We start from the raw sequence: 57671 nt of genomic DNA, 5'->3' as shown, positions 1-57671 counted from the left end.
AAAAAATTGCGGAGAGACACTAGAGCCTCATTGAGGTAATTTGGTCGCTCTGCTCTAATAAATGCTTACATCTTTTAATGACAATTTCTTGATATTTCTTTAAATAGGTTTCTTCTTTATCATTAATCACAGTAAGATTGATTTCCTCTTGCAATGCAGCAGTTAGCTTGCCAATTAAATATTTTAAACGTTTAGCCACTAATGATCGGGGCAGCTGGCATGTATCGGAAAAATCAGCTAGCTGATAGGCATTGATATTATCTTCATCAAATTCATCTCCTAATGCCATCGCCAAGTCATGCTCAAATTCAGGATACATTTTTATATTGATTAAATCATAAAAGGGAGCCAGCGAAATACCGTTAGGTCCAACAAAGAAACTTATATTTTTACCGTGAGCGTCACAATTAAATATCAAAATATTAAATAAAACCCAGTCGAGTATTTGTTGTTTTGTTTTTGCGGGATTGATCGTTTGATTTGAAAAATCAAAGAGCTTAAGCAAACTCACTCCATCTCTAATATGAGCGACATCCCTACTGTTTCCAAAATTTTGTTCGTACTTATATTCAGGGGGTAAATTCAATGCCTGGCAACCGTCTATTAAGTGGTGTCTTTTCACTATATTATTAGTAATCAATTTCCTATCAAAACGCTCTACCAATAAAGCAGGATACTGACCAAAACGCTTTATCTGAACGTTGGCTACACTTAATGCACATCGTTTAGCAAGCTGCATACTTAGATATTCATTTAAAACTAAATTAGAAAGTCTTTGCGTTTCAAATTTAAGAATATGGGTAGAACACAAACTACCTTCTCCAAAGCCAAGTTGCCCTCGCTTATTTAACACCACATTAATCTTATCCTGCACTCCAGCAACTGAAAGACGAGGTTTTCCATCCCAAACGATTAAGCCATAGGGATCACGATCATTTAAACGCTGTTCTAATTCTTCATCCGTTATTAGTCGAAAATTAGCTTGATTAGGAATCGCTTGATTCGGTGGCAATATCACTAATGAACCCGGGGTATCCAATCCTAAGGCTTGAATAAGTCCAAACGTATTGTATTTACTTAAATGAAAAATATTAACTAGAACTTCTAAAGGGTTGCCTTCGGGTAGTAAATTTCGCAGAAATCGTTGTACATTTAATGGTGGAATATCTTCATGTAAAGGTAAGTGTGGGGAAATAGCATAACCTCTCTTTTGCCAATCCTCATGATAACTCCAATACAACTGATCCTCTCTAAGAGAAATATTGGCTATTTGACTTTTTCCTAAATAAATATCTAATCCCTGCTTATCTCCAACCATTTTCATCCTCACCGTTATCTACCCACGGTTTTATGTAAAGATTTATACCCAAACCAGAGCAAATTTGTAATACACTAGCCAATTGAGATTTCGATTGCCCATGCTCGATTTTCATAAAGGTTTCTTTGGCGACACCACATAAAGCAGCCGCATCCTCTAATCTTAAATTACTTTGAGTTCGACGTGCCTTTATGACTTCTCCCAACAATGCTGCGGTTAATGGCTGTTGAAGATTTGGAGTCTTTAATTTTTTAATTTGCTTGGCCATATAATCCTACGAGTATAGACTTTATATTAGAATTTCGAGCTAGTACCTCTTTAATCCCATTATAGTAGGATTAATTTTAAAAAAACAATTATGCCAACTAAAATCCTAAAAAAATAGGATTATAAAAGGTACATTTTTAATTTACTTCCTTAAAACCTCTGGACTGCAAATCATCTGCCGATTCAAATAATCCGAATGCGCTGCATAGGTTTTCTCAATCGCCCCACGTCGCCGCACTCTATTTTTCTATGTAATTTTTAAATATTGAAACATCTTCTTTTTCTAAAATACTTGTTATTATTTTAAAAGTATCAACCGGATAATTGAGTATGGATAAAAATAGTGATTTCACTGCTGCACATATCATGTGCATTAAGCTCTGCATCAACAATTGATTCTCTAGTTTATCCTATCTGCGATTGCATCGATATTGTATAATTTCTCGGGAACTGTACAGCTAATTGGTATTTCATAGTATAAGCTTTATTCGTAAGGCCATTCGACTGCTGAGATAATGAAACATATTTGAGTTAAGCTCCCAACTCGTTCTCTAAACCTGAAACAATCATATCTATTTTTCTAAGTTTTTCACCAAATTTAACAACAAAAATTATCATTAATTTAAAGAATTAGCTAGTCATGTCAAAATTTCATAAACATGAGATCAATAAAGCCATAATCGATTGCTAAATTTGTCAATTCTTTTGCATTTGAACAACCTAGTTTATTTTTTATATTTGCCAAATGAAATTCAACAGTTTTTTTAGAAATAAAAATTTCTTTAGATGTTTTTTCGGCAGAATAGTGGTTTAAAAAATAATGAAGACATTGAGCTTCTCTTATACTAAAACTGACTTTGCCATAATCAAATAATTTGCCCTCTCTATCCCATTGCTTTTTGCAGTTATTAGTTTGCACTATTTGAGTGATAACTTGGATCATCTTAGCAGGTGCAAGCGCTAAGTTAAATTTTTGGCAGGCAGCAATAAACCTTTGTAACACTTGGTTAAAGGAGGTGTTTTCCAGCGAAATACCAATTCCTTGAACGCCAGCAATAGCATTATTTGATCTAAAAAAAGGCGCTTTAACAGTCAAACAATCAATTAATTTATTATTCGCCCCTTTTGAAGGTTCCATAAAATAGGTAGGCATTTTATATTTAATAACCCAACGGTCATTTTTTTGAAAAATTTCGCTATAGTTATACCAACAAAACAAGGAATCATCCTTACCGATACAATCTTTGGGGCTTGCGAGACCAACATATTCTGCCAAAACATCATTACAGCCAAAATAACAACCCTTTAAATCTTTAAAAAACACAAGCTCCGGTATAGCTAATAACTCTTTATCCAGCTTAATTTCATTCGAAAAGGAATTTAGTTGCGCCATTTTTAGTTTTAGATACTGAATTCTTTGGAGTAATAATAATCAAACAGAAGGTTTTGATCAATTTCATGCAACATTACATTTGGTAATTCTGTTGCGGATGCCATTAGGAGGCTTTTTGTCAATAGAGGAATAACAATCTAATCGTTTTTTATATTATAGGTTGCCCGACTCTAAATAAAGTCTCACCAGGCACCCATCAGGGTCAAGGTCATGTTCCGAGACTTAACGAGTTTGTATTGGCCCCCTGACGATTAGATTGCTCCATGCCATGCCCCGTCCAAAAACGTACGATATAGCAACTACTTATCTTGGATGAGCGCCATTCCATTCCATGTTAAAATAAATTTTTTAATTCTTTATTAGCAGTCGAATATGATTACCTTAAAAGTACCATCATGCCAAGATGAGAAAATATTCATTGAAACAATGCAAAAAAATCAAGATTTTCATTTTCCTTTTATTGCTGCGCCTAAGACATCAGATGAGTTTCAAACCTATTTAGAAAAAAGCAAAAAGGACAGTGAAAAATACTTTATCGTCTGGGATAGCAATAACAACATTATTGGTGTTTTTAATGTCAGTGGTATTACGCAGGGTGTATTTAAAAGTGCCTATCTTGGTTACTATGCCTCTATTAATTACGCAGGCCAAGGTTTGATGAGTCAGGCATTAAAATTAGTTTTAAAGGAAATCTTTACCACCTTAGATCTTCACCGAATTGAAGCGAATATCCAACCCACTAATACCCGCTCAATACATCTTGCTACAAGAAACGGATTTCTAAAAGAAGGATTTTCTCCTCGTTACTTAAAAGTCTATGGTATCTGGCAAGATCATTTACGTTTCGCTTTGACTGCTGAAGATTGGTTATCGAATCAGTGATGAATCGAAAAACCAATGTATTTATTTAAGCGCATTATACTCGGTATAAATTTCACGCAAGATCACTTTTATATCAGTCCCTTTAACTGGCCAACATAAGGTTTTCCAAAATGCCCATCCTAAGGCTCGCATCCAGGTATCATTATCCAATTGAACTGCTTTTTTAAACACACTTCGCTCTTCAGCAGAAAAAAAATTCCAGGCTATCACCAAATCGCATGCTGGATCGCCTATAGCAAGCTGGCCAAAATCGATAAGGGCGTGAAACTTTCCACTATGAACCAAAATATTTCCAACCGCGATGTCTCCGTGGACCCACACAGGGATTAAGCCCCATTCTGAAGAAAGTGCGTCTTGCCATAAGGATATTGCAAGGCTTTGTTCACGAGAATTTTGAATCTGAGGTATTGCTAGACGCACTTCCTCATCATAAACCTTTAACGAACCACCTCGATAAAAATTATGTGCGCCTGCTAAAGGTCCTCCTGTCGCATCCAAAGATTGCAATTCTTTTAAACATTTTCCCAATGCTTCTGCGAAACATTTCATATCATCAATATTCTGCCTTGAGGCAGACTCCCCTTCAATCCAGCGATTAACACTCCAATGCCACGGATAGGTTGAGGATGGTTTCCCAAGTGCAATAGGCTGTGTGATTTCAAATCCAAGTTGTCTCGAAAGCCAAGGCAACCATTGATATTCTTTTTGAATCTGTGGCTCATACTCCTCAGCGCTAGGTAACCGAATCACCATTTCTTCACCTAAGTGAAATGTTCGATTATCCCAACCACTTTGAGTAACGGGGTAAATTGGCAATGATTTCCATTGTGAGAATTGCTCAGCAATCAGTTTTTGAACTAAATTTGTGTCGATTTTCATGTGTCTACCTTAATATTAATCGCTGATTACTGGTACAAATTTCAATTAAAGGTCATTCTACTCTAACACCTTATAAAAACAGCATCCTTGCAAATAGGTTCATTTAGTATCATTTGCTTAAAACGCTTGATTTCCATAATTAGCCTGAGAAAAACACAAATGAAGAGTCAGTGCAATTCTGGCGAAACCTATAGATCTTGTGATTGCGATCTCATTTTTTCCGCTGAAAAAATTTCTCCCTCCAATGTGAATCAAATGATCCAAGACTGTAGTATTATTTGTTTATGTTTAACACAATAAAAAGCCAACTCCTTATCGCCAACCCCGATGGTTAAACATAATTCCAGTCGGTATCAAACCGCGTTTACTACCTCCATTGAAGCAAAATATGGAGTAACATCCGATAAATCCGAATTCGATGATCGAGTGTTGCCGAAACAAATGAGGTAATCCAGCTGAATATACAGTAATTCTGGTAACCGGAAGATCAGTCAATTAAAGGCCCATTCTTTCCACATATTCCCAAAACGCCTCCAATACCTGCTGCAATTGGGTGTATAACTGCCGCAATTGCTCAGGATTCTGAGGTTCTGCTTTTACTGCTTCGTGAAATAAAGAAAGCGCATTATCAAGTTGAGGCAAAGTAAGATAAACGACACCACCACGAACACGATGTAATTCTTTGCGAAGTGCAATCACATCATGATTTATGTAATATTCGTCCATTTTTTCCTTAAACATTTTTAAATCAAGAGATAATTCTGATAATAGCTCGCATAAAAGTGCTTCATCTCCGGAACATTGCTCTAAGGATTTAGCCCTATCAATCAATTGCGTTGGTTTTTGGGGATCGCTTAGAGCAGGCTCGGTGCTAAGAGATTCTTCTTCCTCATATTTAAAAATATGTTGCTGCATAAGGGGCTCTAACAGAGCAGCTGTCAAAGGTTTAGCGAAGACATCTAGCATGCCAGCAGCTAACATTTCTTTTCTCATTTCAGGGGTATTTGCATGCCCAGTCAGTGCCACAATTGGCACCTGTTTAGCATAATGATTATCTAAGGCACGAATTTGTTTAGTCACTTCAATGCCATCCTCACCCTCTGCTAAACCAATATCCATAAAAATTAAATCATACCGATTCTTTTTGACCCTCTCTATTGCTTCCCTGCCATCTGCCGCAGTATCGCAAGTACAATGTCTGTATAAACTGTTGATGACTGATGTCGCGGCTCTGGCCGCAAGCTTGTTATCTTCTACAATTAAAATCTTCATAGCCGTATCAGAGTTTATGGACTCTTTTACTTTTTGAGTTTTCGAGGGAGAAATGTTTTGTATGATATGCGTTTTTTGCATTTTAGGAGGGCGATAACGCATTTTTTCTCTGTCTGAGTGATCTGAAACAATAACCGGCAGAGTAATGATAAAAGAAGTTCCCTTACCGACTTGACTCTTAACTTTAATGGTTGCTTTCATCGCTTCAATATAACGCTTCACTGTATACAGGCCTAAACCTGCTCCTTTATATATTCCCTGATAAGCAGGGGTTAGACGAGAAAAATGCTCGAATATGGTGTCAAATTTATCTTTTGGTATTCCCACACCACTATCTTCCACTATAATTTTTAACTTAACCTTATCGCCAGGATAATAAGCCGAACGATTTTTACCCAACATTTCCACTTTAAGCCTAATAAAACCTTCCTTTGTGAATTTTAAGGCATTACTCAGCAAATTCAGCAACGTGCGGTCAAGATAATGACGTATCCCTCTAAAGTAAGTGGGGATACCGTCCTCAATTTCGCAAGTTAACTTCAATTTTTTATGGTGTGCCACAGGCAGGTTAAGCTCGATATTGTGCTCTAGCAATTCCTGTAAATTAAACGCTTCGTCTTCCTCATGAATTTTTCCAGAGTCCAAACGCATGGTTTCTAAAATCTCATTCAGCAATTGCAGTAACTCGTCCGTTGCTCCAATTAATAACTGACCATCTTCTTGTACTTTTTCAATAAGTTGATTGAGTAAAAATTGGTATTTTTCTATAGTTTCTGTCGATTTGATTGATGATATTTGTGGTAAAATGACACTAGTATCATCAGCAAAATTTATCAGCTCTTGAATTAATCCCAAAATACCTGTTATGGGTACTCGAATATCATGGCTCATATTCGCAATAAATTCTGATTTGGTTTTACTGGCTATTTCAGCTGCTTTTTTAGCTATTCCTGCTTGCCGAAGTTCTTCTTCCATTTTTTTACGTTCAGTAATATCGATTGAGACTCCCACTACACCAATAACTTCATTAAATTTATTTTTTATAGGTACTCTGCTCGTTAAAAAGTAAATTACATTTCCTTGTGTATCCTGAATAGGAGGTTCTTCAATATTTAATTTTGGCTTCCCTGTAGCAATAACTTCTTTATCAGCCTCCCTAAAAGCTTCACCTTGACCTTGACTCCAATTAACTAGGGCAGCCATGTCTTCATAGTTTTTTCCTACAATCTCTTTTCTTGATATGCCTAGCATTTTTGCCACATTATCATTGCAGCCCAAATAAACTGAATTAGTATCCATCCAGTAAACGTTGCCAGGCATACAAGCGATAATACTTTCCAAATAATATCGAATCGATTCAGCGTACTCTTCTACGCTGTTATGAATGATAATATGGCCAACTAATTCTTTATGAAGATTTGCTAAATTTGATAACTTTCTTTCATTTGCTATTTCGCTGTTTTTCATCGCTTGAAACAATTCGTCTTCAGTTTTTTTACGTTGGCAAATATTGATCGAATTTCCTATTAAACCAATAATGTTGCCTTTGGTATCGCGAAGAGGAGCCTTGCTGGTAATTTGCTGGATTATATTGCCATATCTGTCTGAAAAAGGGGCTTCTTCAATATCCAAGATAGGAGTACCTGTATTTATTACTTTTTCATCAATTTTTTGAATAGCATTGACTACAGATTCTGACCATCCTAGTTTTTCGGCAAGAAAAAAATCATCATGACCAATTATATCCTCTTTAGGAATCCCTAGAAGGTCTACTGTAGCATCATTACATCCTAAATATTGCCCTTTTTTATTTTTCCAATAGATACATCCAGGTATAGATGCCATGATATGTTCTAGCTCAAGAATTAAAGAAGCTTTTGAGGTATTTAACTTTCCCATTTACAGTCCTTGTAGCTAAAATTCTGGATCAATTATAACTTACCCGAAATAGGGTGATCTAATAATTTTGAGCTTTGACTAAGTAACCAATCGCATATGCCTTGAATAACTGGTTAGTAGTGCTGAAAAAAATACGGGCTTTCTTCTCAGTAGAGACGTTTTTAAATACCCAACAATGCTCAGCTCTCAAAAAAAATTAAATATGTTGAGAAAATTTCACTCACCGCAATAAATAAAAGCAATGAGATACCTTACAGGAGGCGCTGCATAAGCAGAGAAAATATCATGGGAAAGCGCGTGTTTGCTCCATGAGTGGTTCTGGCAACTGTTAAACGTTGCTATGAAAAGCTTTTATCATACTTTTTATGGCAATTCTTTAAAACAAAAAAAGACGTTCAATTGGCTCTGTTTGATTATATTGAGGTGTTTTACAATCGTAACCGCATCCATTCAATTTTAGGATTTCAAACACCTAATGAGTTTGGAATGGCTGCAAATGTTGGTGTCCGGTTTTTGAGGAAGGATCAGAGTGTCGCTTTGGGGTGATTAATTGCCTGCCTCATAAAAATTCAATGGCTAACTGATAATGGACAATTTAAAGTTGCTTTATGGTAATTTTAATTCGTTAATAGGGATAATTCCTTTATTAGTAATGTAAACATTTTTACATTCTGAGATTTGACAATAACTCTATTTTTATGATTGAGTAACCTTAGAATTTTAAAATGTTCGATTTTAATGAATAAAAACTATTTAAAACAGACAATAATAATTATTTTAATAATCATAAATCTGACATTTCTTGAGAAAAAAGCCTATGCTGCTGTCGATCAAATATTAAATGGAAATTTTTACCAAAACCCCGCAGAGCTTAGCCAAATTAAGCAAATGCAACTATTAGCTGGAAATATATTCACTGTTCCCCAATTTACATTTAATGGAATTACACCCTTAGGTTCTGGCAGTGTGCGCAGTAAGGCACACAATTTACTTCCCTATTTATTGACTGCTTATCGCTTTACAGACCGATTCGTGTTCGGGGCAAATTTAACTCCTAGTGCCTATGGGCATTTAAAATGGCCATTAAATTCAATTGTTGCAGAAAGCTCTACTGAAACATACTTTCTATATTACCGCGCCGGTATCCAAGCGAGTTATAAATTTAGTAATAATTTGGCCTTAGGAATGGGTTTTAATCTCGAATACAATAAGCTAGGTGAAATAGACTCGCTTATCCCTAATAGAGGCAATCAAATCAATAAGATAAAGGGGGTAAATTATACAGGTGATATAGGTCTTTTTTATAAAATTAACTCTCGTAATTTTTTAACTATGGTTGTGTACACTGACGTCAATACTTTTGCTAACGGTACAAGCTCTCTTAACAATTTAATAATTCATAATTTTTCTATGAATGTAACAGAGGCAGCCGTAGCCAGTATTGGTATCCAGCATTGGATTAATGATAAGTGGTTTACAGAAAGTAAGATATATTGGTCAGGCTGGTCTATTGAACAAAATCTTTACTTAATAAATACCACAACCGGTACTAGGATTATACCCACAAAATGGCGTAATCCTTGGTCATTTCAAATAAACACTCGTTATACCACTAGTGATAAGGTAGCTTTACTGGGCTCTATTATTTACGAAACAAATGCAGCGCCTACTTTCACTAACGCAATAGGCTATCCTTTATCTCCTTATGGTTCTATTTCAGCAGGACTTGATATAGCATTACAAAATAATCTTTCAGCTCAGTTGCTTTACAGTTATGGAACATTTATTTCTAATGCTAAAATTAATAGCGGGGGAGATAGAGGGAAAATATCTGCTAACATTCAAGCTGCAGTAGTCCAATTTACTTATAAATTATAATTTAATTTTGTTTCTTAAGCCAATCCTCCAAGTATAATTTGGTTTCGTCCAAGACTTTAAGTAGTTGTTGATATAATTTTTCTAATAATTTCGAGTAACCTGCTTTGCGATATCGCTCCAAATACTGACACGCAAATCTCATGCGAAGAGTACCACAATAAGCGGCCCCACCTTTTGCCTTATGAGCTAGTTCTTCAATACGTTGCCAATCATGATTAGTAGAATAGACCTCTTCCATCTCTTTTTTATCTTTGGGAATAATCACGACCATTTCTTTTAATAATTCTAATAATAATTCTTTGCTACCCAAGCTTTTTATTGCCTCTTCGACATCGAGTATTGGATAAAGCTCTAATTTAAATAATTCCTCTTCTGTTTCAGGTAAATCTAATCCATGTAACTTTGATTGCTTCTGTACAGGCAGTTCTTTTCTAAGTAACTGGGATTCGTGTTTTCCACGCGTAATAGACGGAACACTGATTTTTTTATCTGTACAAAGTTCATCAATTAACGAGTATATAATATCTTTTCGTAATGGTTTTGATATAACGTGGATAAATCCCGCCTCTTCCCCTTTTTCAATAGTAACCTTATCAGCATTGGCCGTTAAAGCGAAAAAAGGGGAAGAAAAATTAAGCGCATTTTTGTCTTTTTTTATTTGTTTAATAATGTCTATTCCTGTGCCATCAGGTAATCCTATATCAGAAATGATAAAATCAAATTTAGTAGAATTAAGAACCTCTAAAGAACTTTTAACATCAACTGCCGCCGTGACATTGCACTGTGCTTGTTTTAAAAGTTGTTGAGCACCAGCTAGAGCTAATGGATTATCCTCGATTAATAGCACCTTATAATCGCTTTCATTAGATAAAGTAGGTGGAGATAGATTGGATACTTTTTTATCAGAAGCTAATTTATTTTCCTCTTTTATCAGTTCATTCCATTTATAAGCCGGTGTCCCTTGGCCATATAACTTATCTACCAATGCTTTTTCAAAAGGGATATCAATAAAAAAAGTAGTACCTTTATTCGGTTGACTTTCTAAATTAATTTCTCCCTCCATATCATCAACATACTTTTTAACAATGCGAAGCCCAAGTCCAGAGCCTTTATAAGTGCCTCGATTTGCTGGATTTAAGCGATTAAATTTTTCGTAAACAGTTTCTTGATTTTGTGGAGGTATACCAATGCCCGTATCCTGTAATTTAAACTGGATAATATAATTTTTTTTATTTTCTTTAATCATATGTACTGAAAGATTGATAGAGCCTTTCGGAGTAAATTTAAGTGCATTTCCTATTAAATTCAGGAGGATACGGCTTAACCGATGTTCATCACCTTTAACCACTTGTGGTACATTAACATCAATTTCAAACGATAATTTTAAACCACGATCATACGCAGCAGTCTGATTTAGCTCTATGACGTTAGATACAATATCACGAATGTTAATTCTTTTAGATAATAAGGGTATATCTCCTCGCTCTATGCGATCAAAATCAATAACTTCATTACAAATTGCAAATAGTTGTTTTGCACTATTTCTTAATAGAACTAATAATTCTCGATCGGGTGTCTTATTATTTTCAACCAAATCTTCTAAAACAGCCCAGATGCTCGATGCTGGCGTTCTAATATCATGCTGCATGTTTTGGATGAAATTTGTTTTGACAATATTCGCACTTTCTGCAGCAAGCTGCGATTCATGAAGCGCTGCTTCCATTTCTTTTCGCTCAGTAATATCTAGTGAAGTACCTATAATACCGACAATTTCATTATGTTCATTTTTTAAAGGACTTTTAAAAGTTAATTCAGTGCGAACATTTCCATTTGCTAATTTCACCATTTCTTCTCTTGCAATAGTAGAATTTTCCTTAACTACTTTATTATCTAATAGTCGCCAATCATCAGCAAATTCACTCCAACAAAAATCGTAGTCAGTTTTGCCTATCATTTGCTCTGGATTTTCATAACCTGCCATTTGCGCCACGAATTTATTACATCCCATATAATGACCTTCTAGATCCTTCCAATAAACTGCACCTGGCAAGTTATTAATGATGGCGTTTATATAAGTTTGAAGAGCTTGATATGAATAATTAGTTGTGATCAACGTCACTGCAAAGGATACTAACGAAAAATCATCGAGCGCAGTTATTATAATGCAATACCATTTTTTTAAGATAGGATGTTCTAATTTTATAGATTGAAATCTAGACTTACGACTTTTTTTAAAAGCTTTAAGCAATGCCTGGATATCCATTTGTTGTACATCTAATAAATCAATGAAAGATTGCCCTATAAGGCTGCTCTTTTTTTTGTTAAAGAGCGAGTTAATTCCACAAAGATTTGCATCATAAATTTTAAAATCATCGGTTAGTAATAAAGCAGCAATTTCAATTTCATTTCTACTAGAATTAAACAATAAACCGTTTTTTTGCAATGACGATTTCTTATGGTTTGCCTGAAAAACTCCTTTTTTCATCGCTATTACTTTCTTCATCTTTCTATCCATTGATGTGTTGCTTCCATTCTTTGATTCAAAAATTCTATTTTTGGAGAGGATTTTACTATTTGGTCAATATAATTTGCTAATTTAATTAGTGTGTTATAGTCGCGGAATTCATGGTAATTGATATTTACGGGAAATGTCTCATTGATTGTTGCCAAGAAAAAATACATGCATAATGATGAAACACCATGAACCCAAAATTCTTTTTCTACAATTGCATCATCTCCAGTAATGTTTTGCCAAATAATTTTTAATTGTTCGAGCGTACTTAGATTTCCTTGATTATCAACATTAGCCTTTAGAGGCAAATTAAGTTTCTTCTTATCTAACTTTCCATTGATACTAAATGGCCACTTTTCTATCCATACATACGCTGAAGGATGCACCCAAGATACAACATTTTTATTAACTCTGGACTTAATACGCTCAAAACAATAATGCTGCAACCATGGATTGAAAGGTTCTCGGCAATAATGACTGTATTTTTTAAATATAGATTTATCACGATGACGTATAAGAGACCCCTTTTTTTTGGGATATAAATGAATTCCGAGCGTGTTTAAAGGATCTTTAGGATCATAAACAATAAATTTATCATGAGTAGGAAAATCCAATTTGATTAATGAATTAATTTGACTAATTTCATTCTCACTGTAGCTACTCAATTGATACGGAAATGGCAAGTAATCGGGTATATCTTTATTAATAGATACTATAAATTCCTGCATGTGGATATTGGGAATATTCTTTATAATTATAGGATTAGCTAATGAGGAACTCGTAAGTTCCCTCAGTTTTTCGACAGTAAATGAAAGATTATAGCTCACTAAGTTTGGTGTTTGATAATTTATCTCCTTATTAATGTGCAATATCACATCATATCTAAAATAGTTCAGTTCATTTTTATAATCACCGTGTTTAACAGCTATGTCCACATGAGATATCTCTTCAAATATATTTTTAAGGGCATAAAAAAATTTAGGAGAAATAACTATTTCTGTGTCTCTTGCCTTATAATAAAAAGAACTTAAGTGTGAATAAAGATCCTCTGAGTCTTGGCTCTTTACTCTTATTTTTTCCAATATAAAAACATCCATTAATTCTAATGAACGAACATCTCCAATTATGATTGTTCCGTTCGTTTGTGCCGCGCCTATAAGCTTAGTCAAACTGACCATTAAAGCATCAACGGATGGTAAATATTGAATGACGGAATTAATAATAATGCAGCTATATTGTTGTTTATCAGTTAGATTTAATACAGATTCATTTTTAAAAGTAATTTTTTTAGATTGTTCTTGGTTTAAACGGCTTTTAACATAATCAATAGCTTTAGAGGAGATTTCAACTACAGTATAATCATCAGCATCATCAATATATTCTAATAACAATGAACCTGTGCCACATCCTACTTCTAAGATGTGTGAAAGATTTGCACCGCGAATAAATTTTCTAATCCATTGGTAGGATTCACTTAATTCTTCAATACTAAAAAGCTCTCCAGTAAAAGAACTTTGCCAACCACAGTTATTTATTAACCCATGCTCATGTTCTTCAGCATGTAGATAAGTTTCATCATAAATATTTTTTAAAAAACAGGAGACTTCAAGATTGGCTTTTTGAAATCCCTCATTAAAAATACTCTTTTCATCTATTTCAACGTAGGCAGCCAAAGATTTGTAATACCCTTCCGTTTCATGCAGTTTAACCACCGCTTTTTTTACAAAAGGCTCTTGTTCAATAACTGATTCTATCTCCCCTGCCTCAATTCGGATTCCTCCAAATTTTAGTTGATCGTCAACGCGTCCCATATAACAAACCGTATTTTGATCTTGTGCAATAACTAAATCGCCTGTTTTATAGAGTCGCATCTTTGTGGCGGGGTGATAAATAAATTTTTCAGCAGTGAGATCTGGATTGTTAAGATACCCTCGTGCAAGGCCAATTCCCCCAATATAAAGCTCACCTTGAGCACCAATATTTACCTCATTTAAATTTGAATCTAAGATCTTGATAACAGTATTATGCAGCGGCTTTCCCAATGGTACTGAATCCGTAAATAAACGTTCTTTTATGTGGTTGTACATTGACCACATACTCGTTTCGGTTGGGCCGTACATATTCCATACATTACCTTTTTCATACATTAAGGATTCAGCAAGTCGCGTACTAAATTTTTCCCCACCCACTAATATTTTCATTTGGCCATCATTTTTCCACCCTTGCTTCAATAATATTTCCCAAGTTAAAGGTGTCGCTTGCATGCATGTGATGTGATTTTTTTTAAGATATTGCCTAATTTTAAAACCATCAGCAACACTGCCATGTTCTGTTAATAAAATTGTCCCCCCTTTCAATAAAGGCATAAGTAGTTCGATTAACGAAATATCAAAAGTGTAATCGGTTAAAGCTAAAAATTTTTCGTTTTCTTCAACTGGTAATTCTGAAATAAGACTAGAGAACAAATTCATCATTGAACGATGCTCAACAAGAACTCCTTTAGGATTGCCTGTAGTTCCCGATGTATACATAACATAGGCTAAATCACTAGCTAAAAATGGCTTATTTACCGAGCCGCTAACGAATCCTATCTTTGATGGATTAACCACTGTGATGTTTGAGACAATAGAAGGATCTAAATCAAGATTAGAGACAATCAGACCTGCATCAGTATCTTTTAAAATAAATTTGATTCTTGAGCACGGTGTGATAGGACTTATGGGTAAAAATGCACAACCCATTTTAAATACAGCCAATATAGAGATAATAATGTCTGGATTTCGCTCCAGTATTAAAGGTATAATACTTTGAGATTGATTTATTTCATTGCGAATGCTTAGTGCCATGCAGTTTGAGCGCTCAGCTAGTTCCTTGTAAGTAATTTGCTCTTCTTTGAAAATAATAGCTAATTTATCAGGATACAAGTTTACTTGAGACTCAAATAATTCAATAAAATTTTTAAACATTTTCCATATCACTTATAAAATAAGTTATTAAAATCACCTAGCTCGTGAAACTTCTTCGGAAGTAAATTGATCACTTATTATTAAGATAACATTAAGTATAGCAAATCAATGACGCTGGAGCTTATTGAGTGCTAAACAATCTTCTTCACAAACCTAAGTGCTGATAGTATTACAAAAAAATTATCTGCCTAGTTAACGCAATGGCATTGATGTACTCCATTCAATTCATGGATAAAAAACCACCTTATTAGCCAAATTTTTCATTCTATCATTTAGTGAGTTCGGAATAAACAGTTAGAAAAATTATGCTGAAATTTAATCAAAAAAACATCAGCTTGCTTAATATATTATTTTTGCTTTCATGAGAAACCTTTGCCAATAATGCTCTGTCTAAGATGAATTTTTCTGTCATTTGCGCTACTTCATAGACAAAAACAGGTAGATACGCCTCGCAGATCTCCGCATTTAAGATCATTTTGCTTTATTTGCTAACCTCTTTTTTCAAAACGAATCATTTTTTTACGAGCCGCTTCTGCGGCAAGCCTTTTTAATCGTTCGAAATCCAGCGGTTTTTGATAAACCTCATCCATACCTGCTTCTTTACAACGGTTTTTTATCTCACTGACTGAATGCGCAGTCAATCCAATTATCGTTACGGCGTTTGGCCCTTTTTCAAGTTCCCGAATTTTTTTACTTAAATGATAACCTGAGCCATCAGGTAATTCGATGTCCGTAATAATGACATCAAAAGCTTCTGTATAAATTGCGTTGATGGCTGTTTCACTATTTACTGCCGTTCTTGGTTTAATTCCTAGATTGTCCATCATAATTTTCATACTGGTCAGCGCGATGTGGTTATCTTCTATCAGCAGGAATTTTAGATCCTTATCTAAGAAATTGTCTTCTCGCATTTCTTTATCGCATAAGCTCTCTTTCGCCGTTGTCTTAGGAATTTTTTGATGACCAACGCTCATCGGTAATACAAAAGAAACCGTCGTGCCTTCGCCAACTTTTGATTTTAAGCTAATTTCCCCCTCAAGCAACTTTACATATTTTTGAACAATATCAAGACCCAAGCCCATGCTGCTGTGGCTAGTCTCTTTTGAATCACTATCTTTAAAATAGCGTTTAAACACCTTATCTTGTTTATCAAGGGAGATTCCAATACCGGTATCAGCAACAGAAAATTCAACTTGAACTCTATCTTTTACTCTCGATAACAGTCTTACCCCAATTTTAATCACTCCATTCGCGGTAAATTTAATGGCATTGGAAATAAGATTGAGTAAAATTCGTTCAATTTTTAATTCGTCACAAATAAGTGTTGCTGGAATCGTTTCATCGATACGCACTTGAAGCGTTAAATGCTTCCCAATCGCTGATGGCTCTTCAATTTCCCTGATTTTTTCTATCAACTCAGGGAGATGAAACGCTTTTTTCATCACCTGATTGTCTTGCTTGAAAGCCTCTTTAGAATCAATTACGGCATTCATTAAATCAAGTAGTTGCTTACTGCCCTCAAAAATGATTTTCGCATATTCCTTTTCTTCCGAGTTTTTTGTCTTTTCTAGCAAATGGCTGGCTAATCCTGCAATTCCCGCTAAGGGTGAACGCAAGTCATGGATGATATTAACGATAAACTCGCTTTTTTCCTGAGATTCTGCTTCTATCTTTTGGTTTTGAAGCTTTAATAAATTAAGCTGTACCTGATGGTTTTTTTTGGCGTGGGATGGCGACTTACTTTTCTTTACGTCCATGCCTATATCCTCAAAATCCAGTCTTCTTTAAGAATAACGCATTCACCTTAAAGAAAAATTAAAAATCAAACCACAAAGCATTGATAGGGCTGAATAACAACGCACTACCGATAGGGCTTTAGCTAATAAAATTTCTTCAACCCAATGCATCCTTCATTAATAACCACTTGAATCAACAAATGACTTTTAATGTACTACTGGCAATGCTCTATTACTGATTTCGAATCAGGCAAAATGCGCAGAAGGTAAAGAATTAGAAGAGAAGTTTAAAATTAATAACATTGGTAATACTGAAGCCTGGCTTCAGCTTCAGTGGAACCGAAATGAGTTATTGTGGAATACCCTCTAATCAAATTAGATACAAAGCTCGTCTTATTCAAAGCAAAACAATTATATCAGGAGCTTTCTTGGGCAGATCATCCTTCAAACTATTGGCAAGACTACAGTATCTATCCTATAGAAATTCATCATATTCCAGGAAATCATGAGACAATGTTCAAGGAACCAAATGTGCAAATTTTAGCTGATGAAATAAAAAACTGTTTATCTAATATCAAGTAAATTCGATATATAAACAACATCATGAATATTGCACATTTAATGCCTTAGGATGGGAGCACTTATTTTATGCAAGTAATTTTTTTAAAGTTGCTAATAGCAATATTTTTATGCCTAAGCCTAGAATGTTTATGGGAACCTGCCTATTGTGCCGTAGATCAAATATTAACAGATAATTTTTTTCAAAATCCTGCTGAACTAAGCTCAGTTAATCATGCTCAATTACTCTTGGGCAATGCATTAATTTTGCCAAGGTTAAAATTTACTGGCACAACCGTTTTAGGTCATGGAAGAGTGAAAAGTAAAACACATGACTCGCTGCCTTATTTATTAACCGCTTATCGATTAACAGATCGATGGGTAGTAGGCATTAATGCGACACCGAGCGCTTATGGCCATATAGATTGGCAACCACATAATTCTATAGTCTCTCAAGCCTCAACTACGACTCGTATTTTTTACTATAGGATTGGAGCCCAATCGAGTTATCAGGTTACTAAGAAGCTAGCTGTGGGAATGGGTCTGAATTTAGAGTACAACAAGTTCGCCGAACTCAATTTTGTAGTACCTAATGCAGGGAACCAAATAAATAGGATACATGGCCTAAATTATACAGGGGATATCGGCCTTTTCTATAAAATTCATTCTCATACTTATCTAACTATGGCTATCTACACGGGAATAAACACCTATGGTCATGGTACAAGTTCTACTGAAGCTATTACAGTCCATAATTTTTCTTTGAATATTATCCAAGCACCTGTCGCTTTTGCCGGATTACAGCATTGGTTAACTGAGAAATGGTTTATTGGGGGAAAAGTATATTGGTCTGGATGGTCTATTGAAAAGAATGTTAATTTGATAAACAAAACAACAGGAACATCCATCTCTCCTGCCCGATGGAGAGATGGATGGTCTTTTCAAATGAATACTCGATATCGGATATCGGATGTCCTAGCATTACTTAGCTCTACTCTTTATGAAACAAACGTAGCCCCAATATCAACTAATGCAATAGGGTATCCATTATCAGCTTTCGGAGCAGTTGCGGGAGGAATAGATTTTTCGGTACAAAAAAACCTTTCATTTCAATTTGTTTACAGTTATGGAAAATTTATACCTAATGCTAAAATTGACAGTGCTGGAAATAGAGGAGTAATCTCAGTATGTTCTCAAGCTGCTTTAATTCAATTCACTTATAAAATTTAGACCTGTATTGATTGTCTTGCTTGAAAGCCTCTTTAGAATCAATCACGGCATTCATTAAATCAAGGAGTTGTTTACTGCCCTCAAAAATGATTTTCGCATATTCCTTTTCTTCCGAGTTTTTTGTCTTTTCTAGCAAATGGCTGGCTAATCCTGCAATTCCCGCTAAGGGTGAACGCAAGTCATGGATGATATTAACGATAAACTCGCTTTTTTCCTGAGATTCTGCTTCTATCTTTTGGTTTTGAAGCTTTAATAAATTAAGCTGTACCTGATGGTTTTTTTGGCGTGGGATGGCGACTTACTTTTCTTTACGTCCATGCCTATATCCTCAAAATCCAGTCTTCTTTAAGAATAACTCATTCACCTTAAAGAAAAATTAAAAATCAAACCACAAAGCATTGATAGGGCTGAATAATAACGCACTACCGTAGGGCTTTAGCTAATAAAATTTCTTCAACCCAATGCATCCTTCATTAATGACCACTTGAATCAACAAATGACTTTTAATGTACTACTGGCAATGCTCTATTACTGATTTCGAATCAGGCAAAATGCGCAGATCACGGTAACCACTTAAGCCTATTATACATTCGTTGTACCCGTTAAATTGCGTTGTTACATAACTTGTTTTTTTAAGTTTTCTCGCCATTTCTAATGGTTGTCTCCAAGATATTACCTAGGGTATTGATTTCAGAATCCCACCACTACAACCTTGATTACGACTGCGTCTCCATCAAGACTACTTGCTGCTTTGAGGTAATGACGGTCCGGTTTTATAGGGGCAACGCCAACCTCCTCTCAGCAGAATAATTTTCTCACCCTCTTTATTCTCCATACCTCTTGTCCAGATATAGCTACACTAGGCCACAATGCTCACGGCTAATTGAGGGTTTACAATCTTCGCTTTGCGACTAACACACCACAATAGAAGGAACAGTTTGATTCCTGGGTTCGTCGACAAAACTAGCTTGATAGTATTCTTTTAACTCTTTGATCCAGCGCTTAACTGTTTCAATGAGATCAGCAAACAACGGCCGCTCTCCATGCAATGCAGCCATTAAATTAGGAAACAATGAACCACGGCCGTCACGCCAAGCGTAGAAATCTGCAAACCACTGCCGCTCGCCACGGAAACTTGCCTTTATGTCGACAAACAAAGAATCATAAATACGAGCTTGTCCATCATCGCTTGGATCATAACGGTGTTGTACTTTAATGGCCTGTCGCTTAGGCTGAAAAAATGTGACCTGGTGGGCGGCACTATCAAAAATTTTTGTGGTTTTATCTTTTAGAAGAAAAGTAGGTTCAATAGGAGCATTAGGAAAAATTTTCACCAATTGCGTACCCCATTTTTGGGTAAATCCTTCAAATTGGGCAATAAAGCGATCTTTATTATTTTCATTTAAACTTCTCAATAATAGCTCACTATTATTTTCCCAATTTTTTTGCATATTATTGAGATAATCCTGCCATTTCAATAACCACAATTCAGTTTGGTCTGGGCTGGGCCTAGTTTGCAAAAAAGCTTGCGTAATTTGCTCTAAAAACAATGCGTAAAGAACATTCACACTCTCTTGGAATTCGGCTTCCACAGCCAAGCGTTTCTGATATTTATCCACTTCGTTATAAATATTGTAAGTCTTTCCATCTATGAGTAGATCTTCATCACTTAGATCGGGAATCATTTGATATTCCCCCGGCTTACCCGCACGGGAGGTGCGTCCCATAATTTGAATTTCATCGTCTAGGGTGGGGACATAAGCCGCTAAAACAAGTAAATTATTAGCTTCAATATCTACACCTCGACTAAACATACCAGCTGTTGAAAAAGTAACTTGTCGAGCTTGCCCTGCTTGTTTGATTGCTTCTTTTTCTTCTTCGGGTGTACTTAAACCATGAATCCGTGTGAATACTCCTGCTAATTCAGGATCTTTTGAAAGAATATTGTATAAAGCTAAGCTTTGATTATCATCTTTGCAAATGATCAAAGCGGGCGAACCTTTTGCTAACTTTTCTAATAAGACTCGTTTGATAAATTCTATTTGCTGCTTACGATCTTTAGCGGGCCATATGTTTTTAACCTCACGTTGTAACGGTCTCTCTCTAGGTACCGATAAATAACCATAATTTTCATGGTTAATGACAGGATCGGCTATTGGTCCTGCACTACGTGTTGTAGCACTGGCGCCAATAATCTGTCCTTCATCATATTTATTTATAAAATTAATAGAATAAGAAGTTCTTTGTGTTTCAATTTCAGGAGGAATAACATACTTCTCACTACCCGCTTGAATGTTTAATAAAGCTAACAAACATTGATGCACGCCATCTGAAAAGAGAGCCCCCTCGGCTGGACGGCCATTATTAAGTACCAGGGCTTTCTGCGACAAACGAATATTACTGCCATCATATACAGAAAACATTTGTTCAGTGATAGCATAATCCGAACCTAACTTCATTTTCTTTATTGCAAGATCAGCGGAATGCAACCAAATGGAAATTTGATCAGGATGAGCATGATGGAATGCATAGGTTTGCGCTATACGGACAGGATCGGTTTCATGAGTCGATAAATAATCTAAAAAAGCGTCTACCTTTGCTTGATAATCTGATCTTTCTAATAATCCGTGTTTAAAATTATTTGGGGCCCGCATAAATTGCACCAAATGCGAATAAATCCAGGTAAACTCCTGAAATTTAATAGATTGAGTTGCATAATTGCAGGCATATTGGCTTTTATCTTTTTTAAACTTATCAATTTCATCTAATAAAAGACATCGTTGAGTAGGATCGGGGTTAAGAAAGGCAAACGGTTTGTTATCAATATCACTTTTATTTCGAGCCAATTGTAATTGCTCATTGTCTGAAAAGTTGACTCCGTTGCGCTGATACAATAATTCCGGAGTCGATAGAGTAATTAGGCTGGTTGGTATATTTAGGCTAGTAAAAAATGATTTATAAGCAAAATAATCACGCTCAGCTAATTGGAAATCAGCTGTAATAAAATCTGAGGTAAAACCTAAATGCGTTTTACATGCAGCTAAAACCATTAAGACGCGTGACTTTCCTTCTCCTGTATCCATTTCAAACTGTAATTTTGCAGTAGGATGAGCAAGCGCCGCATACGCTGTCATGACTTGCGTAGTATTCATTTCCTGGCTGATTTGCCGATCGGAAGTTAAATCTTTTTGCGATGTAGTGCGTGCTAGTAATTCGATCGCTGCACACAACATATTAAGCTTATCTCTTTTAGCACAAGCATTTTGATAGATCTGTTGTAACTCAGGAATGGATTTTTGCCGATTTTCTGTTAATGCTTCATTGAGTTGTTGTCCCAATTCGTCAGTAAACAGATCTGGTGAAAAAGGCTCACCATTGCGAATTAAGCCGTTAAACAATGATTTTTGTCTATGGTAATGCTGAAGATCAAACGCATACTCTAATTTTCTGGTACCAAAAGGGCTGAGACAAAATTCTCTGTATTGATTTAAAAGAGTCTCTGGTTTTTGTGACCATTCATGCCAAGTTTGAATTGGCGCATAAGGAGGATATTGATAGCAATTAACAAAATGTTGATAACGTTCAGAGTTTAAAAAAACAATATACTTCACAGTGTCTTGGATACTATCTAAAGATTGATTTTCTGCTAGTAATCGGCTAATTAATTGGATAATAAATTTAATTTTTTCTAAATCTAAATTTTTATCTTGCAGTAAGGTAAATAAGGCAATACAAGCCTGTGGATTTTGCGCGTATTTCGCCAATAAAGTATAAAAAATTTGCATGTTTTGGATGTCGGAACGGCCATCCTCAGTTGATAATAGTTTATGAATTGACGTTAATGTATGGACAAACTGCAACGTATTGCTAATATAATTCGGCTTATCTGTTTCTGAGATGTTTTGCAAATTGAGAAAAATATAGTTCTGAATATGTGGATTAACGCGAATGATTTCCTCTAAATCACTTAATAGGGTTGCAACTTGCCCTTCATCATACTCATCTGGATTTGAATGGAGGATGAAAATAGCAAAAAAATTCTGCAAAGAGGCAGGATCTAGCCCGGGATAAGCGTCAATTATGCCCTGGATTGAGCTAATATAGTAATTAAATTTTTTGAGTAAATGATCATCGTTTTTTATTATCTTATTGCGAAAATAAATGTTTTCAAAATCGCTTAACTTTCTTTTTTCTATGAGGAGATCGAGGAGACTATTAAGATCATCTAGATCAGTAATCAAATACTCTAAATCTGCAAGATTATTGAAAAATTTGCCGACATCACTACTTGTGAAAATCTGAGAGAAATCGCGAAATCTTAAAGCCAAATTTTGAAATTTATTTTCTTCTAATAAAGGATTTTTAGTGCTTACTAACGATAAAATTCGTTTAATATTAACTGATTGCTCTGTGGAAAAACCAAGCTGATCAATAAAGGCAATTTGCTCAACATTTAATCCACTTAAAGCTTGAAGCAATTGTTGTTTTTTCTGAGTAAAATAATTTTTTTCAAAAACCCGACTTAGATTTTTTTCTAAATAGTTCAAAACCTCCATTTCTGTATTGAGTTTCCCTGAACTGATTAAACTGCAAATCGTAAAAAGATTATTCCATTTTAAATCTTTGTTGGTTTTAATATCTTCAAGGATTTTAAGAGTAAAAATTAATAAGGCATTATCAATAAAATGTAACTTTCCAATATCTTCTATATATCTTTTTTCGTCCTTGACATTGAATGTACTTAAATGTGCGGCTAAGAGGGAGTGTAAAGGCCCTGCTGTATCACATAGCCGCTCTTGCATTTCTACATAATCTTTAATGCCCGTGGTTATCCAATTACCATTGTTACAAAGAAATTTTGCTCCTTTGTAGGTAGCCATTTTCAAACGAGAAACGACTAAATTTAGCGAATTTGATAATTTTCTTAAAGGGGAATCGTCTGTGCTTGTCGCTCGGGAAAAATAGTGTTTTATATGCCCAAATATCATGTTAAGCCAAAATATATTTGGAGAGGATTCTAACCGACATAGATGATCTACTAGCTCATTGCGGAGCTCACTTTTTTTTTGCTGGGAAATTATCCCCCCCAACATATAAGTAATAGGATTCATCGTTTCCCAGCGATTAATAATACTGCATATCTCTATCCAGATAGCGAGTATATGATCTTCTTCCGTTGAATCATGAGCTGCATTGAAACCAGTGGTGGCCGATACCAAGAGTTGCACTAACTTCAGTTGGTTAACATCGTTTATTAATTCGATCTCTTGAATCGCTTTTAACGCTTCAATATAAAATTGCTTTGAATGACGATTGGGTTGAAAAGCGATATAACGCCAAAAATCCTTTATGTTGTTGATTGCCTTAGGTTCATATACAGAGCGAAATCCCCAATACCTTTTCAATTCTCCCTGAGTATTTTCCGTTTCTAAAAAATCTTCTTTTACCAAGTTCATTTCGGGTAACAAAATACCACAAGGATTATTATCATTCTCATAATCGCTTATCGCTCGAATGGCATTGTCACCAGTTTCTAGGTGTAGAGCTAAGATAATATCCCACTGTGCTTTTCTATCAGCCACTTTTAAATTACGATTGCGTAAAACAGTTTCCCAGCGCGCAAGTAGCACTATAGGGTTCACAGGATAATTGAGAAATTTGGACTCAAACACCGGTGGATAAAACTCTAAACCAAATTCTTCGATGGTTTGAGAAAAACGAATAAATGCTGACTGTAATTCTTGCTCGGTACAAATTATTTGCCCATTCGCTAACCTGCATTTTTGCTGCAAAGCGTCATACCACTCTTTCTGATGTCCTTTGAATGGATGAGGGTTGGAAGGCATCGCTTGCTCTGAATCAGGTGAATCAAGTGAGATAGCCAAAAAATTAGGCGGGCTTTCTTTTTGTAGTTGATGAAAGTTAGAACTGTAATGCAGAACATCCAAAATGCCGGTATGGGGATTTTTAATCATTAAAAAGCCACGAGGGCGATTATAAAAATCAAATCCGCTAACAAACTTCTCGAAATTCTGTAAAATCAGGTGAGCAGATTCTTCAGTTAGATAGTTTGCCTTTTTATTCTGTCCATGCTGCAAAGCCCAACCAATATTTCCAAATAAATGGTTCCAAAATAAATCTGGATTACTTAAATAATGCTCATTACATTGCTGAGACAAAACAGGGCGGTATTTTTTAAATAAATCGACAAACTCGGCTTGTCCGATCAATTTAATTATATCTGCACTCTTAGCTATCCGATTTTGAACAACATGATGTGTGTTTATTTGAACAGTTTGGTTTATTTGCACCTTTAAATGCTTTGACATAATAACAACTGGCTTAGTACATTTGGGGGCTATGATAAATAATAAACAAACTTTTATCAAAGAGTACAACGTGATTTCTTCTTACACCCTGTTTAAAATCTTTTTAAAATAAGATTATCTGAATATTTTGCTAAAACTTATGTTCATTTTATCAGAGTGAAGTTGCAATAATTTTTGCACCTTCGGGCCTATTTCCGTCGCATGAAACACATGCATTGAAATTTGAAAGCCGGCGTAGCCTGGGTGTAGGCGCAGCCGTAATCCGGGATATTGGACTTGAATATCCCCGGATTTCGTTTTACTTCATCCGGGCTACGCTTGCTGTTGCATCAAGGCATGTGCGGATGAGTATTTTCCGTAATCTGTATCATTGTTTCACACAAATTCTCTGACAGCGGTTTGAAAAAATTGATACTAGTACCACCAGAATCATAGTAGCGTTTACAAGCCAAGCCTAAAGTCGTGAATATCCCCACACCGATTAACATAGAAATAACTGATAACAATTTTAAATTTTGTTCCCATGAAGATTGACGATTTTCTCTCAATATTCCAAGGGTTACTTTGTTGTTTAATTGCATTTCCACTGCTTCAACTGCTTCTTTGTCACCTAAGTCTGACTGCAAAGTGGACTGAAGTTCTCTTACTGCTATACCTTTAACATAGCCCGCAAAACTAGAATATATTGTAATAAGGTAATCATGAATCAAAGGCATATGAGTTTCTTGTAATTCAGGCTGATTAGACATAAAACGCGACAAATTGAGTAAATGCTCAAAGCTATAATGAATTTTTGTCGAAAATGGAGCATTTTCTTGAGGTAAATTGCTCAGCTGTGGGCAATCTGCTCGTTGCCCCAATCCCCGCTGGTCTAGAATAAGATGAGATAATTCAATCAATGCTTGCAGATTATGCAAAACATTGCTACGGTCACTCTGCTCAAGCCTCTGCTCTTTATTTAGAACTGGTAAAATTTTCTCCGTGCTACTGTTACACATTTCTTGATTGTTAAATGTAAGGTTTTTGTGCACTTCCCAACAGACACTATAGATCCAATTATGGAATCCTAACCGGGGGGGGGTAAAAGGTAAGCCTAGAGACCACGGATCAATAGATATTAATCCATCCAATTGTACCTGATTATGAGCAATGTATTGCTCGCACGCAGCTTTTAAATGGTTACGCGCTTGTGAATAGCTGATTTTTCCCATATTAACTCATTTTTAAAACACTAAATTTGTATATACACCAGAACTAAAAAGTCATTTAAAACACATTTAGCCAGCGTAGCCTTGATGGAGACGCAGTCGTAATCAAGGTTTATCCATTTTCTGGCGGACTATTAAGTTTCTCTTTCGCCTAAACGCCAGATTCAACTGATTTCTACAATTAACAGTGACTTTTAAACGTCCACGTCCGGATACATGAAAACCTTGATTACGACTGCGTCTCCATCAAAGCTACTTGCTTTCTTTCAAAAACTTAACTGGAGCCAGTATTACCGGATTGAGGTATAATGATATAGGATGGCATCAGTGATCGCTTTGAGTAAATCGCGCCCTTGTATACCCGGCTTACATCGTTCTCTGATTTTGTTTAATTATTTTTATGTTTGGATGATTTTCCCCTAAATTTTTTATTCCGTGCTTTAGAGCTTTGTCATACAATTTTTTTGCTTTATCACGATACCCTTGCCAAATATAGTTCAGCTAAATTATTTCTATAAGAAACCAGTTCAGTGTGTTCTTCTCCAAAGGTTTTTTCGACGATTTCAATTGCACGAAGATAAAGAGCTTCTGCCTCTTGATAGGATCCTTTTTTATAGTAGGACAATGCCAAGGAATTTAGGCTTGAAGCTAACTCAGGGTGATTTGTTCCCAAAATTTGTTCCACTAAGCTAATTATTTTTTCAAGACTAACTCCCCAAATTACTCTTTTACCGTCTAATTGAGTTATCAGCTTAATGGCTTTTTTAGAATATTGTTCAGCTTTAGCAAGATCTCCTTGCTCACGATAAACTAAAGCAAGCTCACTTATTATTATTGTCACTGCACTACTATTTTCACCATACTCCTTTTTCCAAATAGGTAAAATAAAATTAAACATCGTTTCAGCAAGCTCATATTGTCCCTGATTAGAATAGGATTGCCCAAGAAAATACCAACTCCAAGTAATCTTGCGTTGATCATTTCTCATTGCCTCCTCAAAAGCCTCGTGAGCAATGGCGAGTGCGCGTCTATATTCACCACGTTCTTTGGCGAGCAGAAATTTTTCTTTAAGCTTTTCCCATTTAGTTGGCTGAGCTAGTGCTGTGAAGCTTGCTAGTAATAAAAATAGAATTAAACAAATTGTTTTGCTCTTATATTTCACGAAGCCCCCAGCACGGTAGTATGTTCTTTTCCAATCTTATCTTCCTCTTTTTGCTGAGTTTTGCCGAAAAATCGATTTCTATCGAGGGCAGAACCTCTAGACTCGGTCGGTAAAAGAGGAGATTTCTGTGTATTAAGTCCTTCTTTCCTAACGCTCTCTGCTATTTTACTAGGTAGTTTTACTATTTCCTTAGGAACTTCTGTTAAAAACTCTTTTAAGGCATGAAATGCTTGGGCACGACCAGCAAGCTCGGTTTGTGCTGCAGTAAGTTGCTGCATGCCATAAGCTCCTAAATAATTACCCTGGTGTAATAACTGTTGGGATTCATTCAAATGATGGATGCTTTCCTCGCATAACTTGTCCACATAGTTTTGATCATATACCAGAGTATCAATCGCGTCCAAAGCAACGACACCCCATCCGACAGGACCAGCAGCAGAACGGGCACCGTACTTAAGCACAAGACCAAATACTATATCTCCTCCTGTGCTTAATGCAGCGTCTTGCAGTATTTTCTTTTTACCTTCAAGAGAAGCTGAACCTAAATTAAACATAATGGTAATGAGTAACCCTTTTGTTCCAAAGTAGGTTTTCATCACTAACTTCGATTCAACTCCAGATTCTGAAGAGAGCCTTATTAATTTGTGAACTGTTTCCTTATCAAATTGCTTACCGAGACGACTCCATCCATCTTCAGCCCCCGCTTTAATTGCTTTAAGTATTGCATTTTTTAATCGAAGCTGTATTGAATTGTATTGATCCGCTTTGGTATCTTTTTCCCCCGGAGAAGGAGCGGCACTTGGAGTATTTTCTAGAAGATTTTGGTCGTCTGATGCCATATACAATGCTAAGGCTGCCTTAAAAGCCTCAGGATCTAATTCGCTGGGATTAGAGGTATTAATCGATTTATTCGCGGGCGACTCAAGCTCTAGCTCATGGGGTTTTTCGCGCGGCTCCCCTTGCTCTTCTTCCTCCTCTTCCTCTTCTTCGTTTCTTCTTGAGGGCAAAATTTGTTCTACTGGCTCGGGAATCGGGGGTTCATTTGGTAAATGATTTTCATCGCTTTTTGTTGAAAAACGTTGCATACCATTTTTTATATTATTTTGGCTTTGCTGAAGATAGTCCGTATTTGTTAAGGGAACATCTAATGTTAAGCTCACTTCCTTGTTTTTAAACACCGTTTTTCCATCTGCCGATTCTGTATGGATGTTGCCGGTTAACTCAACTATTTCAGCCTGAGTACCTTGTGCTCCATGAACCACCGATTGATTATTGGCCTGATAATCGACGTGGTCAACGCCGATTGAAAGTGTCGCAATGGCTTGCTCACCGACTTCATTTGTTGGTTTTTGTCCAGCTAACCTCTGCAGGTCATTCACATTCAAACTAACACCACCGCCATTATAGGCCTGATAATCGCAGACATTTTCCGCGATTAATCTATCGATATGGATGTGATTTTCACCCTCAGTAACAATCTCTCCTCCTTTCATCGATGCACTTTCTACCTCGACAACGTGACCATTAGTATTAATACCATCAACTACATGAATTCCGCTGTGTTGCTTCGTTATGGCAGCATCTCCCTCGCCTTGATAGGCAGAAATTTGGCCCAGTAAACTGACACTACCCGCTTTCGTGCGAGTGAACGACTTATCCTGCTTATCAATAATCTTTAAGTGCTCAATTTGTGCATCCAGTGTTCCTGCGTCTATCCTTGCCCCATCAAGCTCCACTCGATGAACAGCACCTTCTTGGTAATGAAGATGCATATTGCCATTGGCAGAAAGCTCCGCGTTGGCTGTATTAGTTAATTCAGTCACTGTGTGGGAATAGCCTAGAGAAACATCTTGGATAGGATGAGTAAGAATCTCCGCAGGCAATAGAGTAACTGATTGAGTACTCGTCTTTTGGTCTATTGATGAACGGAGTTCCGCAGCTTTTGCAATGATTTCAGGAGCATTGATATCCATATTGCTCCCAGCATGAATTTTGACCCCATTTTCAAGAGTAATTCCCTCTCCCGCCTTTAAATGGACATTTCCCCCTCGATTAATTCCACTATCTGCTACAGTTTGGAATCGCGTAGTCGTACTACTTTCTGTCAACGACAAGGTTACTGAGGGTGAAAATCCATTTTTACCACCAAGACGGTAACGCGACAATAGCTCGTCCCCCAGTGTATCTTGAGCGAAACCGCGCATCATACTATCGGCTGTATTATATAAATTGATACCTAGATTTGCTGAATTGGCAAAAGCTTCGGCTGGATTATTACTATGAAACAGCGAATTAAATTTCGACAAAGTGGGATCTTCTGCAGCCGCCATATCCCACCAATGGCCACCACTCTTCCAAGATTGCCAAGCGCCCATTCCAGGTACCGAAATGGACAATCCTCGCGTTTTCTCTTCCACTTCGTGCTGCAAAATATCGGATCTAAACTTAAGGCGCTTTCTCGCATCTAATTCTAAATCCCCTCCACCAATAAACAAAGTACCATAGGCTTCAATGGAGCCTTCAGAGGAAAAAATACGTGTTGACCCATTATCCATGAATACGGTGGGCGTAGAGCTTTCATAAATCCCCGATCGAGAATATTTAGATAAGCCCCACAACTTACTGGTGGAATCGTACACTCTATTTTGCGATTTTAAGTTGTATAATTGCACATCATTTTGTGCATAAATCTGAGTCCCGCCAGGCGAAATAAATTGCGCTGCTACTGCATTAACACCACCATACTGTGTGCGTAAAATATTAACCCCAGTACCTGAAATAACATTAGCGCCCTTTACCGTAGTCGATGTGGCAATGTGGGTTGTTTCCTTTCCGTACCAGGTACTTGTCGTTGATACATCAGAAACATAAGTCTGTTGGCGCGCGCTAAAATCAAACCCCGAATCGGCTTCCAGATAGTTAGTGCCATTACTGATAAAGTCGGAAGCATCGGAAATAATTTTGCCACCCGCTTTTACATAAAGACCAACTCCACCATCTTTACCTAAGCCACTCCCCCCCGCGATTACCCCACCATTGAAATCATAAATGATGTCATAAGGGCCAAAGTGGAAACCAATATTGCAGGCATTAACAACATTCCCACTCGCTATAAGCTGCGTATAATTTCCAGAACCAATAAAACCACCGTAATTCTCAATGTTTCCATTAGTCGCTTCAAGATAAGCTTCATTTCGCCCACAAATAGCACCTACCTCTCCAACGCTTATTGGCCAGGGAGCAGAGGCTGCATAAGAACCAGAGGTAACATTTTTTATTTCCCCTGCTTTAATATTAACGGTGTCGGCATTAATAACCCCACCCAAATTATAAAAACCCCCTGCAGCTACAAATTGGCCTACTCCATTGTTATAAAGCACGTGATTATTCCAGATATTACCGGCTGACTGCACATAAAGATTATTGTTAGCTACATTACCCAGCAAATAAACATCACCAGCTGTTGAAATTAAACTGAGGTCTCGAGGCAAGTAGTCATCAGTCATCATCGTAATACCACTTGCTTTAACCGTTACGTCACAGGTTCGATAAATCGGGTTGGTTAAAGTTACAAAATCTTGCGTTTCTACCATCATCTCTTTGCTAGCAAGGTAATTGCTGTATTGGCCAAGCCCTGAAATAAAATTGGCACTATCCGCAAAATGAGCAATTTCAAAAACACCTGTATCGAGATCAGCGCTACCCCATAAATTTGCTGTTTGCGCCTTTACATGAAAAAGATTCTGATCATCAGCATTTCCCTTACTCACACGTCCCAAATGGGTATATTGATCAGTCAGAATATCGACCCTCCCCTGATAAGTCATCAAACTTTCATCGCGAAACTCAGTGGATTTCAGGATTGAGTCTTTAAACTGTTCCCGACTCATACTACCAAAATGGGTATGCGCTAGCTTAACAACTGACCCATCTAAATTAAACGTAGCATCTTGGGTATCAAGCGTATCACCTGTAAACCACGAGCCATCAACAAGCGCTAATTGTCCACCACCATCAAGGGATGTATGATCTATCTCTAGTGAGGAATTCTCAAGATGAACGTTACCTGAATTATGAACACTTTTGCTTGCAATAGTCGCTTGAGCTATATCGATTTCTGCGGATTGACCAATTTCTAACGACTCACTCTTTTTAACAGCACCAGGTGAGGAATCAGTTGACTCTTCTTCTTTAGCAGGCTTTCCCGCGATGAGTGTATAATCCCCTCCCGCTATCTTCCCATGCAACTGCTCTGTATTTGCTTGAAGAAGGAAGGCATGCTGTGGTTTAAACTCTTTTTCTGTAGAACCTTCTTGAGGCACAAACAATTCCTCTTTGGCCGTTTTTTTGCCAACTATAGCGGAACCTGATGCTAGGAGTGCCGAATCAGCTTCAACCGTTAGAATGCCCTCATAAGCGACTTGCCCCTTATTCTCAAAATGACCAGTGATCACTTTAACCTGCTCTGCTGTTTTAACTTGAGCTTTTTCTTCAATAACAAATTGATTTCTATATACAAAATGCGATTTTGTAGAGGCAAAATTGCTTTCCGTATGAAATTGATCCCCCGTTAACCACGAGTCATTGATTGTGGTACTCTCGGCCCGTGCATCATCAAAATGGGTTATTTCACCACCACAATCCTCCAAAACTAATTTTTGTTGCTGGCTCAAATTATCAACGTCAAATTGAAACTTGGTAAATTTTTCATCGCCTTCATTGATTAATGATTCTGTTAAAACTGAACCGTAAGTCAAATCGGTGCTTGCATGCTCACCGAAGATTAATTCCTTGGATTTTGTCGGCTTTTCTTCTTTCTGATCACTAGAATCGTTCTCTTTATTGTCAGTTGCAATTGTTTCTGTCTCTACCGGCATTCCCCGAAAAAAAGTATAATCGCCTCCGGCTAAACGGCCATCCACCACTTCTTTGTTGGTTTTAAAAACAAGAACATGCTGCGGTTTAAATTCCTTTTCCTTGCTTTCCGAATCAGTGGGTGGTTTTTCGCTTAACTCTGTTTCAGACTCAGCTTTTTCATCTTTTTTAGGGACAAACAGTTCTTCCTCGGCTGTCTTTTTACCTTGTATCACTGAGTCTTTTTTTAATATGGCAGTGTCAGCTTCAATGGTAACGAATTGCTGATAATCGAGTGCTCCACCATGAATAAATTCTTTCGCCTTTACCCACACGTGTTCAAATTGCTCGGATGCAGTTTCAGTGGTTTGAAAACGGTTAGTGTAAGTAAATTGCGTATGGTCTGCTTCTAAATGCCCATTTGAATTAAAATTATCACCACTTGCTACTATCCAACTGTATTTTGTATCCGCTTCTGCATTATCTGAAAATTCAGCAATCTTTACTTGGCCTTTTTCTAAAGCAAAATGACCGTATTGAGCTAGATTCCCGATTGTTATGTGAACATGTTTGCCATCAACTTCTCCGCGATTAACCATTTGTTTCGCTTCGAAAGTAAACTGATTAATCCCTTCTAAATAGCCCGTGTTGTAAGAGTAATCTGTTGTTACGCGAAACTCATTACTGTCTATCCAACCGCCATTATAGAAAAAGGGGGTTTCAGCATTGTAATTTAAGGAAGCCTCGACACCTAGATTGACAGTACATGCGTTCTTTTGCATTATGGAAGGTGCTAACGCGACGCCATAATTAACTCCAAGTAAAGCTGATTCCGAATAATTACCTAAAAAAGCGCCGGCAGCTCGAAAACCAAAATGCTGCCAATCAAACTTGGATGCAGCGGTTTTAAAATTTGCATAGGAATAAGTGTTCACATCGAAAAGCAAACTTGTAAAAGCAGGAAAATCAGAACTTAAATGAGCTAGTTCCCCTGGAATGGCTTGACCAACGTTAAAAGCATTCCAAGCACTGAAGGCGATGTCCTTTAATTGGCACATTTGCGCCATCCATTGATGGCTTCGTGCGTTCCAATTAAAATTATTTGCTAAATGATACAATCCTCGAGCACCATTATATAAGCTTGGAGCCATGGCTAGCATATTAATGGTGTGGGCATAAGTGGGTACTAATGTCGTAGCGGTGATTTTAGCCAATGCCGCAAGATTCCTCCAAGAGAGAATATCGCCCCAATCTGCTGCAAGATTTGGGAGGACTAAGCCACCATTTATCGATAATAATGTTGAATTGGAATAACTGTTAGCAGCAATGAGGCCTAAATTAATTCCATAAAATCCAGCGATAGATAATGAACGCTTGGCTGAAACAAAACCTCCTAGATTCAAAAAATTACTGTGCACTAACATGCTATTAGTGTAAAAAGAGCCAAAATTAAGAATTTTGTCATCAAAACCTAAATAGATTGCATCAGCTTCAAGCGTCCCATGGTTACTGAAAATCTCTCCCCGTGCTTTTAATTCGCCATCTATATGCGTAGAGCCTGCATGTAAAAACTCGTTGGCTTCAATCTTTAAGTCAGCAGTTCCTTCGATAGAGGCGTTTCGTGTTAGATGCAATTTGCCTGTTACATGAAGCGTAGGTGCAGGTGCGTTTTCTTCTTCATCAATTTTCTCTTCTGGCTTTAATCTCGGCACAGTAGCCATTTGTGTAACTAAATCTCCGCGTATCACCATATTTTCTGTCGAAACTAGCGCATCTCCCTCCAGCGTACATGTTCCACTAGACCAGACTGCAACTTGAGTATTAGCCCTCACGACAGTATCGCTAACCACCACCTCACCAAACGTTTGAACCTTAGAAGTATTAACCTTGGAATAGGTAAATTCAGCATGAGCATCTTTAGCCACGGTAATGAGGTCATCCACTGAGACAATTGACTGATCAATTGCTCTAAATTCATCATAAATGCGAAGTTCTTCGGCCGCTAAAAGGCTCTCGCAAATTTCTGTCCGTCCACGTAAGAGAAATTTACCCGCAAGAAGTTTAGATTGATTACTTGCTAAAATGGTATGTGAATTGGTCATGACTGTTCCAGCGTCTAACTGACTCCCTTCTTGAAGGTTAAATTCAGTATCCTGGAATCTCATCAATGAAGCTTGAAAAGCTGATTTTTTTAGCTCCATTGTACTGGTTTGACTAATAATGGTACCCTGCACCTCAATGGTAGAGGATTCACTCTTCCAATTGGCTTTATCCTGCCAAAGGAAAGTGCATGAAACCTGAGAATCCTTTGCTTTCATCGCACCTTGTGAATGCAATAACCCAACCTGAAAAGTGCTAAAATGTTCTAAATTTAGCTCACTATCTATTGCCTGGCATACTGCGTTTTTGGTAATAAATTTACAATCTATCAGTTTTAATCGGGTTAAATCATAGCGAAATAGTTCCTTGGAAACACCAAGAATAGCACTGGAATAGAAAGTGACGCAGTTTTGGGAAGAGAACAGTTGAATAGATAGCTCACTATTTTTAATTACAACTCGATCGGGCTCTTTACTCCCCTTTATATTCAACCGGTTGGAAAATAAAATTAATGAGTTTACTTCTGCTTGAGCTGAAGCTATATTTAAAAATTGCGCGGACATTTTCGTTTTTTGAATTGCTAAATGTCCATTCAAAAGTATATTTTTTCCATATAAGCTGATATTACTCAATTCAACTGCATCACATAACTCAATTTGAGTTTGTGCTCTTACACTGGAATTATGAATTGTGCTTTTATTTCGTATGCTTTTTATTTTGTCCGCTATCAGGCCTACGGCCTCTAGATTTAAAGTTGCAGCTGAGAACATCATCCCATTCACTTTCACTGAAGCATCAACCCAACTTGCAACTGTTTTTTCTGAAAGCTTTAACGCGTTTACTTCAACTTTAGTTTTATTTTTGACCTCAAAATCAAAAGACCCAACATAACTACTAAAAGAATCCCCTTGAAATTCGCATTGATCGAGCGAAAATAATCCCCCTTCACAACTTGTTTTAAATGAAACAAGCCTACTATTTTTTAGCACCGATGAAGCTTGACGATGATCTAAATGGGCTACTACTTTAACCAAAGATCGCTCTGTTTCAAAAAGTCCGTTTTGTTTTAGGGTTTTAATCTCAACCATGCTACGATGCAGAGAAAACTCACCATGATTATCAAGCTCATTGGCAAAAGAATTGACATGATGGAAATCCATGACCGCAAGCTTATCCACAGCCATAGTCTCATTGATAATAAAAATCGATCTGTCATCCCGATTAGGATGACCAATACAAACCTCAGTATCTCCGCGAATCTGAAGGTTTCTTGCTCGGATATAGTTAGCAGCGGAAAATTGCAGAGTAGACTGACTTTGGTTATCACCACAAATCCAAGCCTTGGCTACTATAAATGACTCATTAGACACTAAAAAATTGCCACTTAATTCACATTGCTCAGCGATTAAGCGTAACGTATTTATTCTGGTTCTAACCGATGGCTCTTGTTTGAAGCATTGCGTAGAGACATCAAGGTGCCCATTTAGGTGTAGATTAGCACCTTGATGAACATACGCAGCATGAATGCTTAAATTTTCTGCATTAATTGGCGCTAAAAGGCCAATACCTTGCTTTGCCGTCAAAATGACTGAGCTATTGGACTGAAGAGAACCTGATACCCCTAACGCTTCCGCCTGAATACCTACAGTATCGGCTTCTATCTGGCCTTGGATAAATAAGGGACCTTTCGCACTAACCAAGCACTCCTTGACTTTAACATTTGTAAATAAATTAACCTGCTTGGTGGTATAGATCTCAACTACTAAACAGCCATCAATAGTCCGACGCCACTCGAGAACTTTTATCTCATTATCATATAATGCGCCAGAAGGAGAAAAAATTTCACTCGCGACAAAAGTATATTCGCCATTCTCGTCGAGACTGATGGGTTCTAGAATATTATTGGTATTCGCTAAAGATGGGGGAATGAAAGAAAAGTCGTTTATGTCTTTTACTCTCGATTGAACACCGAGGTTTTGGACTCCAACTTCCATTATCATGAGATCAGTCATTTTACTTATTTCCTTATTCTTTGAACTTAAGCCAACCTACTTACAAATTTTTATTTAGTTAGGTAATTAATTCTTATTTAATAAGTTAATATTCCAATAGATTAAAATCATCACAATTAATTAAAGACAGGCGATTTAGACGCTTCTGCTCTACGTTCTTTTCTGACTACTGTCTTCGCTCCTTCCCGATTCGAATTTGAAGTTTCCGTTGTATTATTATTCGAAAAAATACCCTTCTCTGCTACCAGTCTAGCTTGACTTGAAGTCTCTTGTTTTTCCTTAGATTTAGTTAAAGAAGATGAGCCACCTGTTCGTTCAGAATATTGGGAACCCTTGCTTTGGTTATGAGAACTACCTTTGTATTGATACCCTGTGCTCGAAGAGTTAGAACCCTTCTCATCTGGATATGTCGTACTCTGAGTGGGAGAGCGCCAATCATACCTATAATTCGAATCTTGAGGCTGAGCGAACCTGTTATATTGATAACTCGTACCCTGGGTCTGATAATGCCCTCCATATGGATACCCTGTGCTCGAAGTGTTAGAGTCCTTTTCATCTCGAGATCTCGTACTCTGAGTCCGCCAATTATACTCATAACCCGAACTTTGGGCCTTATCAGACCTGTCATATTGATAACTCGAGCCCTGAGATTGAGAACGACCTTCATATTGATATCTTGTATCGCTGCTGGTTTGTGTGGTTCTTTCTGACTGATAAGCTCCGCTCTGGGTCTTAGAGCGTCCATTATCTTGATAAACAGTGCTTTGAGTCCAAGATGTCTGAATGGATTGAGAATTATTATTCGAACTTTGGACATTATTGTTAGACTGTTCTTTCTCTCTTGCTCTTTGTTCTAATAAACTAGGGCAATCTTCTTGATAGGTCCTCAATATCATTTCATTAATAGTTCCCCGGGTAATTCCATGCTGTTCCTCAAGGTCACTAATCCTTGCTGCATGCGTATTTTGGGTGGCTAGTATCATTTGCATATCTCGAGAAACTCTCTCCCTTTCATCCAATTGTTCACTGGAATTAATATCAACTTTAGCTTCTTGTTGCTTGGCAAGTAATTCTATTATGCGCTCTCTTTCTTCCTCACTCGCAGCCCTAGCTTCGTTTTTCCCTACAATGTAAAGCGCTTCTCCTATTATGAAAATCCCTGCTCCCACTCCAATAGTTATTAAAATAGGAGCACCTAAAAGTATACTCACAGCTACTCCTGCTCCTGCGGCGAGTAAAGAAAGAATAAATCCCAACATATTTAAACTCCTACATTCACAGATTGCTGCGAAGGTGTCATAGTATTATGATCTCGAACATTAGGAATTTGTTCTAAAAAAAACTCAGCGACTTGCTTTGTTTTAGCATGGTGTTCCACCAGCTCTCCTGTTAGCTCCCTTATGTAACCACGCTCAGTTCTAGCTCTATCGGCTTTAAATTTAGGATAATTGTTAACTAATTCATGTAACTCTTGAGAAAACTCATCCGCTTCAGCTTTTAATCGGAGATTATTACCACTCGGAGTTCTTACTTGAAAAAATTGACATTGATTATTTGACGACACATTTCTATTCGAACAAGCATTTTTTATTGCTTCAATTATTTGCCGCCTTTCTTCAAAGATTTTTTCTGAAACTGTATCGTACTCATCTAAATCCTGTTCCATCTGATTCAAAATAGGCTTTCTGGATTGACTAAAAAAATTATTTGAAGGAAAACCAACAGCATTCAATAACAAGTCTATTACATATCTCATTTTACTTCCTTGTTGCTGCTCATTGAATTTATTTAAACTCCTACATTACGGATTCATAGATTGCTAGAATATGCCATAGAATTACGATCACGAACATTTTGAATTTGTCCTAAAAAAAACTCAGCCGCTTCCTTTGTTTTAGCATGGTGCTGCTCAAGCTCTCTTGTTAGCTTTCTTATGTAACCACGCTCAGTTCTAGCTCTATCCGCTTTAAATTTAGGATAATTGTTAACTAATTCATGTAACTCTTGAGAAAACTCATCCGCTTCAGCTTTTAATCGGAGATTATTACCACTCGGAGTTCTTACTTGAAAAAATTGACATTGATTATTTGACGACACATTTCTATTCGAACAAGCATTTTTTATTGCTTCAATTATTTGCCGCCTTTCTTCGAAGATTTCTTCTGAAATTTTATCGTATTCATCAAACTCTTTTTTTATTGATTTTCCTGCCGCTTCAGCATATAGTTTACCCTCTCCTCTTCCAACACTAAATGCAATAATTCCACAACATCCTATAAATGCACCCAATACTAACGCGCCTATCTGACTTACTCCCAAAAGCGGTAAAGTGAAATAAGCAACCGTGATTACCAGGCTAAGGATAAGGATATGAGGAAAAAAAGTAGCAACTAGTATAGTAAGCAATCTAATAGTATGGAGTAATAGTAATGACAACGCTAAAGCAAATTTCTCAAGCGCTATTAAAGCATTCTTCCCTGCCTCACACAATTTTCCTCCAGCAAGCGAAAAGTTAAATTCCCACAATAAAGAAGCTGTCTCTCTTAAAGTCCTAAAAATTTCTACAGTAGCATAAGCACCCGATTTAAATAATTCCCATTGCAAAGACAACATTGAGCTACAAATGTCCGCAAATTCGTCAAGGCTTTTTAATTGCCTAAAAAAATAATTTATCGGTTGTAATAGGTTCTCTTTCTCTAGCCTCAATCGCTCAATTTCTGTTTCTGTAAAATGGGAAGTCATTTTAAATACCTTTAAATTCGTATAATAACTAATCTTTTTAACTCAGTTTTTCACAAAAGTTAATCCTAACAAGTCAGCTTTAAAGAATTAGCATTCCCGTTGCTAGGCTCTGTCATAAATCCTAAGCAAATTTCTGCAACTTGCTTGGTTTTAGCATGGTGCTCCATAAGCTCTTTTATATGATTACTTAGGTAATTCGGTTCAGCCTTTGCTCTAGCAGCATTTAATCTAGGGTAACCATTAATTAAATCAGTTAACCCTTTCATAAATTTTTGAGCTTCAACTATTAAGCGTTGCTGTTGAGACGTTATCGCACTTTCTTGAAAAAATTGGTAACGGGCATTTGGTTTTTCATTTTGATCTTGATCATCTTGGTCTTGATCGTCAAAAGCGTTTTTTATTGCTGCAATTATTTGCTCTCTTTCCGCAAAAATTTCTTCCGAAATGGTATCGTACTCATTTAAATCTCGCAGTATTTGCGTGTAAATAGACGTTCTTGATTGACCAAAAAAATTACTTGAAGTAACACCAACAGCATTCAATAACAAGTCTATTGCATATCTCATTTTATTTCCTTGTACTAATGTTAAGAAAATAAATTAATTCCCAAACAACAATATTTATCACTTAAATAAGGATTCGAATGGAGTACTTTTCTTGTAATGATTAATGTTTTAAGAAATCGATGAGTTACGGACTCAAAGTTGAAGTGTATAATTTCCATTTAAAAGTCCCTATTTTCAAAACGACCGTATTCTATCTGATGTGATGTTATTAGCACAAGTTTAAATCCTGTCCGAAATTCCCTAAAAATTAACTTTGAAGTGCGAGGGCAACCTTCATCGCTGGTTTGTGTGGTTCTTTCAGACTGATAAGCTCCGCTCTGGGCCTTAGAACGTCCATTATCTTGGTAAGCAGTGCTTTGAGTCCAAGATGATTGACTGGCTTGAGGATTATTATTCGAAATTTGGACATTATTAGACTGTTCTTGCGTTTTCGCTCTTTGTTCTAACAAACTAGGGCAATCTTCTTGATAGGTCCTCAATATCATTTCATTAATAGTTCCCGGGGTAATTCCATTTTGCTCCTCAAGGTCACTAATCCTTACTGCATGGGTTGCTTGTATTAATCCCACATTGCTAGCAACTTCATCGCATCTATATTCAAGTTTATCTAGTCTTTGATTCGGGTTAAGCTTTATGGCAATTTTTTGAGGTCGATTTAGTTTAAAAAATCCATTTGTATCTCGCGTTAACTTCTCATGAAGCATTTGGGTAATTAAAGCATCAATCTGAGTAAATGGAAGTAAATATTCATTTGGTTGGTTTAACATATTACTTTTCTCTTGATGATTAATATCTAAACTTCATTTTTGGAGATGATATGAAAATGAAGAAATAAATTCACCCGGGAGTTTTACTAGATTTATAGTATTATGAGATTTCACAAGAAAACTAATGCTTAGCCTCATACCTTTCTTAGGAAGGCATGAGCCAATGGGGAAAACAATCGTTTAAAAAATCACCAAAAGCTAGAGATCTTACCGCACAAACTGTATGTTGCAGAGCCCCTTGGTTACAAGTATAACTTGCCGAGCTTGAAACGATTACAGAAGTCAAAAAGAGAAATCATCTATCCGTATGCCATGCATCTCTGATTAAAAAATTGTTCTCACTCGTGCCACCAAATCCAAGCTCGGGGAAGCCGTTGCTTACACTATTTAACCAATAGCCTCACTCAATTTTTAAAAAAGATCTGTGCCCTCTCAATTTTTCGCTAGCATGAAAGATAGACAAGCGCATTGTCATTAATATAATATTTTTTCGAGCCCTAAAATCTCATAAACATTAAATCAATAAAACCATAATTAACAGCGAGTTGCGTAATCTGATAAGTATCATAACAATTAAGTTTTTCCTTAATTTTTGCCAAATGAAATTCCACTGTTTTTGGGGATATAAATAATTTTTCACTGGTTTTTTGAGCTGAATAGTGGTTTAAAAAATAATGCAAGCATTGTGCTTCTCTATAACTACATACAACATGTCCATAATCAAAAAATTGGTTTTCTAGTTTGAGTCCTTTTTGCACGGAATTTAGATGCATTATTTGAGTAATGAGACGAATCATTAGTTCATGCTTTATACATATATTTAGAATGCTAGTAATTTTAAGTATTTCTTGCAAAAATTCATTAACCGATTTTTCTTGAAATGAAAGAGCTATACCGAGAGTACCTACAAGCGCTCCATCCATTGCTGTTAATGGAGATTTTATAGACAGAACATGTAGTATATCGTTATTAAGACCGGTAGATTCAATAAAGCAGTATGCCTTTCTATTTCTCTGGACACATAGATCATGATTACTAACTAATTGATAAGTACTGCGCCATGGAAAAGATAAATCAGTTTTTCTTTTAATATCTTGATTAGAATTTAAATTAACAAAATCGGCGAAATTATCATTACAGCCTAAGTAGTACCCTTCACTATTTTTCCAAAATAAAAAACCGCGCAAAGTCGATAATAATTTATTAAGCTTATAATATTGTCTTGATTTAGGGTTAATAAATTCTATTGAAGTCATAGATTCTCACCTCATTACAAAGTAATTTTTTTACGTTTTGAATGTATAACTGAGCAAATTCAGCAACCACATCACTCCATCCTAAATAATAATACTTCATATTTTTGATGAGAATAAAGCCAACGTAGCCTTGATGGAGACGCAGTAATCGAACCTGCTGAAGTCCCCGCCACTCGACGAACTTTCTTCATATCGATTTTCTTACTAAGACTTTCTAATCCACCAATGTGGCCAGGCCCTTTAACACTACCTCCTTGAAAAGTTAAGTTGGTAATACTTCGCTTTGTTGGCATTTTCTCTCCTTATATTTCCATTTGTTTCTGTTAACCTTTGTTGCAACAGCTTAATTTGCAATAAAATTCAGTGCACACCGTTTTTAGAGCTCACAAACCTAAGATTATGTTCCATATCGCACAAATCTTGACGAGATATAACTAAGTTTGGACAAACTCTACTTAGCCCCCCTGGCGAGTCGCAAGAAGAAAACCTCACAAGAGCAAATTTTTTAGCCGCTAACGATTCCAAAAAATCCATTAATCCAGTTGACTTTTTAGTAGTCATGTTTATTTAATATTTGCCAATATTTCCATTCACAATTTTTACTTATTTCATATAGGGCTCTATAAGCTTTATTTAAACGAATATATTAATTTTCCAAACAAGAATATTTACACTTAAATAAGGATTCGAATGGATGATTTTTTGTAGTAATTTGGCGTTTTTTAAGAAATTGATGAGTTACAACTATAAATTTGAAGTATATAATTTCCATTTAAAAGTCCCTATTTTCAAAACGACCGTATTCTATCTGATGTGATGGTATTAACACAAGTTTAGATCATGTCCGAAATTCCCAAAGATATTCAATTATCAAAATTTAATTTGTGAATTATAATTACAAATAGTTTGAAATTTGTAATTAATTCTGAAATTACAAAGCAGTTGCTGCTTTACTGAATTAGAGATTAAATAAACAACTTAATGAAATAGTTAACAATTATTCAAAACCACAATTTTTATGTCGCATTTTCAACTTCAACAGTTAATAATGAACCGTCTCTATCGAGAATAACTTGCAAACAGAGTCGTACAAATTGCTTTCTGGAATACCCCAATTTATCTGCAAATTCAGCAGACATTTTAGGGCTCAAAACCTACGATTATGTTCAATGCCCTCAACGCTTATGATTTTTGATGCGACAACTTCCTCAATGGTTTCACAATTACAATGAAAATGCTCCTCATAAAGGGCTTAAAGGATGTTTCCCAGACATTGTTTAAAAACTGCTTTGAGGTAATTTTGTGGTCCGGTTTAATTGGGGGGTATTACACGTAGTTAAGATAACTGCTCTATTTTTGGTGATCTTCTCAAACTTAAACGAGCGTACTGCAAATCAACTAATTTCCCTCTTAGATGAGTACGCAGGAGTAGACAGCTCTTTAACCGCCTCCTGACAGCGGTTTTGCAAGAGAAATCCGTACGCAGTCTGGATTATTAGTTTTTCTCGTTATTCCAAAGTTTCTATCTCGCTTAATGATGTATAAATTTTGCCCACACTATAATGAGGTTACTTTTCATTTAAACCGATCATCTCCTATGCCTCATCAAGTTAATATTGCAAAAAATTTATCTAAATACCTCTCTTTTTGTTATGCAGAACATTTTACGAAGCAAGGCCAACCAGTTCCTTATGAGTTACAAACTATCGTTGCTGACCTTGAAAATAAGGGTCAGTGTTTTGGTTTTACCCTTATTCATGCAGCAATGGATACTACTAATCAATTATATTGGTGGGAATACGTTTTAGAACTGCTTGAAACTTGGGATGGAACGCCAGATGCACTTCAACAAAAAATTTCAGCCAGAGCAGATTTTTATCGTATAAATCTTACTGATTTACCTAAGAAAAATAAAGACGAATTACAAAAGCTAACTTTGGGTGATCTTTTTGAGCGCGCTGTTAATTATCTTGTTTATCACCAAATAGGACTAGCAACACCTTTCTTCACCCAAGATTCTGATCAGCTGACTATCTTAAATCCTGTGGCTACTGGTAAAAATTTATTTGAGATATTGGATCCCAATGGCAACTTGTTAACCATTAAAAGTAGGCAAATCGCTGCTGTTGGATCATTGCGTTCAGACGAAGTGGAGGCTGTATTGGATAATGATCCACAAGTCATACATTTAGTACATTCTTCTAACCATACCATTCGTGTGGGAGCCCATGGCGACAGATGGTTTGTTTATGAACCGAATTATAAGCGCGATGACTCTCAACCAATATTTAAGTATTTACGATATTTTTCAAATAAAACTGAAGCTACTCAAGAACTATTCAGGATTTTAGGGCCTGAAATCGCCATTGAAAAAATATCTATATACCAACAAATTAGTTCTTTACCAATGCCACCGCTCAGTAAAGAAATGGGGTCTCGCTATATGAATCATTTTTCTCCTCAAACATTCAAGGTACTTGCCAAATATTCCCCTCACGCACTAGCTGAGTTAGTGACGTATTTGGATGAGAAACACGCCCCTGAAAATAAGCAGCTAAAAGCAAGTTTTGCAAAGGCCCTCCAACAAAAATGCACTGGTGGATGGACTGGTTTGCATCTGATGGCCAGATATGCTCCTGATGCGCTCACTCGGTTAATGGCCCAACTTCCTCATGATGAGTCAGCCGAAGATTTAGAGCTCAAAAAAAACTTAACCTCAGCATTATGTGAAAAAACACCAAAGCAAACGATGGGTTTTTACATGGCATTCCTTTACGCGCCGGATGCTTTTACTCATTTATTAACCAATAAAAATATACTATTTCCTATGAGCGATATTTATGGACGATCGGTTTATTTAACCACCATAGAACAGGCGATTGCAGTGGCTTATGCCAATAATAATTCTGCCATGTTCCAAAACATATTTTCTCAATTAAAAAAAGAAAATAACCCTCTTACTGCTCAAACAATTCAAAAAATAGCAGACACTTTTGCCTATCCCCATCATTCACAAGCCAGCCAGTGGATCACCCAGCAATTGCTAAAACTTGATCCGCAACAAGCCTTAGTGAATGAACTTCAACAAAGCTACTGCGCGAATCCCAATATTCTTTTGGAGAGTTTCTTGCAACTCGGTTTTAATTTGCAAACCCCTTATCCTTCTAGCTCACTAACCCTTGGGGAGCATCTTGCTGCCTATACTTTCTCAAAGAGAGCCTGGATACCCTCGCAGCAGATTCAAGCCCTCTTTAGTAAATTAAGGTCAGTGTTAGATGAAAAGGCAATTCAAAGGATAGCAGATACTTTCCCCGATAGTGCTGCAGGCAGAGAACTAAAAGTCTGGATTTATCAAGAACTGATAAAGAAGGAACTTGCCCAGCCTGATCCTAATAAATCGATTATTTTAAATGCATTAGCACAAGGTAAACATGTCTGGGGCCAAGTCTTTAATACCTTACCTTATACCGCGCCTTTTTCCGGCCAGCCAATTTACTTAACCGTTGCAGAGCAGGCTATTGCTTGTGCCTACAAAATCAATGATGCAGCACTTTTAGAAAAAGTGTTGTCCGAATTTAAAAAAGAATTTATTACCTTTAATGGACAATTAATACAAAAAATAGCAGCTACCTTTCCTTACCCTGCTGATCAGAGTGCATCAGTATGGATCAGTCAGCAATTTATAAACCTTGAGCCCCAACAAGCTCTAAACAATGAACTTCAACGAGGAACTTGTGCTAATCCAGGTATCGTCTTGGGCGCTTTATTACATCCGGCAAACGATGAGATACTCAAAAAAGTAACAACTATTTATCCATCAATTAATCAACAAATTGACACCAGCCTTATAAAAGAAAATACAACGCCAAAATTGGAAGATAATCGATATCGGTTTTTAAGTGCTGATATCACTAACCAGCGCATTGATTCTGCCGAAAAAAAGATTCATGAGTTAACGCCCAATACAACCAGACTTTCGTGACGGAATCGATGGGCGAGCATATCGCTTCTGAATTTAAAAAGGCTTGAAAACTTTACTAAATTAGGATTGAATATCATGTGCCTAATAGGATAATTCACAATGACTAATAATGAATTAAAATCATTTCTAATGGTTTATGAATATCGCTCTTATTCAATAGCAGCAAAACGATTATTTGTTAGCCAATCAGCAATTAGCAAAAGAATTGGTAATCTGGAACATGAGATGGGTGCCAAGTTATTTGAAATCAGGGGGAATTTGCTTTTTCCAACCCATGAAGCAAAATTACTTGTTCCTTATGCCAGACAATTAATCAATACATTGAATAATGCAGTTGCAGACTTAATGAATCCGGACTTCTCAAAAATTGAAATTTTATTAGGCACAACACTATATCCTTCTGTAGGCTTTATCCCCTTTTTTATGGAGTTTTTAACAAAAGCAAAAACGGGTTATCCTCATCTTCGTATAAAACAGATCGCCAAACAGGATCTGTATACTTTTCTCCTTAATGGTTTTATTGATGTGGCTATGACAACAGAAGATATGGAAATCGAGAGTTCGATAAAGTGCACCGTGATCGATGAGGAAGATATTTTTATTGTGATTTCACCACAGCATATTTTAGCGAAGGAAAAGGAAGTTAGTTTAAAAGACTTGGCAAATTTTCCCTGTGTTCTTACACCACCTGGTTTCTCAATTCGTGATAGATTGGAAAGGCGATTTTCCAAACTAGAATTACCGTTTTTATTGGAGCATGAATTGTATTCTTTTGAGGCATTAAAAAAGCTTGTTCGGTTAGGTATAGGTTGGAGCGCATTACCCAAACAATATTTTGATGATGAATTAATCAGGTTAAACGTAAGCGATTTTTCAGAAAAAATAAAACTATCTTGGTATTGTCACAAAGAGAGGTTTGATTCCAAAATTATTCAATACACTGCCTCGCTGTTTAAACAATTTATAGCGTAAAAAAATAATTCACCCCCCCTGAGAGACATAATCCCTTATCTGCAGGGTTTAGAAAAGCTAAAGAAATGATGTTGAAATAGCAGATTTCCCAACCCTGATAGTTATCCTTATTCAAAATTTGAACCCATGTTCTATGTGTCTTTACGGTCTGCTCTCATTGCTTGACGACTTCAACCGCGAAGGCCTGCTATCGAGGTAGACTTATCCTTGCAGAGCGCGTTGTACGAACTCTTAATTAGATCATCGATTGGCGTGGTAGGGCTCGACAGATACGTTGTGCCAATGGCCCTGAATATATCAGTAAGTTGCTGGAACAATGGGCTGATAAAAATCAGATACAGTTAGTTTTTATTCAACCAGGAAACTCACAACAAAATGCCTATATTGAACGCTGTAACCGCACGGTTAGGTATGATTGGTTAAGCCAGAAAGTATTGCTGAGGTAGAACTTCATGCGCCACAATGGTTATGGACGTACAACAATGAACGTTCAAATACTGCTATTGGAGGGATTCCTCCAAGGCAAAAATTGGCACTAGTTGCCTAATCCTCTACTTTTTGCTTCAGTAAAAATGGGGGATTACCCGCTGACTCTAGCTAACAAAATTAATTCATTTGCAAAATTATTTCTCATAAATTATCTTTGCTGGAGTTAATTTAGTTATTTAATCAATAAATTATTAACTTTAATAAATTAACCAGAATATTAACCTCAATAAGATAGATTTTTATAAGTTCCCAAAAACACGCAGGGAGTAACTCCTGCGGTAACAAACGCGTTTCAAACCCTAGTAGATAGGCAAAGAAATGACGTAAATAGTCGAGATCATCATTATGCCCGATTTCATTTCTGCAAGAATCGTAACATTTTGAGGATTCAATGCTTTACTAAAAATTAGACTATATTTAATACATACTTTCTTTATTACAGGACAACAATCATGAAAAAGCCTTCTTCAAACTCTTCCAAAAAATCACCAATAGAAGATGTCAAAGATGATGATTTACACAACATTTCGGGGGGAAGTGAAAAGAATAGAAGACTCAATGATCCAATATATACTATTCCCAAACATCCTCAAACACCAAAACGCCGAAGTTAAGGACTTTAATTTAAGTTATCTGAATAAGCCTAGTAAAAGCTATTCTGAAATATAACAAAATTGAGCTTGAATAAGTCCAAAGCCATTCCCCGCAGTGCATGATGTATGCTGAGCAGAGCTTTTGTACTCCAAACGTGTGCCATGAATTTTTGTAAGACATTTCTTACAACATTTACCAAACATGTCTTAATGACGGACAACCTGAATTAAGTCATACTATAACCATGGAAGTTGCAAATTTCGGGGCATGGATGTCCTTAAACGGAAACAATACAAGGATGTATTGATCACAGGACGTGGAATTTGCAACTGCCCTACCCGCGCAATATTGGCTCACCTCCTTTTCCGACACGTCTAGTGATAACCGATCTTCTCTTTCAATTTTTTCTCTTGGGCTGAAAAATAGAGGCACTTGTTTCTCATGCTGGCTTAAACGAAGATCTGGGTTAAGAAGAGATTCACTCCGCTTCGCTCAGGATGCATACGCCTGCTATTCGAAATAACAAGTTCCTTACTATTTTCTCAAATACAATGCACTTAACACTTGATAAGCAGCCGCAACTCTTCTAACATGGACGAATTAATTGCTTGCAAAGCGAACGAACCATGATGAGTGATAAACTGTTTGGAAATCAATCAATTATCGTAACTTTAGATGTAGATGCTTTATTATTCGATAGGCTTAAGCAGATTGCCCAGGCAGGATTTTCCATTGTTGAAATTAATTGCAGTGAACAAAGTCTTTTGAAAAAAATCATTCAAGATTTTCCAGGACTACGCGTTGGAGCTGGCAATATTACCAACACTCAACAATTAGAAGAATGTTATCATGCAGGCGTTCATTTTGTCTCAAGCCCTGGCTTTTTGCCTGCGATCGCACAAACTGCTTCTATCTATTCCATTAATCATCTTCCAGGTATTGCCACAATCTCTGAAGCCATGCAAGTAATGGCGCTGGGGTATCATCAAGCAAGACCATATCCGGCTAATTTAGCCTTCTGTGCTTCTCTTAATCGCTGTTTGCCCACATTGCGCTTATTCCCCGCTGAAGTTGAGTGGGAAGAAGCAGAGCATTATCTTAGCTTGCCAGCTGTAGCGGCAGTAAGTATTGTGAATCCTGAAAGTAAGCATCTACATGCTTTATCAACTGGGATTTTTGCATAAAACACTGCTCACGTTTCACTGTTCAAGTAGCTTAGGAGTAACCGATTGTGTGCTTACAGCGGCAATCGGTTTTACTCTTCTCGAGAACCATTGCGACACAAGTCCACTAACAGAAAAAAAGCGCCGATACAAATAGCGCTATCAGCCAAATTAAAAACAGGCCAATGATGGTTTTCATAGTAGAGATCAATAAAGTCGACAACATGCCCCCACATGGCTCGATCGTATAAATTTCCTACGGCGCCACCCAGAATTAAGCTCACAGCTAAAGATTGCAGTCTTGCCTTTGGCGATAGCTTTGCTAACCACACCACCAAAACTAAACTCATAAGAATGCTGAATCCAGCAAAAAACCAGCGATGCCAACTGCCTGTACCGCTCAGAAAACTAAAAGCAGCACCCGTATTATAAGCCAAGGTAAAATTAAACATTGAAAAAAGCGGTTCTGGTTGATAAGGAATCAGATTAGAAGCCGCCCAGTATTTACTCAGCTGGTCAACAAGTACTATACCAAGACTTAAAAGAAACCAGGGCCATTTTTTCATGCGAAATGCCTCACCTCATCACGACCACTAATATTGCCGATGCATCGTTGACACAATTCAGGATGCTCGGCGTCTGAACCCACTTCTTCTCGACGATGCCAGCAGCGGCTGCATTTTTCATAATCGCTGGCTCGAACTGCAACTGCTAAATCGAATTCATTACTTCTCAAAGCATGAGCTTCACATTGACTCATTGGTTTTACAATAGCAGAAGAAGTAATAAAGACAAAACGCAATTCATCCCCCAGCTTGCTTAAAAGAGGGAAAAGCGACTCTCCCGCGTAAACAATGACCTCTGCGGCCAAAGCGGAGCCGATTACTCCCTCTTTGCGTTTACTTTCAAGGGCCTTGTTCACTTCATCACGAACAATTTGCAATTGCTGCCAAAATGGCATATCAACATTTTGAATTTGTGGCCATTGTTCATACCACTGCTCAAGAAATACGGACTCACTTTTTTTACCCGGTATGAACTGCCAGATTTCATCCGCTGTAAAAGACAAAATAGGAGCTAGCCAGCGAGTAAGGGCGTGGATAATATAATACATTGCCGTTTGGCATGAGCGCCTTGCTAAGCTGTCTTTTGCTGTGGTGTATTGGCGATCCTTAATCACATCCAAATAAAAGCTACCCATATCAACTGCACAGAAATTATGAATTTTTTGATAGATCACATGAAAGTAATAATTCTTATACGCTTCTTTAATTTCCTCTTGCAAGTCTTGACAGCGCTTAATCGCCCAGCGATCGAGTTCAATCAACTTAGATGTATCGAGCGTATGCTCCTCGGGGACAAAATCAAACAAATTAGCCAGTAAAAAACGAGCTGTATTACGAATACGACGGTAGGCATCTGCATTGCGTTTGATAATTTCTTCCGAAATACTTACTTCATGACGATAATCCGTGGAGGCAACCCACAAACGCAAAATATCAGCACCGTGTTGAGCAACTAATTTATCCAAAGCAATGTAATTACCTTTGGATTTCGATAACTTCTTTCCTTCCGCATCCACAGTATAACCGTGAGTTAATACCGTTTTAAAAGGAGCATGACCATAAATAGCAACTGCTGTAGTCAGTGATGAATTAAACCAACCACGGTGCTGATCTGAACCTTCAAAATACACATCAGCGGGTAAACCCAATGCTTCATTTTGCTTTAGCACACAGTAATGAGATACGCCAGAATCAAACCAGACATCAAGAGTGTCATTAATTTTTTCGTATTCCTTTGCATCAGTCCCTAAAAATTCAGCAACATCGAGATCAAACCACGCATCAATTCCTCTTTGCTCAACCTTTAAGGCTATTTTCTCAATTAATTCAACAGACTTAGGATGAAGTTCTCTCGTTGACTTGTGTACAAACAAAGGCATGGGAGTACCCCAAGCGCGTTGCCTGGAAATACACCAATCAGGTCTGGTCTCAACCATAGTTGCGATGCGTGCTTTACCCCAGTCGGGAACCCAATTGACCTTTTCAATTTCTGCTTTAATGGCCTGACGTAAGCCATTTTTATCCATGGCTATAAACCACTGAGGTGTGGCAAGAAAAATCATGGGTGTTTTATGACGCCAGCAATGAGGATAACTATGACGAATTGATTCGAGGTGCAAAAGCACATGGCGTTCACGCAATATTTCGATAATTTGCTCATTCCCTTTCAAAACAGAAACCCCAGCTAATAAAGGAACATCACTCGCGTAGCAGCCATTAACCATCACTGGATTAATCAGCGGGAGATGATAAGCCTGGCCTACTTGATAATCCTCTGGTCCGTGAGCAGGTGCAGTATGAACACATCCAGTGCCTGAGTCAGTAGTAACATGTTCACCCAGAATAATGGGCACTTCTCGGTCGTTAAATGGATGCTTTAATGCAATTTTCTCAAACGTTTTTCCTTTTATTTGGCCTAGGATAGTGTAGTCCTTGATGCCGTAACGAGCCATGACAGACTCAAGCAAATCCGCATTGAGTAAAAAATAATTTTCCCCTGTATCCACTAAAACATAGCCAAATTCTGGATGTAAGCAAACTGCTTCATTGGCCGGTAGTGTCCAAGGGGTTGTTGTCCAGATAGGAACAATGACCGGCTTTACAGGTAAATTCCTTGCAATCAAATTCAAAATGTCCTGAGGCTCAATGGCGTAGAATGCCACATCGATGGAGGGTGAAGTTTTGTCCTCATATTCCACTTCGGCCTCGGCCAATGCAGACCCACACTCGATACACCAATGAACCGGTTTAAATCCTTGCTGCAGATGCCCATTTTCGATGACTTTACCCAGTGCACGAATGATATTTGCCTCATAAGAATAATCCATAGTGACATAGGGATGTGCCCAATCACCAAATACGCCTAAGCGTTTAAATTCCTCACGTTGGATATCAATTTGGCTTGCTGCGTATTCACGGCATTTAGCACGAAATTCACTCGCACTGATTTTCATGCCGGCTTTGCCCACTTTCTTTTCCACATTCAACTCAATTGGCAATCCATGACAATCCCAACCAGGAACAAAGGGAGAATCAAATCCGCTCAATGCTTTCGATTTAGTAATAATGTCTTTGAGAATTTTATTAAGTGCATGGCCGCAGTGTAAATGACCATTAGCATACGGAGGCCCATCATGCAGGATGAAACGCTTTAATTTTTTGCTTGCTTGTCTTATTTTTTCATAGATACTTTCGGTTTCCCAGTTCGCTAACATTTGGGGCTCGCGCTGGGCAAGATTAGCCTTCATTGGAAAAGAAGTGTCAGGTAAATTTAAAGTATCTTTGTATTCTGCCATTATGCTTACTCTGTTAACGCGTTAAATGGTAATAGGTCAACCTATCGTCTTTGCCAATTCCAACTTAGGAAGGCTAATCGGTTAAATTAAATTCAAATCGACATGTGCGAAATTGCGCTTTCGCCGCAGCAATATCGTCATGGATTTGCTTAATCAAGGTCTCTACTGATGAAAATCTAACCTCATCACGTAATTTGTGCAAGAAAAACACCTGTAACATCTCACCATACAAATTGCCGTCAAAATCAAATAAGTGAATTTCAAGTATATTTTTCGTTCCATCAACCGTGGGTCTACTCCCTAAATTTGCCACACCGGTTAACCACTCACCCGTCGCTCTGCGAACCTTGACACAAAATACCCCCTTTAGAGGTAACGCCAAGCGATGCATGGTTAAATTAGCGGTAGGAATACCCCATTGTCTTCCGCGTTCATTTCCCTTAACGACTCGGCCGCAGAGGCTAAACGTTCTGCCAAGCAGTGCAGATGCATGCTCAAGGTGCCCTTGAGCCAATGCCTCTCTGATTTTAGTTGAGCTTACGCGATGGTGATTAATCGAAAAATCAGGAAAAGTCTCAACAACACATCCTTGATTACCACCAAGTCGTTGCAGTAATTGGACATCACCTAACCGCTTATATCCAAAGCGAAAATCTTCTCCGATTAACACATATTTCGCGTGCAACCAGGAAAAGAAATAACGCTGGACGAAATCTTCAGCCGGAAGCGAGGCAAAAGCTTCATTAAATTTAAGACAGCACAGATAGTCGACTGCACAAGACTTCAGCACCTCTGTCTTTTCACGTAAGCTTGTCAGCCTAGCAGGTGCTTGCGGCCCTCGAAAATATTCAGCAGGCTGTGGCTCAAAGACGAGAACCGCCATAGGTAATTGAAGTGCATCAGCTTGTGCACGTAACGTAGCGAGTAACGCTTGATGCCCAAGATGGACTCCATCAAAATTTCCAATAGCCGCTACACTGCCATTCGCAAAATAAGGAACCTCAGTCAGTCCACGCAACAGCTTCATATTTATCAAAATCTAAAAAGAAAAGATTATACCGAGTTTATCCTCGATTGAAAAATGTAATAACCTAAAATCAGGGCAAACGCATCTAATTTTTGCACAGAAATACTTATCTTTTTGCCTACTTGCCACGCTTTAACGCCGGTCCTACAATCCAATCAGATCAGTTGGTAATTATAGCTCAACGGCAAACAAAGAGTTCACATAGCTTAATTAGAAAAACTCTTCTGGATAAACAGAACTCCCCGTAATGGTAAGTTTTTTATGCCTGACTTTACTTCCACGCACCAATTTGACTTGACGCACAGGGACATTAAAGCCCTTGGCTATATAGCTTAATAGTGCTTCATTTGCCCTTCCTGCAATAGGTGGAGCATTTAAACGGATTTTAAGCGCGTCACCGTATACACCTACTATCTCAGTCGTTTTTGCCCCAGGTTGCACATAGACACAAATCGTGATGACGTCAGCCTCGTGTTTATACCACATTAGCAGCATTCTCCTAAAAGCATTATTCTTTCGACCTCCCTAAGGAGCCAGTGATGGAGAGACTCCTAGATTCTTTGGATAATCCGTGTCCTTCGCTTTTGCTTAGGATGACAGAGGTATTGTCGTCCTGAGCGAAGCGAAGGATCTCCTTGATGGAGTTACTGCCAAGAGTTGGGAGGTCACGTGCGAATTAAATTTACTCCCGAGTAAAGACACCTAAAAGTACTATATCAAACCCAATAGTCTGCGTTCAGCGCTTTGTACCCTGCAAATAGGCAAAAAGATAAGTATTTCTGTGCAAAAATTAGATGCGTTTACTCTGCCCTACTCGACCTACTCCGCTAAAATTTTATATTTTACCTTTTTTTGATTAATATGTGTTAACGCGCGATAATCTTTGCGCAAATCGTTTCGTTAAATAGGTCTGGAGTAATAGCAATCATGGAAAGTGCTTTGGTGTGTCTTATTCTCTTGCTTTTAATGGTTGTGTCCGGAGTTATTTCGCGATTTATACCCTCACTGCCTACACCCATTATTCAGATTAGTTTAGGGGCTTTTATTGCTCTTTTTTTTCCAGTTTTTCACATTGGCTTCAATCCTGAATTGTTCATGCTGTTATTCATTCCACCGTTGCTTTTTAATGATAGCTGGCAATTCCCTAAACGAGAATTTCTATCGAATAAACGTGTTATTATTACTTTATCCATTGGTCTCGTTTTTTTTACTGTTGCAGGCATTGGTTACTTAGTTCATTGGCTCATTCCAACACTGCCATTACCCGCTACTTTTGCTTTGGCTGCAGCCTTATCTCCTACTGATGCAGTCGCCCTAAGGTCAATGACTGCCAAGGTAAGAATACCCGAGCGAATTCTACATATCTTACAAGGAGAAGCACTTTTAAATGATGCTTCTGGGCTTGTTTCATTTAAATTTGCTGTCGCTGCTATGCTCACTGGCGTTTTTTCATTGAGTAAAGCAATGACTAGTCTTATTCTCGTTGGTTTTGGTGGAATAATCGTTGGGGTTATTTTAACTTATCTTTTCATTACTCTGCTTGGTCAATTGACGCGAAAAAACGAGCATGAAACAACCACTGAAAATTTGCTTTTATTACTCTTACCTTTTACCGCCTATCTGACCGCGGAAAAATTAGGCTTCTCGGGAATACTGGCTGCAGTTTCTGCTGGCTTTACAGTGGATAAAGCAGGTTTCTTAGATAGAACCTTAGCAAGAATGCGTATTGAAGGTCATTTTGTTTGGGGGATGCTTGATATCACTTTAAATGGACTCATTTTCATTCTCTTAGGATTATATCTACCTCATTCCATCGAGTTATTAGCCAACACCGGCTACAGCTTGTTCGATTGCGCAAAAATGGTTGCTCTCATCACAATAACCCTGGCTTTGCTTCGCATGCTTTGGATTTATTTAACCATTCCTTTTGAAGTTTTAATCGCTCGGCATCGTCATACGACTTGGCGTTGGCCAAATTTACGAATCGTTACCGTCATTTCTTTGGGCGGAGTACGGGGGGCCATTGCTTTAGCCGCTATTTTATCTTTGCCCGCGTTAATGAATGATGGATCTCCTTTTCCGGAACGCGATCTTTTAGTGATTTTAGTCGTTGGTGTCGTTCTTTGTTCTCTGCTTATCAGCACAGTAGCCCTTCCTTTAGTTTTGCCGGGACTAAATACGCTTATTCATAAATCGTCTAGTAATGAAGAAAATGAAGCCCGTATTGCTGCAGCTCAAGCAGGGGTTAAGGCCATTGCCAATCAAATGCAACTTTTGTGTGCAAACGCCAGTGAGCAAGATGCAGCGCTCTGCCTGGAAGTAGGTAATTCGCTTATAGCCGGCCTCAATTATTACATTGCCGCAAATATTGGTGCCGAAGATGAAAAATTAACCAGCATGAAAGCAATAGAATTTGAACAGCAACTCCGACTTTCAGCCCTGGAGGGTGCGCGTCAAGAATTACGCTTGCTTAGAAAGCAACGTAAAATCAATAACACCACGATGATGACAATCATTGCTAGACTTGATTTAAGGCAACTTTCTACCGTAAGCAGTACTCCGCATAAATTTAAATTAGAATAGAAAACTAGTTCGTTTGCTCATAGGAAGAATAGAATGATAGGATGGCTAGTCAGAGTGCTTTTCGTTATAGCGGGGTCAATAACCGGCTTGTTTGTGTCTCGTGACGCACTGAATTTCTCTGTTTTTCAAATGGTCATAGCTGTTTTACTTTTCACACTCCTTGTGAGTATTGCTGCATTTTGGTCTACGCTAGTTAACTGGTATAAGCAGAGAATAAAAAAGAAAGAATAATGCTTTTGATACAATCTAAAATTTAACGAAAAGCTCCGATATCCAAGATACTTAACAAGACGAAGTGTCATGAGTATATAATAAGCAGTTTGGCAATTCTTAAAGTATAATTACTTAGCTTGAACAATCATCTTATAGAGAACCACCATGGCTCAACCACTTATTCCTATTACACGTAAACAAGCCCTGGTATTCGCTTGCTTTCTAGTGCTTTACGAATTTCTTACTTATGTGGCAAACGACATGATCATGCCAGGCATGCTTAAAGTCGTTGAATCATTTAAAGGACCAGAAACTGCAGTCGCTACCTCTCTTACTGCCTATATTTTAGGAGGGGCCAGTTTGCAATTATTCCTTGGACCCATTTCTGACCGCTATGGCCGACGACCTGTTATGCTTTCAGGTGCTTTACTCTTTCTTCTTTGCACCGCAGCGATTGCTTGTTCTAATTCGATTGATCAATTTTTAGTTGCCCGCTTCTTTCAAGGGATGGGCTTATGTTTCATTGGGGTTATTGGCTATGCCACCTTGCAAGAAATTTTCGCGGAGATGGATGCCATTCGCTTAATTGCCATTATGGCTAATGTGTCAACAATCGCACCCCTCTTAGGGCCATTGCTGGGAGCTGCTTTTATTCACTACTTCAGTTGGCGACTGATTTTTGTGCTTATCGGTACCTTCGCTCTCTTTGCACTTTGGGGTTTATGGCGATTCATGCCTGAACCAATTGGGCAAACTAAAAGGGATGGGCAAAAAATTCAACGCGTCTCATTGGCACCGCGAACTGTTTTCAATAATTATAAAAATTTATTCACAAATGCCCCTTTTATGTTTGGATCAATCGCTCTCGGGTTAATGGGATTACCTTGTGTGGCATGGATAGCCCTTGCCCCGGTCATTTTAATTGCCGATGCAAAATTATCTGTTATCCAGTATGGTTTATGGCAAGTGCCTTTGTTTGGAGCGACCATCATGGGTAATTGGGTCCTTCAGCGCTTGACTCACCGTGGTACCGTGAAAAAAATCCTCCGTCTGGGCTCCATTATTTTAGGAGTGGGTTTACTCGCGAGCTTTATCCTTCCGTTTGCATTAAGCAATTCTTTTATTTGGTTGCTACCGGGTTTCATTATCTACTTTTTTGGATTGGGCATCGCTGGCGCACCACTCAACCGATTTATTCTTTTTTGTACCCCCGTTGGCAAAGGAACCACTTCTGCCTTGATGAGTATGATTGGGATGTGTACTCAAGCTGTGGGAATAGAAATAGCGAATCATTTATATCAATCGCATAGTAATAGCCTGTTTGGTTTTTACTGCGCATTGACGGGTTTCGCGTATTTTATTTTTTTAACGGGCGCCCTCCTTCTCACAAAGGACAATGAAAAGATTTGAAGTATAGAATGCCTCAGAGACTTGTAGTTATTCATAAAGCAAGCTACAAATGAAAGGTAACTACAAAAAAAGGATAACCATGAAACTTTAC

General features: G+C 37.4%; 37 protein-coding genes and 1 pseudogene (1 of these 38 cut by a window edge). 13 read left to right on the top strand and 25 right to left on the bottom strand.

Annotated features, from left to right (window positions below; translation table 11 throughout):
* Positions 1 to 19: 19 nt before the first annotated feature.
* From B5D33_RS01655 to B5D33_RS01645, 3 genes are all read right to left on the bottom strand, one after another.
* Complete coding sequence (locus tag B5D33_RS01655; RefSeq protein ID WP_174223981.1) at positions 20 to 1318, bottom strand: HipA domain-containing protein; 1299 nt, start codon at positions 1316 to 1318, stop codon at positions 20 to 22.
* Positions 1305 to 1586 carry a helix-turn-helix domain-containing protein gene (locus B5D33_RS01650; protein ID WP_058452817.1) on the bottom strand — a complete coding sequence of 94 codons (282 nt, stop codon included), beginning with the start codon at positions 1584 to 1586 and terminating at the stop codon, positions 1305 to 1307. Before B5D33_RS01650 ends, B5D33_RS01655 begins: the two co-directional genes overlap by 14 nt.
* Positions 1587 to 2228: 642 nt before the next feature.
* The gene (locus B5D33_RS01645; RefSeq protein WP_058452818.1) at positions 2229 to 2978 is read right to left on the bottom strand and encodes a LuxR C-terminal-related transcriptional regulator; all 750 of its coding nucleotides are present in this window, start codon (positions 2976 to 2978) and stop codon (positions 2229 to 2231) included.
* Positions 2979 to 3350: 372 nt separating this feature from the next.
* On the opposite strand from B5D33_RS01645, the gene B5D33_RS01640 reads away from it, so the two are divergent.
* Complete coding sequence (locus tag B5D33_RS01640; protein WP_058452562.1) at positions 3351 to 3860, top strand: GNAT family N-acetyltransferase; 510 nt, start codon at positions 3351 to 3353, stop codon at positions 3858 to 3860.
* A gap of 21 nt (positions 3861 to 3881) precedes the next feature.
* On the opposite strand, the gene B5D33_RS01635 is transcribed toward B5D33_RS01640, so the two are convergent.
* Both B5D33_RS01635 and B5D33_RS01630 read right to left on the bottom strand, forming a co-directional pair.
* Complete coding sequence (locus tag B5D33_RS01635) at positions 3882 to 4739, bottom strand: aminoglycoside phosphotransferase family protein (protein ID WP_078767295.1); 858 nt, start codon at positions 4737 to 4739, stop codon at positions 3882 to 3884.
* 495 nt (positions 4740 to 5234) lie between these two features.
* Positions 5235 to 7910 (bottom strand): PAS domain-containing protein, encoded by a 2676-nt coding sequence (locus tag B5D33_RS01630; protein WP_058452561.1) that lies wholly within the window; start codon positions 7908 to 7910, stop codon positions 5235 to 5237.
* A gap of 312 nt (positions 7911 to 8222) precedes the next feature.
* Here B5D33_RS01630 and B5D33_RS01625 point away from each other — a divergent pair, with 312 nt between their 5' ends.
* The gene (locus B5D33_RS01625; protein WP_058452560.1) at positions 8223 to 8456 is read left to right on the top strand and encodes an IS3 family transposase; all 234 of its coding nucleotides are present in this window, start codon (positions 8223 to 8225) and stop codon (positions 8454 to 8456) included.
* Positions 8457 to 8648: 192 nt separating this feature from the next.
* Positions 8649 to 9788 carry an OmpP1/FadL family transporter gene (locus B5D33_RS01620; RefSeq protein ID WP_058452559.1) on the top strand — a complete coding sequence of 380 codons (1140 nt, stop codon included), beginning with the start codon at positions 8649 to 8651 and terminating at the stop codon, positions 9786 to 9788.
* A gap of 1 nt (position 9789) precedes the next feature.
* On the opposite strand, the gene B5D33_RS01615 is transcribed toward B5D33_RS01620, so the two are convergent.
* The 3 genes from B5D33_RS01615 to B5D33_RS01605 all read right to left on the bottom strand — a co-directional run bounded on the left by B5D33_RS01615 (position 9790) and on the right by B5D33_RS01605 (position 17023).
* Entirely contained in the window at positions 9790 to 12291 is a 2502-nt protein-coding gene (locus B5D33_RS01615; protein ID WP_058452558.1) for an ATP-binding protein, read from the bottom strand.
* Positions 12288 to 15266: an amino acid adenylation domain-containing protein gene (locus B5D33_RS01610; RefSeq protein ID WP_058452557.1), complete on the bottom strand. Its 2979-nt coding sequence runs from the start codon at positions 15264 to 15266 to the stop codon at positions 12288 to 12290. The genes B5D33_RS01615 and B5D33_RS01610 overlap by 4 nt, the downstream gene beginning before the upstream one ends.
* Before the next feature lie 488 nt (positions 15267 to 15754).
* Complete coding sequence (locus B5D33_RS01605) at positions 15755 to 17023, bottom strand: hybrid sensor histidine kinase/response regulator (protein WP_078767293.1); 1269 nt, start codon at positions 17021 to 17023, stop codon at positions 15755 to 15757.
* Between the two features lie 333 nt (positions 17024 to 17356).
* Here B5D33_RS01605 and B5D33_RS01600 point away from each other — a divergent pair, with 333 nt between their 5' ends.
* Both B5D33_RS01600 and B5D33_RS01595 read left to right on the top strand, forming a co-directional pair.
* Positions 17357 to 17584, top strand: coding sequence for a thioesterase domain-containing protein (locus tag B5D33_RS01600; RefSeq protein ID WP_058451482.1), 228 nt, complete (start codon positions 17357 to 17359; stop codon positions 17582 to 17584).
* A gap of 66 nt (positions 17585 to 17650) precedes the next feature.
* Positions 17651 to 18790 (top strand): OmpP1/FadL family transporter, encoded by a 1140-nt coding sequence (locus B5D33_RS01595; RefSeq protein WP_058451481.1) that lies wholly within the window; start codon positions 17651 to 17653, stop codon positions 18788 to 18790.
* Here the strand turns inward: B5D33_RS01595 and B5D33_RS17020 are convergent.
* The 13 genes from B5D33_RS17020 to B5D33_RS16935 all read right to left on the bottom strand — a co-directional run bounded on the left by B5D33_RS17020 (position 18774) and on the right by B5D33_RS16935 (position 42925).
* Positions 18774 to 18989, bottom strand: a complete 216-nt coding sequence (locus B5D33_RS17020) for a histidine kinase dimerization/phospho-acceptor domain-containing protein (RefSeq protein ID WP_272939923.1) — start codon at positions 18987 to 18989, stop codon at positions 18774 to 18776. The two genes, B5D33_RS01595 and B5D33_RS17020, sit on opposite strands and share 17 nt — an antisense overlap.
* A gap of 712 nt (positions 18990 to 19701) precedes the next feature.
* A complete protein-coding gene (locus B5D33_RS01585) occupies positions 19702 to 25119 on the bottom strand; it encodes a helicase-related protein (RefSeq protein ID WP_058452555.1) in 5418 nt (1805 codons plus the stop codon).
* A gap of 329 nt (positions 25120 to 25448) precedes the next feature.
* Positions 25449 to 26330 carry a hypothetical protein gene (locus B5D33_RS01580; protein WP_058452554.1) on the bottom strand — a complete coding sequence of 294 codons (882 nt, stop codon included), beginning with the start codon at positions 26328 to 26330 and terminating at the stop codon, positions 25449 to 25451.
* 469 nt (positions 26331 to 26799) lie between these two features.
* Entirely contained in the window at positions 26800 to 27315 is a 516-nt protein-coding gene (locus B5D33_RS01575) for a tetratricopeptide repeat protein (RefSeq protein ID WP_234802429.1), read from the bottom strand.
* A gap of 170 nt (positions 27316 to 27485) precedes the next feature.
* Entirely contained in the window at positions 27486 to 36455 is an 8970-nt protein-coding gene (locus B5D33_RS01570; RefSeq protein WP_058452552.1) for a hemagglutinin repeat-containing protein, read from the bottom strand.
* Positions 36456 to 36571: 116 nt separating this feature from the next.
* A complete protein-coding gene (locus B5D33_RS01565; RefSeq protein ID WP_078767291.1) occupies positions 36572 to 37714 on the bottom strand; it encodes a hypothetical protein in 1143 nt (380 codons plus the stop codon).
* A gap of 2 nt (positions 37715 to 37716) precedes the next feature.
* Positions 37717 to 38211 carry a hypothetical protein gene (locus B5D33_RS01560; RefSeq protein WP_078767290.1) on the bottom strand — a complete coding sequence of 165 codons (495 nt, stop codon included), beginning with the start codon at positions 38209 to 38211 and terminating at the stop codon, positions 37717 to 37719.
* A 53-nt stretch (positions 38212 to 38264) separates the two neighbouring features.
* Positions 38265 to 39197 carry a hypothetical protein gene (locus B5D33_RS01555; RefSeq protein ID WP_078767289.1) on the bottom strand — a complete coding sequence of 311 codons (933 nt, stop codon included), beginning with the start codon at positions 39195 to 39197 and terminating at the stop codon, positions 38265 to 38267.
* Positions 39198 to 39262: 65 nt separating this feature from the next.
* On the bottom strand, positions 39263 to 39763 hold the full coding sequence (locus B5D33_RS01550) for a hypothetical protein (protein WP_058452549.1): 501 nt from the start codon (positions 39761 to 39763) through the stop codon (positions 39263 to 39265).
* A gap of 158 nt (positions 39764 to 39921) precedes the next feature.
* Positions 39922 to 40530, bottom strand: a complete 609-nt coding sequence (locus B5D33_RS01545; RefSeq protein WP_058452548.1) for a hypothetical protein — start codon at positions 40528 to 40530, stop codon at positions 39922 to 39924.
* Positions 40531 to 41027: 497 nt separating this feature from the next.
* A complete protein-coding gene (locus tag B5D33_RS01540; protein ID WP_058452547.1) occupies positions 41028 to 41786 on the bottom strand; it encodes a helix-turn-helix transcriptional regulator in 759 nt (252 codons plus the stop codon).
* 71 nt (positions 41787 to 41857) lie between these two features.
* Positions 41858 to 42079 (bottom strand): patatin-like phospholipase family protein, encoded by a 222-nt coding sequence (locus tag B5D33_RS01535; protein ID WP_058452546.1) that lies wholly within the window; start codon positions 42077 to 42079, stop codon positions 41858 to 41860.
* A gap of 723 nt (positions 42080 to 42802) precedes the next feature.
* The gene (locus B5D33_RS16935; protein ID WP_267889319.1) at positions 42803 to 42925 is read right to left on the bottom strand and encodes a hypothetical protein; all 123 of its coding nucleotides are present in this window, start codon (positions 42923 to 42925) and stop codon (positions 42803 to 42805) included.
* 458 nt (positions 42926 to 43383) lie between these two features.
* Here B5D33_RS16935 and B5D33_RS01530 point away from each other — a divergent pair, with 458 nt between their 5' ends.
* From B5D33_RS01530 to B5D33_RS01515, 5 genes and pseudogenes are all read left to right on the top strand, one after another.
* Complete coding sequence (locus B5D33_RS01530; protein ID WP_058452545.1) at positions 43384 to 45768, top strand: hypothetical protein; 2385 nt, start codon at positions 43384 to 43386, stop codon at positions 45766 to 45768.
* A gap of 99 nt (positions 45769 to 45867) precedes the next feature.
* On the top strand, positions 45868 to 46740 hold the full coding sequence (locus B5D33_RS01525) for a LysR family transcriptional regulator (protein ID WP_058452544.1): 873 nt from the start codon (positions 45868 to 45870) through the stop codon (positions 46738 to 46740).
* Between the two features lie 148 nt (positions 46741 to 46888).
* A pseudogene (locus tag B5D33_RS16775) lies at positions 46889 to 47287 on the top strand (integrase core domain-containing protein); the annotation flags it as partial.
* 394 nt (positions 47288 to 47681) lie between these two features.
* On the top strand, positions 47682 to 47843 hold the full coding sequence (locus B5D33_RS16505) for a hypothetical protein (protein ID WP_156415011.1): 162 nt from the start codon (positions 47682 to 47684) through the stop codon (positions 47841 to 47843).
* Between the two features lie 606 nt (positions 47844 to 48449).
* Positions 48450 to 49007, top strand: coding sequence for a beta/alpha barrel domain-containing protein (locus tag B5D33_RS01515; protein ID WP_058452543.1), 558 nt, complete (start codon positions 48450 to 48452; stop codon positions 49005 to 49007).
* Between the two features lie 71 nt (positions 49008 to 49078).
* Here B5D33_RS01515 and lspA read toward each other — a convergent pair whose 3' ends face one another.
* From lspA to B5D33_RS01495, 4 genes are all read right to left on the bottom strand, one after another.
* The gene (gene lspA / locus B5D33_RS01510) at positions 49079 to 49552 is read right to left on the bottom strand and encodes a signal peptidase II (RefSeq protein ID WP_058452542.1); all 474 of its coding nucleotides are present in this window, start codon (positions 49550 to 49552) and stop codon (positions 49079 to 49081) included.
* Positions 49549 to 52347, bottom strand: a complete 2799-nt coding sequence (gene ileS / locus B5D33_RS01505; protein ID WP_058452541.1) for an isoleucine--tRNA ligase — start codon at positions 52345 to 52347, stop codon at positions 49549 to 49551. The genes lspA and ileS overlap by 4 nt, the downstream gene beginning before the upstream one ends.
* Positions 52348 to 52420: 73 nt before the next feature.
* Positions 52421 to 53374, bottom strand: coding sequence for a bifunctional riboflavin kinase/FAD synthetase (gene ribF, locus B5D33_RS01500; RefSeq protein WP_058452540.1), 954 nt, complete (start codon positions 53372 to 53374; stop codon positions 52421 to 52423).
* Between the two features lie 210 nt (positions 53375 to 53584).
* Positions 53585 to 53860: a DUF167 domain-containing protein gene (locus B5D33_RS01495; RefSeq protein WP_058452539.1), complete on the bottom strand. Its 276-nt coding sequence runs from the start codon at positions 53858 to 53860 to the stop codon at positions 53585 to 53587.
* 441 nt (positions 53861 to 54301) lie between these two features.
* Here B5D33_RS01495 and B5D33_RS01490 point away from each other — a divergent pair, with 441 nt between their 5' ends.
* From B5D33_RS01490 to gstA, 3 genes are all read left to right on the top strand, one after another.
* Positions 54302 to 55957: a Na+/H+ antiporter gene (locus B5D33_RS01490; protein WP_058452538.1), complete on the top strand. Its 1656-nt coding sequence runs from the start codon at positions 54302 to 54304 to the stop codon at positions 55955 to 55957.
* 378 nt (positions 55958 to 56335) lie between these two features.
* Positions 56336 to 57580, top strand: a complete 1245-nt coding sequence (locus B5D33_RS01480) for an MFS transporter (protein ID WP_058452536.1) — start codon at positions 56336 to 56338, stop codon at positions 57578 to 57580.
* Between the two features lie 79 nt (positions 57581 to 57659).
* Positions 57660 to 57671: the 5' portion of a glutathione transferase GstA gene (gene gstA, locus B5D33_RS01475; protein ID WP_058452535.1), read on the top strand. The gene runs 606 nt beyond the window's last position; only the first 12 of its 618 coding nucleotides appear in the window; it begins with the start codon at positions 57660 to 57662; its stop codon lies beyond the right edge, outside the window.

It is taken from the genome of Legionella maceachernii (genome assembly GCF_900167045.1).
GTDB lineage: Bacteria > Pseudomonadota > Gammaproteobacteria > Legionellales > Legionellaceae > Tatlockia > Tatlockia maceachernii.
This window is presented reverse-complemented; position numbering and strand designations above follow the sequence as displayed.

Bases quoted from the DNA above. Each gene is read 5' to 3' on its own strand.
- B5D33_RS01655 (WP_174223981.1), bottom strand. From the start codon at position 1,318: ATGGTTGGAGATAAGCAGGGATTAGATATTTATTTAGGAAAAAGTCAA.
- B5D33_RS01650 (WP_058452817.1), bottom strand. From the start codon at position 1,586: ATGGCCAAGCAAATTAAAAAATTAAAGACTCCAAATCTTCAACAGCCA.
- B5D33_RS01645 (WP_058452818.1), bottom strand. From the start codon at position 2,978: ATGGCGCAACTAAATTCCTTTTCGAATGAAATTAAGCTGGATAAAGAG.
- B5D33_RS01640 (WP_058452562.1), top strand. From the start codon at position 3,351: ATGATTACCTTAAAAGTACCATCATGCCAAGATGAGAAAATATTCATT.
- B5D33_RS01635 (WP_078767295.1), bottom strand. From the start codon at position 4,739: ATGAAAATCGACACAAATTTAGTTCAAAAACTGATTGCTGAGCAATTC.
- B5D33_RS01630 (WP_058452561.1), bottom strand. From the start codon at position 7,910: ATGGGAAAGTTAAATACCTCAAAAGCTTCTTTAATTCTTGAGCTAGAA.
- B5D33_RS01620 (WP_058452559.1), top strand. From the start codon at position 8,649: ATGAATAAAAACTATTTAAAACAGACAATAATAATTATTTTAATAATC.
- B5D33_RS01615 (WP_058452558.1), bottom strand. From the start codon at position 12,291: ATGAAGAAAGTAATAGCGATGAAAAAAGGAGTTTTTCAGGCAAACCAT.
- B5D33_RS01610 (WP_058452557.1), bottom strand. From the start codon at position 15,266: ATGTTTAAAAATTTTATTGAATTATTTGAGTCTCAAGTAAACTTGTAT.
- B5D33_RS01605 (WP_078767293.1), bottom strand. From the start codon at position 17,023: ATGGACGTAAAGAAAAGTAAGTCGCCATCCCACGCCAAAAAAAACCAT.
- B5D33_RS01595 (WP_058451481.1), top strand. From the start codon at position 17,651: ATGCAAGTAATTTTTTTAAAGTTGCTAATAGCAATATTTTTATGCCTA.
- B5D33_RS01585 (WP_058452555.1), bottom strand. From the start codon at position 25,119: ATGTCAAAGCATTTAAAGGTGCAAATAAACCAAACTGTTCAAATAAAC.
- B5D33_RS01580 (WP_058452554.1), bottom strand. From the start codon at position 26,330: ATGGGAAAAATCAGCTATTCACAAGCGCGTAACCATTTAAAAGCTGCG.
- B5D33_RS01575 (WP_234802429.1), bottom strand. From the start codon at position 27,315: ATGAGAAATGATCAACGCAAGATTACTTGGAGTTGGTATTTTCTTGGG.
- B5D33_RS01570 (WP_058452552.1), bottom strand. From the start codon at position 36,455: ATGACTGATCTCATGATAATGGAAGTTGGAGTCCAAAACCTCGGTGTT.
- B5D33_RS01565 (WP_078767291.1), bottom strand. From the start codon at position 37,714: ATGTTGGGATTTATTCTTTCTTTACTCGCCGCAGGAGCAGGAGTAGCT.
- B5D33_RS01560 (WP_078767290.1), bottom strand. From the start codon at position 38,211: ATGAGATATGTAATAGACTTGTTATTGAATGCTGTTGGTTTTCCTTCA.
- B5D33_RS01555 (WP_078767289.1), bottom strand. From the start codon at position 39,197: ATGACTTCCCATTTTACAGAAACAGAAATTGAGCGATTGAGGCTAGAG.
- B5D33_RS01550 (WP_058452549.1), bottom strand. From the start codon at position 39,763: ATGAGATATGCAATAGACTTGTTATTGAATGCTGTTGGTGTTACTTCA.
- B5D33_RS01545 (WP_058452548.1), bottom strand. From the start codon at position 40,530: ATGTTAAACCAACCAAATGAATATTTACTTCCATTTACTCAGATTGAT.
- B5D33_RS01540 (WP_058452547.1), bottom strand. From the start codon at position 41,786: ATGACTTCAATAGAATTTATTAACCCTAAATCAAGACAATATTATAAG.
- B5D33_RS01535 (WP_058452546.1), bottom strand. From the start codon at position 42,079: ATGCCAACAAAGCGAAGTATTACCAACTTAACTTTTCAAGGAGGTAGT.
- B5D33_RS16935 (WP_267889319.1), bottom strand. From the start codon at position 42,925: ATGTCTGCTGAATTTGCAGATAAATTGGGGTATTCCAGAAAGCAATTT.
- B5D33_RS01530 (WP_058452545.1), top strand. From the start codon at position 43,384: ATGCCTCATCAAGTTAATATTGCAAAAAATTTATCTAAATACCTCTCT.
- B5D33_RS01525 (WP_058452544.1), top strand. From the start codon at position 45,868: ATGACTAATAATGAATTAAAATCATTTCTAATGGTTTATGAATATCGC.
- B5D33_RS16505 (WP_156415011.1), top strand. From the start codon at position 47,682: ATGAAAAAGCCTTCTTCAAACTCTTCCAAAAAATCACCAATAGAAGAT.
- B5D33_RS01515 (WP_058452543.1), top strand. From the start codon at position 48,450: ATGATGAGTGATAAACTGTTTGGAAATCAATCAATTATCGTAACTTTA.
- lspA (WP_058452542.1), bottom strand. From the start codon at position 49,552: ATGAAAAAATGGCCCTGGTTTCTTTTAAGTCTTGGTATAGTACTTGTT.
- ileS (WP_058452541.1), bottom strand. From the start codon at position 52,347: ATGGCAGAATACAAAGATACTTTAAATTTACCTGACACTTCTTTTCCA.
- ribF (WP_058452540.1), bottom strand. From the start codon at position 53,374: ATGAAGCTGTTGCGTGGACTGACTGAGGTTCCTTATTTTGCGAATGGC.
- B5D33_RS01495 (WP_058452539.1), bottom strand. From the start codon at position 53,860: ATGTGGTATAAACACGAGGCTGACGTCATCACGATTTGTGTCTATGTG.
- B5D33_RS01490 (WP_058452538.1), top strand. From the start codon at position 54,302: ATGGAAAGTGCTTTGGTGTGTCTTATTCTCTTGCTTTTAATGGTTGTG.
- B5D33_RS01480 (WP_058452536.1), top strand. From the start codon at position 56,336: ATGGCTCAACCACTTATTCCTATTACACGTAAACAAGCCCTGGTATTC.